Source organism: Streptomyces sp. NPDC126497 (assembly GCF_040302425.1).
Taxonomy (GTDB): domain Bacteria; phylum Actinomycetota; class Actinomycetes; order Streptomycetales; family Streptomycetaceae; genus Streptomyces.
Genome location: NZ_JBEORT010000032.1, coordinates 1 through 57,671, shown reverse-complemented (window position 1 = coordinate 57,671; position 57,671 = coordinate 1). Strand labels below are relative to the sequence as shown.

The 57,671-nt window shown below is 68.7% G+C and carries 39 protein-coding genes and 1 pseudogene (1 of these 40 running past the window's edge); 16 read left to right on the top strand and 24 right to left on the bottom strand.

The window, feature by feature from the left end:
* From ABTY20_RS16300 to ABTY20_RS16280, 5 genes are all read right to left on the bottom strand, one after another.
* Window positions 1–890: the 5' portion of an SCO6880 family protein gene (locus ABTY20_RS16300; RefSeq protein ID WP_351997668.1), read on the bottom strand. 577 nt of this gene lie to the left of the window's left edge; 890 of the gene's 1,467 nt are visible here — the first part of the coding sequence; the start codon lies at window positions 888–890; the stop codon falls past the left edge of the window.
* Window positions 891–1,025: 135 nt separating this feature from the next.
* Window positions 1,026–2,444 (bottom strand): SCO6881 family protein, encoded by a 1,419-nt coding sequence (locus tag ABTY20_RS16295; RefSeq protein ID WP_351997667.1) that lies wholly within the window; start codon window positions 2,442–2,444, stop codon window positions 1,026–1,028.
* A gap of 28 nt (window positions 2,445–2,472) precedes the next feature.
* On the bottom strand, window positions 2,473–3,171 hold the full coding sequence (locus ABTY20_RS16290; RefSeq protein WP_351997666.1) for a hypothetical protein: 699 nt from the start codon (window positions 3,169–3,171) through the stop codon (window positions 2,473–2,475).
* The gene (locus tag ABTY20_RS16285) at window positions 3,171–3,479 is read right to left on the bottom strand and encodes a DUF6112 family protein (protein ID WP_023421641.1); all 309 of its coding nucleotides are present in this window, start codon (window positions 3,477–3,479) and stop codon (window positions 3,171–3,173) included. Before ABTY20_RS16285 ends, ABTY20_RS16290 begins: the two co-directional genes overlap by 1 nt.
* 87 nt (window positions 3,480–3,566) lie before the next feature.
* Window positions 3,567–4,712: a C40 family peptidase gene (locus ABTY20_RS16280; RefSeq protein WP_351997665.1), complete on the bottom strand. Its 1,146-nt coding sequence runs from the start codon at window positions 4,710–4,712 to the stop codon at window positions 3,567–3,569.
* Between the two features lie 578 nt (window positions 4,713–5,290).
* On the opposite strand from ABTY20_RS16280, the gene ABTY20_RS16275 reads away from it, so the two are divergent.
* Window positions 5,291–6,037 carry a DNA-methyltransferase gene (locus tag ABTY20_RS16275; RefSeq protein WP_351997664.1) on the top strand — a complete coding sequence of 249 codons (747 nt, stop codon included), beginning with the start codon at window positions 5,291–5,293 and terminating at the stop codon, window positions 6,035–6,037.
* A 95-nt stretch (window positions 6,038–6,132) separates the two neighbouring features.
* On the opposite strand, the gene ABTY20_RS16270 is transcribed toward ABTY20_RS16275, so the two are convergent.
* A complete protein-coding gene (locus tag ABTY20_RS16270) occupies window positions 6,133–7,068 on the bottom strand; it encodes a DUF5655 domain-containing protein (protein ID WP_351997663.1) in 936 nt (311 codons plus the stop codon).
* 573 nt (window positions 7,069–7,641) lie between these two features.
* Between ABTY20_RS16270 and ABTY20_RS16265 the strand changes: the two genes are divergently transcribed.
* The gene (locus ABTY20_RS16265) at window positions 7,642–9,624 is read left to right on the top strand and encodes a DNA (cytosine-5-)-methyltransferase (protein WP_351997662.1); all 1,983 of its coding nucleotides are present in this window, start codon (window positions 7,642–7,644) and stop codon (window positions 9,622–9,624) included.
* On the opposite strand, the gene ABTY20_RS16260 is transcribed toward ABTY20_RS16265, so the two are convergent.
* On the bottom strand, window positions 9,539–10,033 hold the full coding sequence (locus tag ABTY20_RS16260; protein ID WP_252537846.1) for a very short patch repair endonuclease: 495 nt from the start codon (window positions 10,031–10,033) through the stop codon (window positions 9,539–9,541). The genes ABTY20_RS16265 and ABTY20_RS16260 overlap by 86 nt on opposite strands.
* Before the next feature lie 55 nt (window positions 10,034–10,088).
* Here ABTY20_RS16260 and ABTY20_RS16255 point away from each other — a divergent pair, with 55 nt between their 5' ends.
* Window positions 10,089–10,277, top strand: a complete 189-nt coding sequence (locus ABTY20_RS16255; RefSeq protein ID WP_085573376.1) for an AbrB/MazE/SpoVT family DNA-binding domain-containing protein — start codon at window positions 10,089–10,091, stop codon at window positions 10,275–10,277.
* 19 nt (window positions 10,278–10,296) lie between these two features.
* Here the strand turns inward: ABTY20_RS16255 and ABTY20_RS16250 are convergent, their stop codons facing one another.
* The 14 genes from ABTY20_RS16250 to ABTY20_RS16185 all read right to left on the bottom strand — a co-directional run bounded on the left by ABTY20_RS16250 (window position 10,297) and on the right by ABTY20_RS16185 (window position 33,378).
* A complete protein-coding gene (locus ABTY20_RS16250) occupies window positions 10,297–12,306 on the bottom strand; it encodes an AIPR family protein (RefSeq protein ID WP_351997661.1) in 2,010 nt (669 codons plus the stop codon).
* Window positions 12,299–13,309 (bottom strand): PD-(D/E)XK motif protein, encoded by a 1,011-nt coding sequence (locus tag ABTY20_RS16245; RefSeq protein ID WP_252537852.1) that lies wholly within the window; start codon window positions 13,307–13,309, stop codon window positions 12,299–12,301. Before ABTY20_RS16245 ends, ABTY20_RS16250 begins: the two co-directional genes overlap by 8 nt.
* On the bottom strand, window positions 13,306–16,089 hold the full coding sequence (locus ABTY20_RS16240; protein WP_252537854.1) for a Z1 domain-containing protein: 2,784 nt from the start codon (window positions 16,087–16,089) through the stop codon (window positions 13,306–13,308). The genes ABTY20_RS16245 and ABTY20_RS16240 overlap by 4 nt, the downstream gene beginning before the upstream one ends.
* A 63-nt stretch (window positions 16,090–16,152) precedes the next feature.
* Window positions 16,153–17,628, bottom strand: coding sequence for an ATP-binding protein (locus ABTY20_RS16235; RefSeq protein WP_351997660.1), 1,476 nt, complete (start codon window positions 17,626–17,628; stop codon window positions 16,153–16,155).
* 284 nt (window positions 17,629–17,912) lie between these two features.
* Complete coding sequence (locus ABTY20_RS16230; RefSeq protein WP_252537860.1) at window positions 17,913–19,811, bottom strand: DUF8724 domain-containing protein; 1,899 nt, start codon at window positions 19,809–19,811, stop codon at window positions 17,913–17,915.
* A complete protein-coding gene (locus tag ABTY20_RS16225; protein ID WP_351997659.1) occupies window positions 19,811–23,266 on the bottom strand; it encodes a helicase-related protein in 3,456 nt (1,151 codons plus the stop codon). The genes ABTY20_RS16230 and ABTY20_RS16225 overlap by 1 nt, the downstream gene beginning before the upstream one ends.
* A 965-nt stretch (window positions 23,267–24,231) precedes the next feature.
* The gene (locus tag ABTY20_RS16220; RefSeq protein ID WP_351997658.1) at window positions 24,232–26,277 is read right to left on the bottom strand and encodes a hypothetical protein; all 2,046 of its coding nucleotides are present in this window, start codon (window positions 26,275–26,277) and stop codon (window positions 24,232–24,234) included.
* 350 nt (window positions 26,278–26,627) lie between these two features.
* Window positions 26,628–27,449, bottom strand: coding sequence for a hypothetical protein (locus tag ABTY20_RS16215; RefSeq protein WP_252537869.1), 822 nt, complete (start codon window positions 27,447–27,449; stop codon window positions 26,628–26,630).
* 188 nt (window positions 27,450–27,637) lie between these two features.
* Complete coding sequence (locus ABTY20_RS16210; RefSeq protein WP_193515054.1) at window positions 27,638–27,814, bottom strand: hypothetical protein; 177 nt, start codon at window positions 27,812–27,814, stop codon at window positions 27,638–27,640.
* Between the two features lie 2 nt (window positions 27,815–27,816).
* Complete coding sequence (locus ABTY20_RS16205; protein ID WP_351997657.1) at window positions 27,817–29,199, bottom strand: gamma-glutamyltransferase; 1,383 nt, start codon at window positions 29,197–29,199, stop codon at window positions 27,817–27,819.
* A gap of 184 nt (window positions 29,200–29,383) precedes the next feature.
* On the bottom strand, window positions 29,384–30,523 hold the full coding sequence (locus ABTY20_RS16200) for a hypothetical protein (RefSeq protein WP_351997656.1): 1,140 nt from the start codon (window positions 30,521–30,523) through the stop codon (window positions 29,384–29,386).
* A gap of 374 nt (window positions 30,524–30,897) precedes the next feature.
* Entirely contained in the window at window positions 30,898–32,427 is a 1,530-nt protein-coding gene (locus tag ABTY20_RS16195; protein ID WP_351997655.1) for a UDP-N-acetylglucosamine 1-carboxyvinyltransferase, read from the bottom strand.
* 64 nt (window positions 32,428–32,491) lie between these two features.
* On the bottom strand, window positions 32,492–32,698 hold the full coding sequence (locus ABTY20_RS16190) for a DUF4236 domain-containing protein (protein ID WP_351997654.1): 207 nt from the start codon (window positions 32,696–32,698) through the stop codon (window positions 32,492–32,494).
* Between the two features lie 38 nt (window positions 32,699–32,736).
* Complete coding sequence (locus ABTY20_RS16185; RefSeq protein WP_351997653.1) at window positions 32,737–33,378, bottom strand: DUF6985 domain-containing protein; 642 nt, start codon at window positions 33,376–33,378, stop codon at window positions 32,737–32,739.
* Between the two features lie 227 nt (window positions 33,379–33,605).
* On the opposite strand from ABTY20_RS16185, the gene acnA reads away from it, so the two are divergent.
* Window positions 33,606–36,329, top strand: a complete 2,724-nt coding sequence (gene acnA / locus ABTY20_RS16180) for an aconitate hydratase AcnA (RefSeq protein ID WP_351997652.1) — start codon at window positions 33,606–33,608, stop codon at window positions 36,327–36,329.
* A gap of 272 nt (window positions 36,330–36,601) precedes the next feature.
* Window positions 36,602–37,036, top strand: a pseudogene (locus ABTY20_RS16175) (lytic polysaccharide monooxygenase); the annotation flags it as partial.
* Between the two features lie 211 nt (window positions 37,037–37,247).
* Here ABTY20_RS16175 and ABTY20_RS16170 read toward each other — a convergent pair.
* Window positions 37,248–38,240, bottom strand: coding sequence for an acetylxylan esterase (locus ABTY20_RS16170; protein ID WP_351997651.1), 993 nt, complete (start codon window positions 38,238–38,240; stop codon window positions 37,248–37,250).
* 265 nt (window positions 38,241–38,505) lie between these two features.
* Between ABTY20_RS16170 and ABTY20_RS16165 the strand changes: the two genes are divergently transcribed.
* The 4 genes from ABTY20_RS16165 (at window position 38,506) to ABTY20_RS16150 (ending at window position 42,836) form a co-directional block, all read left to right on the top strand.
* Window positions 38,506–39,498 (top strand): ABC transporter permease, encoded by a 993-nt coding sequence (locus ABTY20_RS16165; RefSeq protein ID WP_351997650.1) that lies wholly within the window; start codon window positions 38,506–38,508, stop codon window positions 39,496–39,498.
* Entirely contained in the window at window positions 39,492–40,373 is an 882-nt protein-coding gene (locus ABTY20_RS16160; RefSeq protein WP_351997649.1) for a carbohydrate ABC transporter permease, read from the top strand. The genes ABTY20_RS16165 and ABTY20_RS16160 overlap by 7 nt, the downstream gene beginning before the upstream one ends.
* 67 nt (window positions 40,374–40,440) lie before the next feature.
* The gene (locus tag ABTY20_RS16155; RefSeq protein ID WP_351997648.1) at window positions 40,441–42,099 is read left to right on the top strand and encodes an ABC transporter substrate-binding protein; all 1,659 of its coding nucleotides are present in this window, start codon (window positions 40,441–40,443) and stop codon (window positions 42,097–42,099) included.
* Window positions 42,100–42,152: 53 nt separating this feature from the next.
* On the top strand, window positions 42,153–42,836 hold the full coding sequence (locus ABTY20_RS16150) for a hypothetical protein (protein ID WP_351997673.1): 684 nt from the start codon (window positions 42,153–42,155) through the stop codon (window positions 42,834–42,836).
* 142 nt (window positions 42,837–42,978) lie between these two features.
* On the opposite strand, the gene ABTY20_RS16145 is transcribed toward ABTY20_RS16150, so the two are convergent.
* Both ABTY20_RS16145 and ABTY20_RS16140 read right to left on the bottom strand, forming a co-directional pair.
* Window positions 42,979–44,937: an alpha-glucuronidase gene (locus tag ABTY20_RS16145; protein WP_351997647.1), complete on the bottom strand. Its 1,959-nt coding sequence runs from the start codon at window positions 44,935–44,937 to the stop codon at window positions 42,979–42,981.
* Window positions 44,938–45,093: 156 nt separating this feature from the next.
* Window positions 45,094–48,897, bottom strand: a complete 3,804-nt coding sequence (locus ABTY20_RS16140; RefSeq protein WP_351997646.1) for a GH92 family glycosyl hydrolase — start codon at window positions 48,895–48,897, stop codon at window positions 45,094–45,096.
* A gap of 375 nt (window positions 48,898–49,272) precedes the next feature.
* Here ABTY20_RS16140 and ngcE point away from each other — a divergent pair, with 375 nt between their 5' ends.
* The 7 genes from ngcE to ABTY20_RS16105 all read left to right on the top strand — a co-directional run bounded on the left by ngcE (window position 49,273) and on the right by ABTY20_RS16105 (window position 57,581).
* The gene (gene ngcE / locus ABTY20_RS16135) at window positions 49,273–50,736 is read left to right on the top strand and encodes an N-acetylglucosamine/diacetylchitobiose ABC transporter substrate-binding protein (RefSeq protein ID WP_351997645.1); all 1,464 of its coding nucleotides are present in this window, start codon (window positions 49,273–49,275) and stop codon (window positions 50,734–50,736) included.
* Window positions 50,737–50,812: 76 nt separating this feature from the next.
* The gene (locus ABTY20_RS16130) at window positions 50,813–51,745 is read left to right on the top strand and encodes a carbohydrate ABC transporter permease (protein WP_351997644.1); all 933 of its coding nucleotides are present in this window, start codon (window positions 50,813–50,815) and stop codon (window positions 51,743–51,745) included.
* 15 nt (window positions 51,746–51,760) lie between these two features.
* The gene (locus tag ABTY20_RS16125; protein WP_351997643.1) at window positions 51,761–52,690 is read left to right on the top strand and encodes a carbohydrate ABC transporter permease; all 930 of its coding nucleotides are present in this window, start codon (window positions 51,761–51,763) and stop codon (window positions 52,688–52,690) included.
* Between the two features lie 180 nt (window positions 52,691–52,870).
* A complete protein-coding gene (locus tag ABTY20_RS16120) occupies window positions 52,871–54,082 on the top strand; it encodes an ROK family transcriptional regulator (RefSeq protein WP_351997642.1) in 1,212 nt (403 codons plus the stop codon).
* Between the two features lie 135 nt (window positions 54,083–54,217).
* Window positions 54,218–55,318: an ABC transporter substrate-binding protein gene (locus ABTY20_RS16115; RefSeq protein ID WP_351997672.1), complete on the top strand. Its 1,101-nt coding sequence runs from the start codon at window positions 54,218–54,220 to the stop codon at window positions 55,316–55,318.
* A gap of 182 nt (window positions 55,319–55,500) precedes the next feature.
* Window positions 55,501–56,292: an ATP-binding cassette domain-containing protein gene (locus ABTY20_RS16110; protein WP_351997641.1), complete on the top strand. Its 792-nt coding sequence runs from the start codon at window positions 55,501–55,503 to the stop codon at window positions 56,290–56,292.
* Window positions 56,289–57,581, top strand: a complete 1,293-nt coding sequence (locus ABTY20_RS16105; protein WP_351997640.1) for a sugar ABC transporter permease — start codon at window positions 56,289–56,291, stop codon at window positions 57,579–57,581. The genes ABTY20_RS16110 and ABTY20_RS16105 overlap by 4 nt, the downstream gene beginning before the upstream one ends.
* Window positions 57,582–57,671 lie beyond the last annotated feature (90 nt).

Below are 57,671 nucleotides of genomic sequence, written 5' to 3'. Positions count from 1 at the left end.
TCGTAGGCGGTGCGTACCACGGCGGCGATCTCACGGACGGTGAGCCAACCGGTGGGGGTGAGTCCGGCGGTCCGCGCGGCCTGGTCGAAAGTGGAGGTGAGCTGCGCCAGGACGCCGAAAGCACCGGTGAGGCCGCCGCCGGCCTGGTTGATCAGCCGTCGTGCCGCCTTGGTGTCCAGGGACACCGCGACGTACGCCTCGTGCGGGGCGGCTGCAGGGCCCGCGCTCTGGATCAGTTCGTTGTAGATCGCGCCAGCCATGGGGGTGTCGGGTCGGCCGTGCTCTTCCCAGTAGCGGCGAAGCGCGTCGCCGGAGTCCGGGACGGTGCGCTCGATCACCTGGATGCGGGCGATCTGCCCGGTGCGGGCGAGCGTGGCCAGCGCGCGGCCCCAGCCGCCCACGTGGGCCTGCTGGGTGCCCGGGTCGAGCAGGGCGTAGGCGCGGGAGGAGACCTTGACCACCGCGGTCAGCGTGCCGGTGTGGGGGTTGTGGACCGCGCCGTAGCGGCCGTCGGGAGCGGTGACCACGCGCAGGCTGGCGGCAGTGCCGGGAAGGTGGAGCAGTCCTTCGCGGGCGGGTCGGCGGGAAGGCCGGGTGAGCCAGACGAGCTGGCCGCGCATCCGGCGCAGGGCGTAGCGGGTGACGATCGGAGCCCAGTCCGCCAGGGCACGGCCCCGGTGGCGGACGAAGACGAGGAGGGCGATGACGGCCCACAGCGGGATGAGCTGGAGTGCACCGACCACGCCGCGCGTGAGGACCACGACAAGAAGGAGAAGGCCGGTGAGGCCGGTGACGATCAACTGCGGGGCGGTCAGGCCGAGCAGAACGCCGCGCCTGCTGCGGTGGGGGAACTTCACGGTGGGCGCGGGGGACTGGTGCTTGCCGGACATGGTGTTTCCAGACGTGGGAGCGGGCGGATGACGAGGCGTGCGACGCTCTTCTGGAGGTCATGGCGAGAAATCTCCTGCTGGTCGGGTGAGGTGGGGGCGGACCGTGGAGTGCAGCCCGCCCCCGTGGATGGTGGGTCAGGATCCCGACGGCGGCTGGGTGGGGAAGACCCAGTTGGTCGGCGCGGGAGAACCGGCGGCCGACGGTCCGACGGGAGACGGCGGTGCGGCCGGGGCGCCGGAGGACGAAGACGCGGGCTCGACAGGTGGCATGGAGGTCATGCCGCCGCCCGGAGCCGCTGCGCCGGCGAGATGACCGGAACCACCCGCGGCGCCTTGGACGGTCCCCTCGGACCCTTCCGGCTCGTCCTCGCCGGGACGCGTGATCAGCGGCGGAATCCCCGGGCGCTGGATCAGGGCCCGGCCTTTGTCACCGGTGGAGTTCGGGTCTTCGCCGTACCGGAAGCGGGTCTGCGGCTTGGGTGGGCCGGCGTCGATGCCCTCCTTGCTGAGGTTGCCGCCGGAGGGGTTGATGCCGGAGACGACACCGTCGGTCCCTGCACCGGGGACCCAGTTCGGACCCTGCGGTGCGGGGGTGCCGGTGCCGGCCCGCAGCGCGAGGCTGCCCGCGGTCTTCGCCGCGCCGGTGGCGACCGCCATGCCGGCGACTCCGGTGCGGTGCATGTCGTCGTGGCCGCCGCCGTCGCTGGCCCAGTGGACGAACTTGTACGTCGCGTACGGGCAGAGCAGCACCAGGACCATCACGACGATGCCGGCCATCGCGTCGGACAGGGCTGCCATCCCGTCGCTGGCGTCGCTCTTGCCCATGGCGGAGACGCCGATGAGGAAGACGACGGTCATCAGGAGCTTGGAGACGATCAGGGTGCCGGTGGCCTCGATCCAGCCGCGCCGCCACCGCTTGGCGACCTCCCAGCCGCCCCCGGCCCCGGCGAACACGGCGAGTGCGACCATGATCAGGACGCCGACCTTGCGGGCGACCATCACGCCCCAGTAGAGGAAGGCGCCGATCGCGCACCCGAAGGCGACCAGTGCGGAGACGCCCCAGCCGAGGCCGTACATGGCTCCCATCTGGTCGACCTTGACCACGCGACGGATCGCGTCGTCGATCGAGGTGTTGGCCGCTTGGAACAGCCCGTCGGACAACGCGTCGACCACGGTGACGGCGACGGTGGTGAAGGCGATGGCGGAGAAGCTGAACAGGACGCCGGTCATGGTGCCGAACGCGGCCTTGACGAGGGCGCGTTCGTCACGACGCCAGGCCGCGGTCATGAGCTGGATGCAGAAGATGCCGACGGTCAGGGCGAGCCCGATGGGCAGCAGCAGCTCGTAGTTGTCCCGGAACCACCCGGCGTTGAGGTCGATGGCCGTCGTCTTGTTGACGGCCTTGGCGGCCAGGTCAGCCGCGCTGGCCGCCAGTTCACCCGCCGACTTCGCGATCCATGCCCCGAGGCCGTCGGTGACGGTGCCGGCGGGATTGGTGGCGAAGTCGACGGCGCCGCAGACCTTGTCCATCAGCGGGAAGTCGCAGACTCCCATGGCTCGTACCTCCTTACTGAGGCGGGGGTCAGGGCGCGACGGACGGCATGACGCCGACCAGGGCGCAGGGGTGGTCGGGCCGGCACTGGACCGCGAGGGTGGTGGACCGGCTCTCCGCGCCGCCCGCCGGCGAGCCCTTCCAGGCGATCGACTGCTTTCCGGAGACCGTGACGGCGTAGACGTACGCCTCGGTGATCGCCCCGGGATCGGCCTGGAGGGCCTGGGTGAAGGCGTGCGGGAAGTGCCCCTCGTTCACCTTGGCGGTGGCGAACTGGCCGTTCGCGGCCATCTTCTTCCACAGCACGGGCGAGGGGACGACCTTGTCGACGGAGGTCGGGTCGGCGTACTTCGACTCCTTGGTCAGCCAGCCGCGTAGCGCCTTCCGCAGCTCCGGCTGCGAGTAAGCGCGGGTGTCGTACGACCACAGCGCTGCGGCGGCTGCCTTCCCGTACTTGATCGGGTCCTGGGTCTTCGGCGGGACGGGAAGTGCATGGGATCGCGCGTGCGGGCCGACCGGCGCCGTGGGCGAGGACGATGCCGTCGGCGAACTCGGCGAACTCGGCGAACTCGGCGGTGGAGCGGGAGCATCGGAGGGGCTTCGGCCGTCGCGGGTGAGGTACGCGGTCAGGCCGGCGAGGGCGACGAGCACCGCCAAGACGGCGGTGCCGACCAGCGCCCGGCGGCGCACGCGGGATGCGCCGCCGGGGTGGGTGGAGTGCTGAGCCATCAGTGGACCTGCGTCCCGAGCGTCGAGAAGAACGCCACCACGCCGTTGGCCGCGCCGAGCAGAAGGGCCGCGCCAGCACTCACCAGCACGCCCTTCTTCCCGTTCGCCTCGGCCTGGTGACCACCAGAGTGGTGGCCCCAGGCCCACACGCCCGCGCTGACGGCGAGGGCGCCGACCACGGCGATGAGTCCGAAGAGGTTGATCGAGCCCATCACCTGCTTGAGGACGTTGAGGCCCGGCAGACCACCCTCGTTCGGCTTGATCCCGGGATCGTAGGCGAGCTGTATGACCTGGTCAGCGAGATACAAGGGGAACTCCAGTTCGAATGAATGTACGCCGAAGCCCGAGCGGGCGAAGCAGTGCTGCGGGAGGAGAGGAGGGAAGGGAGGTGCCGGTCAGACGACTCGGCGGGCCGCGAGAATCCGCGTTTTCCAGGACGCGAGGGTCGTGATCCGCACCACGTCACCGGTGTGCGGGGCGTGGACGATCAAGCCATGCCCGATCGCCATCCCGACGTGCTCGGGCACGGCGGCCGTCCCTTCGGTGAAGAGGAGGTCGCCCGGCTCAAGGGCGTCGACCGAGACGGCCTTGCCGTCCTTGACCTGCGTGTACGTGGTCCGCGTCAGGGTCACCCCGGCGGCCTTGTACGCCTGCTGCATCAGGGACGAGCAGTCGCAGCGGCCCATCGGGTCGGTGCCGTGGGAGTCGGTGCAGCTCCCACCCCACTGGTACGGAGTGCCGAGCTGACCCAACGCCCACCGGATCGCCGTCTGAACCTCTCGCGGGGCAGTGGCGGGGATCTTGTACTCGTCCGGCAGCGCACCGGCAGGGATGGTGCCGAAGTCCGTCCCGTCCCCGTCCGCCGAACAGCGGCCCGTGGCACTGGGTGAAGGACTGCTTGCGTCGACCGAGCCGGACGGCGAAGGACCCGGCGACGGGTCGCCGGCCTTCTGCAGCAGGGGCTCGATCGCCTTCTGCAGGGCGGTGGCCAGCGGCTCCCACTTGGCGTACGCATCGGGGAAACCCGACTTCTGCACCGCCTGGGCGGCCTGAGTGACGGACAGGGACTGCCAGCCGGAGACCTTCTTGAGTCCCTCGTAGAACTTGGTGCTGGCGTGCACCGGGTCGAGGATCTCGTTCGCCGTTCCCCAACCCATCGACGGCCGCTGCTGAAACAATCCCAGAGAGTCGCGGTCGCCGTAGGTCAGATTCCGCAGGCCGCTCTCCTGCAGGGCGGTCGCCAGGGCCACGACCTGCCCCCGGGCGGGGATGTTCATCGCGACGCCCGTGGCCTGGATCGTCTTGGCGTTGGGCACCTGCTCGGCCGGGTCGTCCAGGCCCGGCACAGAGACCGAGCCCTTGTCGCCGCCGTCCAGGATGGCCTTCACCTGCTTGGCGACGGCGGCGGTGTCCACACCCTGTGCAGCGTCGGTCGAGCACGAGGCCGATGCGGTACCGGCGCCGATGGCGAGGATCGGGAGGGCCAGCAGCAGCGGGCCGGTCGCGCAGAGACCGATGAGGGTTCCGGTCGCCTTCTTCATCGCCGCCGCCGTTCACCGGGACGGCGGTGACGGCCAGGTGACAGCGCTGGGTCGGGGCGCGGGTGTATCAGGACATGCTGCATCACAGCGGCTCCTCGGTGTTCGTAGGAGGCGCGGTGCCGACTTCTAGTGCGAAGCCGCCGGCACCGCGCCGATGCGCATCCGCCTCTCGGGCGGGTCCGGGTCTGAGGTGGTGGTGGCTCCCGGACGCCGGTTTCAGGTCACGCGGCAGCCAGCCGCGCTCGTAATCTCAGGCAGTACACCGGGACCTCCGGAAGGCACTCGGGGATGCATGGTCAACGTGCCCCCGACGCTGCTCGATTGGACGAGAAGGCACGGATAAGCACAGGTCAAAATGGGTGGAGCGGGGCTCCTGCCCGGTGACACGGCGAGACAGTAGACCTGGATTCCGGCCGCACCAAACGACTGCCACCCCGGGGCCCGCAGCAGGAGGGCACCTCGTTAGGTGCGGCCGGAATCGGCCGTTAACCTCCGGTGCAACCCCGCCCGAGACGACCGCTGCCGAGCGCTGTCCGGAGCGGGCCCGGATCCGCCGTGCCCGAAGAGAGGTCCTCCCCATGAGCTACACGCTGCACCGGGGCGACGCCCTGACCGTCCTGAAGTCCCTCCCCGACGAGAGCGTCCACGCGGTGATCACCGATCCCCCGTACAACTCCGGTGGACGCACCAGTTCGGAACGCACCGGCCGCACCGCGCGAGCCAAGTACGTCACCAGCAACAGCGCCCACGACCTCGCCGACTTCCCCGGCGAGAACCGCGACCAGCGTTCCTACCGCTCCTGGCTGACCGAACTACTCACCGAGGCGTACCGGGCCTCGGCAGAGCACGCGGTCGCCATGGTCTTCACCGACTGGCGCCAGGAACCGACCACCTCCGACGCCCTGCAGATGGCGGGGTGGACCTGGAGCGGCACCATCCCTTGGATCAAGCCCTCCAGCCGGCCCCGCAAGGGCGGTCCGAAGCAGGACTCCGAATTCATCGTCTGGGGCGTCAAGGGATCCCTCGACAACACCCGCGACCTCTACCTGCCCGGCCACTACATCGCCTCCCAGCCCCGCAAGGGCCGGGTCCACATCACCCAGAAGCCGGTCGAGGTCATGCAACAGCTAGTCCAGGTCTGCCCCGAGGGCGGCACCGTGCTCGACCCGTTCACCGGCAGCGGCTCCACCGGGGTCGCGGCCCTGCGCGAGGGACGCCGCTTCGTGGGCGTCGAGCTGTCCGCGCACTACGCCGACGTCGCTGAGGAGCGGCTGCGCGCCGAGCTGACGAAGGACGACTTCGGACTGGCCGGACCGGAGGCATGAGCATGAGAGCGGAGAGCCTGGGGCCGGTGGCCCGCAGACGCCGAAGGGCGGCTGGTGCATCGAGTAGCCGATGCACCAGCCGCCCTCCCGTTGCGTCAAGCCGCTTCGAACGTCCGCCGGATGAGCGGCGCCGCCTTCTCCAGGTCGGCCGCCGAAACGAGGCGCACCTCCAGGTCTCCGGTTCCCAGATGCCCGATGCCGCGCATGTCCCGGGTGAAGCCCTCCTCCAGCTGAACCGTGTCCGGGTCGAGTCTGAGGTACATCAGGATCGCCTCGTGCTTCGGACGGAAGATCACCGATGCCACGTTCACCAGCCGCCGGTAGGCGATGTAGTGCCGCAGCGGCGCCGCCTCCACCTCGCCCCAGGCCGTGAGCGCCTCGTCCAACTCCGTGTACAGGTCCCGCAGGCACTCCGGCACCAGGCCGACCACTGTCGGCACAGGAGTCGCCGGTGCCGTCGGAGCGTTGTCGACCACCGTTGCTCGCTCCCGGCTCCGGCGAGACGATGCGGTGCTCGGGAAGCCGGGCGCGGAGTCGACGAGCAGCAAGCCCAGAAGGCCACCCTCGAAGATCCGGTAGCGCACCAGATCGATCCGCTCGGGCAGACGCTGCACGGCCACCCGGTCGTGGTGCGAGAAGCCGGCCGCGATGCAGACCATCCGCGGACGACGCCAGTCGATCGACGCGGCGGCCTCCGCGCCCAGCACCTTCCGCACGAGCGCCTCGAACTCGTGCTGCGCCGACTCCAGCCAGGACAGGTACGAGACGGCCTGCGACATCACCCCGCTGTCCGAGCCCTTTTTGAACTCGATCACCACCGGGCTGCCGTTCTCGTCCAATCCCAGGGTGTCGATCCGGCCCCGGTGCCACGGTCCGGTCGGGTACTCCGATGCCAGGAACCGGATGCCGAGCATCTGCTCCAGACCAGCCTCGACCCGCCGCTGCAGCTCCACCTCCAGCGCCACTGTCGAACCGGGCACCTCGACGTCCCGACCGTCCGCGTCCTGCCGGAACAGCATCAGCTCCGCCACCAGCGCTCCCTCCCGCGATCTCTGTAAAGGGCAATCAGCGGGAGGCTGTGGGTATTCCGCCGTTGAGTAGTGGGAAGGGCGGGCCCGCTCAGTCCTCGGGCGGGTACGCCCGTGCCTACGGGCAGGCGCCAGTCAGCGGCTCGAAGTCCTGACTTGCGTCAGTGTTCGTAGTCCTCCGGATCTTCCCCGGACGTTCGGAGACCTTCCAGCTCGACCACGGGATCGGCCAACCGCAGGACGCCGGCATCACCTCGGGGCGGAAGCCGATGCCGCGGACGAGGCAGTGGCATGAGTCTCGGTGCCTGTGCCGCCACGAGCGATGCCTGTCTGCTGGGTGGGATGGATAACAGAGCTCTTGGTGACCTTGTCAGTGTTTGTCCGTATGATTGGCCCTCTCTGGAGTTACTGGGGGGCTGCTTTCCATCACGGGGGTGGGTGCCGCGTAATATTCTCGGGGCGCCTGGTGCGTCCCGATCGATCCAGTCATCCGAGGTGGACGCCGGATTCTTGATCTTGCCAGAGGTTGTGTGATCTCCTGGTGCTCGTTCTTCTCGTCCGATGGAGGTTGGCGCAGTGCGTAGGCAGCACTATGGGGTGCCTCTGGAGCGGAGCGACTGCCTGGAGCTCAGGCGTCACAGGAACAGCTGCAAGCCCGGGAACTTCGAGAAGTGGCTCGGTGACTTCGGTGCTGACAAGCGTCTGGCCGTCGACCTCTTCTCCGGAGCGGGTGGACTGAGCCTCGGACTGGAGCGAGCCGGGTGGACGGTCGCAGCCGCGGTCGACTTCGACGAGCGGGCGCTCCAGACGCACGCCGCGAACTTCCCGGGCATGAGCCTCCGCATGGACCTGGGCAATCCTGACGAGCGTGACAAGCTCGTCGAGATGCTGACGCCGGCCAAGATCGATCTGGTGGCCGGCGGTCCTCCTTGCCAGCCGTTCAGCCGGGCTGGCCGGAGCAAGATCCGCAGCCTCGTGGAGCATCACGGCCGCGATCCCCATGATCGCCGCAAGGAACTGTGGAGCGCCTACCTCGACGTCGTGAAGCGCCTCCGGCCGCGTGCGGTCCTCATGGAGAACGTGCCGGACATGGGTCTCGGCGACGACTTCTTCGTGGTACGCACCATCGAGGAGCAGTTGGAGGACCTCGGCTACGCGACGCAGGTCCGTCTCGTTGATGCGTGGAAGTACGGCGTTCCGCAGCACAGGAAACGACTGATCCTGCTGGCGAGGAACGACGTGGAGCGCTTCACATGGCGTCAGGAGCTGGAGTACGACCAGCGGACCACGCTGCGTGACGCCATCGGTGACCTGCCGGTGTTGCCCGTCGTGCCCACCGAGCGTGTCGGGCAGCGTGAACTGCCGTACGACGAACCGTCCGAGCTCTCCAAGTTCGCTCAGGACATGCGTAAGCGGGCGCGCAAGGGCCGGGTATGGGACCACATGACCCGACGGGTCCGGAAGGACGACGCGGAGATCTTCTCCAGCATGGACTCCAGGACCCTGTACTCGCAGATCTCCCCGGAACTGCAGCGTTACAAGGCCGACCACTTCACGGACAAGTACAAGAAGCTCGACTGGGCGGACCTCAGCAGGTCGATCACCGCCCACATTGCCAAGGACGGCTACTGGTACATCCACCCGGACCAGAACCAGCCGCGTACCCTCACCGTGCGGGAGGCCGCGCGGGTGCAGACCTTCCCGGACAGGTTCCGCTTCGCCGGCACGCGTAGTGACGCCTTCCGTCAGATCGGTAACGCGGTGCCGCCCCTCCTTGGTGAGGCCGCGGCGGAGGCCCTGCTGCCCGTGGGCGACGAGCAGCCGAGTGAGGGTGGACTCCAGCCGTACTGGCGCACGGTGCGAAGGGATCTGACCGCCTGGGCCGAAGAGCGGCGTGAGTCGGAGGACTGGTACCAGCTTCCGGGCGACCAGACGTCCGGGTTGCAGGCCGCAGTCGTGGCCATACTGTCCGGGACCCGGATCCAGCCCGCGCAGCTTGCGGAGATGGTCGAGGTCGTGCGGGGGCAGGCGTCCCTGAGCAAAGCCGCGCTCGAGACACTTACTGCGGCGGCACCCTCCGAGGCGGCGAAGGCCCGGGTCGCCCGGCTCGCCGCGGTGATCGACCAGCCGAGCGTCTGGGACGACGAGGAGAAGGTCCGTGAGCAGCTGAAGCTGAAGCCGGCTGAGGCGACGGTCTACCGGCTGCTGGTCGGCGAGGATCTCCTGTGGGTCGGGCAGGGCGCGCTGCGCGTCGCAGCCCGTCTGCATGGCAGCGACTCGGATCGCACGAACAGGCTCAGCGACGGTCGAGTGGACTTGGTGAAGCTCGTCGGAGCCGGCGAGGACGCGCCTCTGCGTATGGCGGCGCTCCGGCTCATCGGAAGCAGCTTCTGCCGGGCCAAGGAGCCGCTCTGCGAGGCGTGCCCCCTGAGCAAGTACTGCGTCGCCAGGGAGAGCGTCTCGGGCGACCTGTTCACGGACGCGTTGACCGGGACCCACGGACGGGAGACGGTGCCGACCCAGGCTCGCGAGTCTGGTCGCACCGCCGGGCGACGCTGAGCGCAGCGCGCTCGACGTCCGCCCGGATCTCGCACTCCCAGACACGGACGACGGTCCAGCCGGCGGCCTCGGCTGCTGCGGTGTTCCGGCGGTCGCGCTCCTTGTTGGTCTCGATCTTCGCTTCCCACAAGGCGGCGTTCGGGCCGCGGAACGTCTTCGGGCCGTGCACCGGACAACCGTGCCAGAAGCACCCGTCGACGAACACCGCCACGCCGTACCGGGGCAGGACGAAGTCCGCCGTGCAACGGGCAGCCACCTTGCGCTGTAGACGGAACCGGAGGCCGAGCTGGTGTACGGCACGCCGGAGGGCCACCTCCGGTTTTGTGTCGCGGGCGCGCCGACCGCGCAGGTGGCCGCTCAGCTCCGTGCTGACCCACTTCGCGCTCGTGGTGTCCTCACCTGCTGCCATACCTCAGCCCCAGCCCGTCGTCGGCCTACGGGTGTGAGGGTGCCACACTCGTCCCATGCTTCGTGAACCCGCAGAACTCCGTGTCGACGACCACGGCCGGGTCGAGCTCCCCGTCGGCCTGCTCGCGGAGGCGGGCATCGCACCCGGGGCGGACCTCCTGGCCTTCAGCGACGGAGACGGGCGGATCGTGCTCCGCCGCGCCGAGGACGCCATGAGGGATCTGCTCGAGCACGGGGAGCTCTGAGGGCCGGGACGAGTCGGACCTACGGACCGGGGACGAACCCGAGCGAAAGCGCCTCGTTGCGCGCGTGCAGTGCCTGTACCGCCTGTGGTTCGGGGATCTCCTGTTCGAGTTCGAGTCTTCGGCCGACGTACTGCGCGAGCTGGCGCTGCGAGGGATCCAGGTTGTGCGTCTCCTTCGCCCAACGCTCGATGGCGTACCACTCGTCTGCCGGGATCGACGTCACCTCGTCGCTCGCCCCGCGGTCGCCTTCCGCACCGCCCGCGAGGGCCTCGTCGTCCAGCGGATGATCACGGAGCTCGGCCTCCAGGCCGCGAGGAACGGACCAGGGCACGCGGGAGACGGCGTCCCAGCAGGCGGGCTTCTTGGCCCACTCGCCCACGTGGTTGCCCTCACGTGGCCTGGTGACGACCCGCATGACCCGGGGGCAGAGGTCGTCGATCGCGGCTTCGAGGGCCGGCGAGACCCTCTGTTCGCGCCAGATCCTGTCGAGATCGATGCGCTGTTCCGTGGCGAGCGCCAGACGGGCCATGGTGTAGGTCGTGATCATGCTCTTGTAGCTGCCCGCCTCGTGGTTCGCCGCGATGCGGTCGACCGCCTTGAAGAGGACCGCCATGGCTATCACCCGCTGGCAGTACCGGACGTCGACCCGAGGGGGCGCCTCGCTGATCCGGTCCATGAACGCGACGAAGTTCTTCTGCGCGCCGCGGCTGACGCTGAACGGGAGGAGACTCCAGGAGTTGACGTACTTCGCGAGGTCCGCCTTCGTGAACTTCCGACTGGTCGGGTTGAGCTTCTTGAAGGTGCGCTGCTTCGCCGGTGTCCGGGCCTTGGCCACCTCGTCGGTGTACTGGCCGCGCGCCCTCTCGTAGAACCAGTGGGTCTCCTGGCCGCTGCCGTCCGTCGCCGGCGCCCACAGGGACCGGGTGATCCGCTGGACGGCCACGTGGTACGCGTGGTTCGAGCTGAAGTCGACGAGTGTCACGCGGTTCTGGGTGTTGGAGTACTCGGAGATCATCGGGACGATCTCCGAGAGCCGCTCGGGAGAGACCTCCGTCAGCTTCATCTGGACGGTCACGTGGGACAGGTCGGCCTTGTCCCGGCTCGAGGCGTAGTGCAACGAGGCCGTGGTCTGACCGCCGTTCACCACCTGGAGCCCGTGCACCCGGGAGATGCCCGTGGGGGTGCCGTCTGGGCCGTGCACGAAGTCGACCTGGGACGCGGTCGCCGTGATGCCGTTGTTGTACGCCAGGAACCTGCCCGGTGAGTGCAGCAGGGTCTCCCTGATTCCCCGGTTGACCGATCCGCGGGCCTGCAGGAAGGACCGGACGTTCAACTCGAGGAGTCTGGTCCCGTACTCCCCGTACAGTTCGGCCAGTCTCTGGCCGGGGATCACGGCCATGGTCACCGAGTGGTCCGGCTCGCTGCTGGGTGCCGAGACGCAGGGCAGCGGAGGGTCGAACGAGACCACGATGGGCTCGCTGATGCTGCCGGACGTCTCGTGGCGGTGCAGCCGCGCCAGGTCCCACACCTCGTGGGTCACGGGAAGGCCGTCGAACTCGGTGGGCGGGAAGGAGGTACTCGTGCCGACGCGGTTGCTGAGCAGGAAGAGCCGGATCCTCCGTACCTCGGTGAGCGCCTTCTCCACTGCCGCGCACATGTCGTACACGTCGAAGGACTCGTCGATGTGCTGACGCAGGCCCTCCCGACACCGGCGGACGAACGTCAGCAGGCGCCTGAACGCGGTCTCCGCCTGCCCCTTCGTGAGTTTGGACTCCAGCGGGTCCAGGTCGAAGTCGGTCACGAAGAGGTCGAGGCACTCCCCGGAGTCCCCGATGCCGTACCCGTGCACGAGATGGCCGTGGGCCGAGTGGTAGGCAGTGAACGTGTTGGACACGATGCCGGCCCGTTCCAGGTCCTCGAACACGCGCCGCGTGAACGTCTCCGGGGTGGTGGTCCCCTCGGCGTCGGCGGTGGCCTGGACGTCCGTGACGACGTCGTGGGCGTACTGGGACAGGTCGAGCTCAGGCATGGGGTCCCCCGATCAGTGCGGTCACCTCGTCGGTCGTGGCGCGGTGGTGGTCAAGTCCCGAGGTGTTCACGTGGTACGAGCACTCACCGACCCCCTCGGGAAGATCTGCCTCGACGAGTCTCGGGAAATTCTCCCCCACGTGCCAGAAGCGCAGGTCGCGAACGGTGTAGCGAGGCTCCTCGTAGACGTCTCGCTGGCCGGGGAGATAGCCGGCCTGCACGAGACGACCGTCGAAGGCGGCTCGGACGACAGGGCTCGTGAGCTGCTCCCGTATGCGATCCACCAGGCGGTTCAGACTCTCTCCTGATCCACCCCGCCGTTCGTCGAGCATCGCCAACGCCAACAGGAGCGCAGGCGTCCCGGTGGCGTCCAGCTGGCGCTCGCTGGCGATCCGGATGCTGCGGGGGCGTTTGGCGGTGCTGGCCTTCGCCTCGACGGCGACTCCGGGCAGCTGGAAGTCCTGGTTGGTTCCGCTCGGCCCCGTCCACGCGTCGACGGCCTCGGCCGGCCCGACGACGGGCAGGATGTGGTCGCGCAGCACCAGGAGCTCGCCGACGAGTCCACGACGGGCCTCAGGGCCGAGACCGTCTCTGCCGACGGCGCGAAGGAGGTCCTGCCACCGCTCGAACCTCTCCACCGCTGCTGTCAGGGCTGCCGAGGCCCCAGGGGCTTCTCGGACCGTGTCAGCCACGTCCGTGACGAGCGGGTTGAACACCTCGCGCAGCTCGTCGGCGGTGAGGACCACCTGGAGCTCGTACTCGAGACGTGACACGGCACTCACGTTCATCTCCAGCCCGGCAGCGCGAGGCAGCTGGCGTACGGAGCGCACGATGTGGTCGGCGGAGCGGGCGTCGGCCCTGAGCACGAGCATGCGCTGCTGCGCCGGGTGGGAGACGGAGAGGAAGACGTCCAACGGAGCGTCCGGGTACAGGCGGATACGGGACCTGCCCGGGGCCCCCTGAGGTGCCTCCAGGTCACGCCACTCGGCTTCGGTGACGGTCACTCCCCGTCCTCCTCGTCGTCGAGGGCGTCAAGGCCCTCCTTCTGCCAGACGGCGTTGACCACGTACTCGGTGTCGGACTGGTGCTCGGAGCGAGGAAAGCTGACCTTGAAACCGACCAGGGGCGGCCGGGCAGGACTGTCCTCGGTCGCTGGCCGCTCGACCAGGTAGACGAGCAGCAGTGCCTGGTCCGCTCGGCGCTGCCAGCGGACGTGGTCTCCCGAAGGCGACTGGGGCACCCTCTCCCGCTTCTTGATGGCTGCGGCCTTCTGTGTCGCTTCCAGGGCGGCGTCCACCTGGTCGGGATCAAGGTCGAAGCGGTACTCGTCGGGAGGGCTGAGCAGTCGGCGGATCGTGTACCGACCGTCGTTGTCGACGTCGTTGAGCGCCGCGCGCTCCACGGGACCCAGGCTGTAACCGGAGATGTCCTGCGGGTCCTTGGCTGCCTGCTTGCCGACCAGGACAACCGTCCACTGCGGGAGCTCACCTACGGCCACGCACTGTTCGATGTACTTCGCGATGAAACGAGGGCGGACCCTTTGGGCCATGCGGTCGGTCTCGTAACGCGTGAGGAAGTCCACGATGGCGTCGGAGGGCACCTGCTTCCACGTCACGTTGGCCCCCGGCGTCGTCTGGTCGCCGGTGGCCAGGCCGTCAAGTCTCCGGACGAAGTCTCCGAGTACTTTGAGGTTGTGTTCTGGGATCCCGTCGGAGACGTTGAAGATCACCGTCTCCGGCCCCTCCCCGGAGTAGCTGAGCATGACCTTCGTACCCTGGCGCATCTTGTTGGCAGCCGTGACGGCGAGGCCCAGAGAGGAGGCGCGGACCTTAAGACCGAAGTACCTCGGACTGAGGTTCAACGCTGCCATCTCCTCGACCTCACGACGCAGTTCGTCGGTCGCGGCAGTCACCTCGATGTACTTCGCCTGAAGATCGGGAGTGGTGTACAGGCGGCAGAGGTCCTCGTGCCCCGGCCGGTATCCGAACCAGCGTCCCATCTGGAGCAGGGTGTCGTACGTGCTGGAAGTGCGCAGGTAGTAGCTGACCGTCAGCCCCTCCAGGGTGAGGCCCCGGGAGAGCTTCTGGCCTCCGATCGCGATGACCGAGAGACCGGTCCTGCGGTGCTCGTAGTAGTCGAGTGCGTCGCGGGAGGCGCCGTTGACCGTCTTGACCACGATCTTCCGTAGCGCGGGCATGAGCTGGCTCGACACGTCCTCCCAGGTGACGCGTCGGGCCTCGTCCGCGGGGAAGTGGTCCGTGGTGGGGACGAAGTCCCGCTCCCACAGGGCCCGGAACTCGGCCATGCGCTGCGGTGCCTGTCCGTACCGGTCACGGAGCGAGTCCACGAGGAGCCGCAGGTAGTCGTCCACCTGGTCGCGGACGATCCCTTGGACCGCCGTGAAGCGGGTGACGTGCACCAGCATGGAGTTGTGCACCTTCGTCTGTCCGCGCACCCGCCGTGCAGCGCTGGCGAGGACGAACGAGGCGATCGCCTCCCGGAGGGTCTGCGGAAGGTCGTCGGAGGGGACGAAGGAGGATTTGTGCTTGGTCGGGATCCAGCTTTCGGCGTCGTCCACGGCGCGTACGAGCGGAAGCGGGGGCACGTCCTCCTCGTCGTCGTTGTCGACCTGGAGACCGAACACCCTCTCCGGGCCCAGGTAGTTGGTCGGCGAGGGCAGGGTGCGGATGAAGCTGTCGGGAAAGAGGTCGGCGCCGAGTTCGGCGTGGTCGACGTCGGGATCGATGTAGATGTTGGCGAACGGGGTGGCGGTGTACCCGACGTACGCCGACTTCTCGAAGCTCTTCATGAGCTCGCGGATCGCGCCGTTGGTCTTGGTCGGATCCGCGTCGGGGTCGCGCTCGGTGTTGATGGAGGCGTTGTCCGCCTCGTCGTCGATGACGAACAGCGGGATGTCGCGTACGACCTTGTTCCCGCTCTCGTCCTCCGTGCCCTGGACCTCGGTCACCCACGTCCGCAGGTACTCGAGGATCTTCCAGTGCTTCTTGACGACGAGCACGACCGGGAAACGGCCGAGCGGGAAGTTGACGGCGTTGGCCGCCTGCCGGCCGAAGTCGCCCTTCTCCGAGCTGTTGGTGGGGGACGCGATGTCGAGCTTCTTGGCGCCCGGCATCCTGCCGGCACCCATGAGACGGGACTTCCCGTTCTGGTTGGACCGTTGCTGGTGCTGGGTGTCGAAACCCAGCAGCCCCTCGTCGATACGCAGCTGGGTCTGGCTCCGGAGGTCGTTGTGGATGCCGGCGAGGATCACCACGAACTGGTACCCCGCGTCCACGGCCTTCGCGGCGAGCCCGATGTACTGGCCGGTCTTGCCCGACTGGACCTGCCCGATCACCAGGCCCGTCCGGCGCCACGAGCCGACACGGCGCGGGTCCTCGAGCTGGCTCAGGACCTCGTCCGTGCTCTGGTCCAGTCGGCGCACGACGAGCGGCGGGAGGTTGCGGACGTCCTCCAGGTAACGGCGGTAGCGTTCCCAGAAGTCCCAGGCCCGGTCGTTCTTGGCTTCGGGCAGCCAGGGCTCGTGCCCGCTGTCGCTCTCCAGCCCGGAGGAGCCCTCCTGGAAGACCGCCGTCAGGACCTCGATCTCCTTGGCCAGCTGGTCACGGTCGAGGACCTCGCCCTGGCCGGCCAGCATCCCGAAGATGACGGTGACCGCGTTCTGCACCTCGTCCGGCGTCGGCTGACGGTCCTGCGACAGTAGTGCGAGAACCAGGCGACGGGCCTTGGCAAGGGACTCGAGAGAGTCCTCGGGGGTGGAACTCACAGCAGACCTCCGGCTGGGCGGGAACGGCATGGGGCAGGCTAGGGGCGGGCACTGACAACGGGCTCATCCGTTCCAGAAGCCCTGCATCTGGTCGAAGGGGGGCATCGTCCGGAGGCGTTCGCGAGCGGCCGCAGGTGAGCGGCCGTCTGAGACCAGTGCCTCGTAGATGCGCTGTGCGACCTCCGTGGCCTCGGCGTCGGCGGGCCCGGGGCCCCCGAAGGGCTCGGGGTCGTCGCTGGTGTCAGTCTCGTGCATCACGCGGAGGGCGGTGACCGGCACCGTCTCCTCGAGCAGACGGATCAGGGCACGTACGTCATCCGAACCGGCACCGCCAGAGCGCAGAGCTGCCTTCACCAGGGGGTGGCCCCGGTTGATCCGGCAGGTGACCTGGTCGTCGACACGGCGGACGTTCCACGCGTACACGAGTGGATCCCCGTGTGTGCGCGCAGCGATCTGCCCGCGGTGCCGAAGCACGTCGGCGGCCCTTCTCCTGGCTTGCAGGGCGATGCGCCGTAGATGAGAACGCAGTGCGACGGGCGGGACGACACTGGACTTCCGGACGTCGACCCCCCATTCGACATCCGTCTCGGCGGGGATGTCCACGGCGATCCGTGCCAGGTTGTACTTCTCCTCGCGGCGCAACCCGCGCTGTCCGAGCCAGTCACCGGCAAGGATCAGACGGTCCCGGCGGTAAACGTAGAACCCCTGTTGGTCGAGCCACCCACGCGGGCCGCCGGCCTTCTCGTACTCGTCCGGGGCGAGCCTCTGGGCACTGGGGAGGACGAACGCCTCCACCCGTACGGAACCCGCCCCCAACCGCAGACGCTCGACCGGAAGCGGTTGTACGGACGGGTGACGGGACAGGAACGGGTCCCAGGGCTCGACGGGGCTGCCCGATACACGCAGGTTGCGACGTCGGCTTCCGGTGAGGAACCTGCCGAAGACCATGCCTAGGTGGGACTCCGTGCGGGCGGCCTCCGCGTAGAACTGCTTCTGTGTCCGCTCGTCCTCCACCGTCACCGCGTCGACGTGGTAGCCGTTGAGGCGCCGCCACAACACGACGGTGCCGTGGTCAGCCTCACCCCGGATCCTGTCGAGCAACTCAGTGGTCGTCTCGTCCGCGCCGCGTAGCAGCCGCCACTCGCCCGACCTCTCGACGACGTCGAGGTCCCACGTGCGCACGTGCCATTCGCCGGCGGTGGCGGTGGCGACGGTGAGCTGCCGGGCCTGTGAGAACGAGGCCGACTTGAGGCCGACGCCGAAGCGCCCCAGGTCCGTGGCGCTTCGGGGCGTCGCAGGGCCTCGCGCGGCCACGGTCATGGCGGTCACGAGCTCGCTGGCGGTCATCCCGGCACCGTCGTCGGCAACGGCGATCCAGGAGTCCTGCCCGGCCCAGGTGAACTCGACGTCGACCGTGGACGCACCCGCGGAGATGCTGTTGTCCACGAGATCCGCGATGGCGGCAGGCAGGGAGTACCCGAGCGAACTGAGCGAGGCGACCATGCCTGCCGGTTCCGGAGCCGCTATGTCGTACGTCATGCCGAGTTCCAGCCCTGTTTCCCGTTTCTGATACTGGATGAGATTATCCACCTATGCCGTCCGGTCTTGGGCGGTGGCTGGGCACGATGATCCGCTGACGTGAGGCGAGTCCGACGCCCTGTGCGCTTTGAGGCGTGCTGCAGATACGCAGCGCCTTGCACAAGCCCCCAGACGCTGAAGGCACCCGGATTCCAGTCGGGCACGATCGGCGGTCGACGCACCCTGCGACCTCTGGCAGCGCGGATGGTGGGGAGGGGCGAGAGCGGTTCCTCCCCACCGGGCCTTCACAGAGTCGGGTCCCAGTACCCGACTCTCGACCCGTCCGGAGAACCGAACAGGTGCCAGCGGGAGAGGTTCCGGTTCCAGAACTGACAGGCTGTCTCCGGCAGCTGGAGACAGCCGTGGTCCGCACCCTCGTTCGTGATCATGCAGTTCGGATCGTACAGACAGGCGTCGTTGTCGACAGCACGACTGACGACCGCGTCCAGGTTCTGTTCGAGTACCGTCCGCATCGCACCGAGGCTGAAGTCGCTGCCGCCGTTCGGGTAGATGGCGAAGGCCAGGTCGTACGGGAAGAGGTACTCCGAGAGACTCGTCTCGCTGTAGCCGCTGTCAACGGCCAGGGCTCGCAACAGCTGGTGGGACAGTGAGTGGAGCAACCCGAACAGTTCGTGGACTGGCAAATCCGGGTGTCCGGGCTCCGGGCGTGTCTCGTGCGAGAGGGCCTTGCCGTCGCTCGGCCCCAGCTGGTGCACCAGCCACTTGGCCACGCCGCCGGCCTTATCAAGGGTGTCGGGACTGACCAGATCGTTACGGACGAGCCACCGGCTCACGCGCTCCCGATCCACGGGAAAGAGCAGTGCCTCCGCCTCGGTGGGGTGGGCGTAGACGAGCGTCTTCTCGGGGGCTCCTCGTGCGGCACGCCCCCTGTACGGCACCAGATCCGCCTCCTCGGGACTGAACCCGGTCCGGCTGTAGCCGATCGCGAGGTAGGTGATCGGGAGATCACTCACCAGGCAGGTCTCCTGCCCGAGACCGGCGGATGCGAGGACACCGGGATAGCGCTCGTACAAGGCTCGGCGCTCGGCGTTGCGCGCCTCCCGCTGAAGGCGGGGTACACCCAGGCGTTCCAGGTTCAGAACCCGCCGATAGGTGTGCAGCTCAGCCGCGAGCCCGCGTGCGTCGTCGCTCTCGGTGTCGAGTCCGAGCGCCTTGCCCACCTGTTCCCGCAGATGATCCACCTCGACCGGCATGAAACGTGCACGAAGTGCACGTGCCTGGTCGTGCAGGCCGGCGTCCTCCATCACACGGATGCTCTCGACGACCTCGTCGGGGACGTCAACCGTGTGCCCGTCGGTGAGCCGCCGGAACTCGTCCTCTGTGATCTCACCGAGCCACCAGCCGAGAACGGCAGTTGTGTACATGGGGTTGGTCTGACGGGTGGCCTCCTCGGTCGTCGTGACGTTCACGAGTGTCAGGCCCTGGCCCACGTGCGCGGTTCCCGCGGTGTGGAGCAGGGGGTTCATGAACTTGTCCGGATAACTGCACGACGAGTTGCTGCAGCTCCACTGCACGCCCAGAGGGAAGCCGCAGGTCATGCACTCCCATCGGAAGTCACGGAACCGACTGGCGCGGTCGTCGAGCCTGAAGCGTGTGTGCCCCCTGGGGCACTTGCTCGGCGGGTACATGGGCGACATCTCGCCGCACTTGTGCGCGAAGACGAACTGGAGCTGCCGGTTCCCGACGGCGTTGCCGCAGGCGGGGCAGGCAGGCGGCCAGTCGTCCGTTCCGGGGCGCGGGTCACTGGCAGTCCAGACGTGTCCACACCTGCTGCTGGAGCAGCGCACCACTCGTGGCCAGATGCGGCAGAAGACCTTGCCCGGTACCACGACCTCGTAGTGTCGGTCGGCGAGCCGGTCCTCGTCCCCGGGGAACTCCGGCGCCCGGTCGGACCCGGCGGAGAAGGCACGCCCGGCGGCCCGCCACCTGCGTACGAACCGCATGGTCTCCTGCACCAGATGCTCGCGGTCGAGCGAGGGACCGTCGAACTCCTCGTCACGTCCGAACTGCACCACCTGGGCCGTGTAGCCGCCGCGATGGTCAAACGTCTGACCAGGGCGGTACCGGTAGAGGACCTGGCCCCGGTCACGGGCCATCTCGTCGTTCCTGGGGTTGAACGCCATCACGACCTCCGGCCGTCGGGCACGATGTGGAACGGGATGCCCTCGGAGACATCGCGGAGGCTTGTCATGGGCCGGTGCTCGAGGCCCAGGTAGTCACCCGTCGCGCGGTAGCCCCGGTTGTTCCCGCCCGTGAGACCGGCAGACGCGCCGGCGGAGCGGAGGCTGGCCAGGGCGTGTTCCACCATGTCCGTGAGATCACTGCGGAGTTCCTGCCCTTCCGGGCGCTCGGACTGGAAGACCGCGTGAAGCGCTTCCAGTAGCTCTGTGAGCTGGACCCCCTCCAGACCCCCGGCCGAGGGGTCACGGAGAGCGGCCTGCATCTTCGAGAGGTCGTGCAGGTGGCCCGGGGCGTTACCCGCCTGCCACCAGTCGCGGTTCACGATCTGGAGAAGCTGTCCCATCAGTATCCCCGGGAGGGTCTTGCGCACCGCGAACCTGCTCCAGCGGTTGATGGCCACCGGTTCGACCATGCGGTCCAGGTATTCGTGGAACTTGCCGTGGTAGCGGTAGTGCGACCGATCCCTCTCCCTCACAGGGTTGAAGAGCATGAAGACGAGGCCGTGGTAGGCGCGGCCGACCCTTGACGACGCCTGGATGTACTCCGCCATGGACCTGGGCATGCCGTTGAACAGCATGAGGTTCAACCGGTCCACGTCGACCCCGTGGCTGACCATGCTCGTTGCGACGACCATGCGCGTGCTGCCGTTTGGGCTGCCCAGGTCGTCCAGGACACCGCGTACCTCGTCCAGACGGGTCTCGCCCTTGAGCTCCGCTACCTTGAGATCAGGAAAGCCCTCCCTGCGCAGAGCCTCGTTGACCTGGGTGTCCAGTGAGCGGCGGATACGGCCGAAGTCGACGAGCGTGGTGGCGTAGGTGAGGCTCGTACGGTAGAGGTCGACCACGTCGTGGAGCTCATCCTCCGGCCAGCTTGCGAGAGCGGGGGGGAGGTCCTGTCGCCGATCAAGCTTCCATAGAGCACGATGGGCGGACGTCAGGATCCTGACCAGCGTCATCTCCGCCGTACCACGCGTCGGCATGACTCCGACGAAGCGGCGAAGCGGAAGGCTCCGGTCCAGACGCCAGTAGAAGCTCTCGTCGAGGTCGGGCCCAGGTAGGGGCACCACCACGGACCTCAGACCGAAGAGGTGCTCGCTCTGGCGGTCCTCGCCGCGGATGGTCGCGGTGGTGGCGACCACCTTCATCCTCACACCCCGGCCGTCGGGCCGCTGTCGGGACGACAGCGTGCGCTGCACCTCGGCCAGGAGGCCCTCGTAGTGGCCGGAGAAGGCTCCGAGTTCCTCGTTGACCATGTGGAGCTCGTCGATGATCTCCAGAGAGGGGGAAGGATCGTAGAGAGGGGCACCCAGGGGCTTGAGAGGCGTCTTCGGGTGGCCCGGAGCGTGACGTTCGTGGCACTTGCCGCCCCGGCCGAAACCGTGGGGAGGGCACCAGCAGTCGACATCACCGAAGAGAGCACCGAACTTGTCCGACAGCCCGATGTTGGCGAGCTTGTCCAGGGTTCCGACCACGACAGTCGGCAGGTAGCGGTAGATTTCGGTGTCCACGACGACGATCGGCAGCACCTTCCCGCACCGTTCGTTGCCGCAGACGTGTTCCAGTCTGAGCCGCTCTGGATCAGGCTTCGGGATGCGGACTGACCGTTCGCCGCAGTAAGGGCAGTCGTGAACAAGCCGGTACGCGTGCCGCTCCTCCTCGCTTGAGCGAAGGCGGTCGAACATCCGGTCCGACGTCAGCGAGTTGGGGGTGTTGCCACCGCCGGCGTAGAAGCCGATGAAGAAGGGCCACCCGGGGTCGCCGCCGACCTCCCTGAGCAGGTCGGCGTTCTGGCTGCGGACCGTCTCCGCGGCGGCGACGACGTCGAGCTGCCGTTGTGTCTGCTGCAGAGTCAACAGTCGAAGGGGGAAGCGGCACCATGCCGAGACCCCGACCTTCTTTCCTCGGGCGCGGTCGTAGAACATGCACACCAGTACCAGGCCGAGATACGCCTCGGTCTTACCGCCTCCGGTGGGGTACCAGACGACGGTTGCGGCCTCGGTCGGATCCACACCCTGGTCGTCCCCCCAGAGTCCAGGGGAGAAGAGGTTCTGCGGGTGTTCCCGCCAGGCCAGAGCACCGAGCTGGCTGACTATGGCCACCAGCTGGAACAGTCGCCACCCCCGACTAGGCCGCTTTCGCGCCCTGTTGAGCTCCACCATGGACTTGTTGGCGAGCTGGAAAGCCGCCAGGAGGCGCCGGTCCCGCCGCAGCCAGGCAACACCGTCACGGAAGCGGGCGACCTCCAAAGCCGCGGCCTTCCGGTCGGCTTCCTTACGGCGGGCCAGCTCAGGCCTGTCCTGGAAATCTGCAGTACTCCAGACGGGCGCCTCCAGATAGGCCTCCATCTCGTCGGCAAGCTCGTCGAGAACCGGGAGAGGGTCGACGGCGAGCGTCGCGTAACCCCAGCGTTCGTCGGTCCGGGCCACGGCGCGGTGGGTGTCGTGCTGTGGAACGGGCACGCTGCGTACGGCCACGAGCTGCCCCTTGTGCCACCGTGGCTCGATTCCGCAGTTGTTCGCGTACGCTCCGAGCTCTCCGGAGTAGCGGTAGGCGTCTGCACCGAGGTCCATCACGATGGGCAGTAGACGGTCGCCCTCGACCTCCAGCCCGGCACGGAACAGAGCGTTGTCCCTGGCCTCGTCGCGACGGGTACGGCCGGCGTTGCTACCCCGGCCCTGTACGGTCACGACGGGGTCGGGGGCGAGGTTCTGCAGCGTCGCGGTCACGCGGAGCCGTCCGGACGCAACCGGCCTCGACGTGACGACGACGTGTGCGGCGGGGGACGGTACCACGGGGTCCCCGCCCACCTCCCGGGCCAGCCACTGCTCGAAGGCCGCGTCGTCTGCCATCGCGGTAGGCGGGACCAGTCGCTCCCGGCGGTCGTTCCCGACGCGGCGGTCGATCCGAGGGTCTTGGAGGGCCAGCTTCACAGCCTCGTTGAAGGCGTGCTGGAACTCCCGTTCCAAGGTCTGGCGCAGCTCGGCCTCGTGTCCGAGAACGATCTCCACTGGCCCGACCGTCACTCCGAGTCGTCTGAACAACGGTGCCAGCCGGTAGGGCTCTTCTCGCTCGCCGGCCCACTCCAGCTGCTGGACTCGGGTCGGGAGAGTCGCGTAGTAGAACGACGCCCGCGCCTTGACGGTGATGGAGCTGGCGTTCTCGGCCTCGAACTCGAACCCGAGGCTGTCCGGGGTCGTGCGGCCGTATCGCGGGGCGGCTCCACCGGGTTCGACGGCGTGCGGACCGAGGCTCTCCATGAAGTAGCGAGCACTCGGAGGTTCGCCCAGGCAGATGTCGCCCTGGGCCTCGCCGGTCGCGTCGGTGACCACTGCGGTGACGAGGTGCTCGACGAGAGCCGTTTGCTGGGCGACGCTCGGCTCGAACGGAGGCTTGGTCACCGCACCTCCCCGTCGGATGCAAGGCACTCTGCCGACAGCAGGGGAGGGGGGAGGGGGCGCCTGTCCGCACACGCGGCGTGAGGCGAGAGCCGAGACGACTCAGAAGGGCGTGCCGGTCCTGGCGGACATGCCAAGCCAGCCCGCAGGACATGCGTGTCCACGGGATCTCCAAGGTCCGCGAGTCAGAAGCCGCCATGGCACGGCGCCATGGTCGGACGTCTTCTGCTTCTCCGAACCTGAGCAGCATGGGCCCAGGCGGAGCGAAGACACAAGCCGTTAAACCAAATTGGTCAAGTCTGTCTCGAACGATTCGATCTCTTGCCTGAATCGACCGAACGCGCCGATGGGCTCCGGGCCGGAGCGAATCCGGCCTCGGGACTGGTGCGCTTGCATGTTGAGGTGCCGTGTATTCCTGTCACCCCTCCGGTCACCCTGAGCGATGGCCGATGGCTCTCGCCCTGTCACCACACTCTGGCGTGCTCTCGCGGAGTCGCTTATCATCCGAGAACTGATTGAGGGCGTGACCTCGCGGCTGCGTGGACCCATAGCGGTCCGCTGCTTTCCAGGGGTTGCACCGTCTCAGCCAACCACCGTGCTTCGGTGGTCGGGCTGAGACGGCATGTCTCGGAACGGCCACCCTCACAGAAGGATGTCGGCCGTTGAGTTCCGGACCTTTGACGCGCCTCCTACTCGTCGCCCTGGCAACTGTCCTGTCTCTGCTAGTCGCAGTCATCGCTGGTGTGCTGTCTTGGGCAGCGGACGGAAGCGCGCCACGCGCAGTGCTCTGCGGTGGTGGGGCATTCGTCGTATGGATGACCCTCTCCGTCTCGCTGTACTCAGCCCTGGGCCTGCTCGACAGGGGCGTCGGACAGGGATGATGTGTAGCCCAGCCGGGTTCAGCCGGTCAGCCATCTCACCCGCGCTGGATTCTGAAGCGTGATCTGGGCTTGACAGTGTCGGGGATCTCAGACGGTCGAGTCGTGGAGTCCTGTGATCCATGGCAGGCGAGCTGGCGCATGCCTCCGCAGGGCCCGATACGCCGGCACGAACTCGTGAACGAGAGCGAAAGGGGGAGCGCTCTTCAACCGGTGGCATTCTCCGGCAAGAACTTCAGCGAAGGCCAGCAACTTGCGGTGGGCTGGGGTCTCCAGCAGGTGTGCTGCCGCCTTGACGCCCTCGCTGATCAGCTTCGTGGTGCTGATCAACTCGTCCTTGGCGGCTGGATTACCGTGTGCAAGGGCAGGCGACAAGCGGTCTCGTTCTCCGAGCACGTGGGCAGCTGCCAAGCAGAGAACCGTTGCAGCTGCTGTCTCGGCGGGTTCTCCCGCATTGGTCATGGCATTTGCCAGCATCGGGAGGGCGGCGAATGGCAGGGGATCGGCAATTTCCCAGAGGGGCTCCGCGACTTGGAGCCCGGCATGTGTTCCTGTACGGTCCACGTGCAGCAGCGGCCGGTCAGGAGAGGCCTGACGTAGTTCCCAGCGCTCGACGCTGGGGTCCGCGAGGGCGGCCCTGAGGATGGCGCGAAACGCCTCTCTCAGGCTCTCAACGGAGACGTCGGGCACGTCCAGCCGCACGAGACTGCCATGGCGTCGGATGTCCAGTACCGGGAATCTGGCTTCTCCAGCTGCCTGGAGTATGGAGAGGTCTCGGCCGACGTAGTTCGAGTCCTCCGCGCCCCGGATGACCAGTGATGCGTTCTGTGCGTAGGCCACGGCGACCCCATGCTCGAATCCGCGGCAAATGGCGCGAGCGCGGATCGCTGCGTCCAGAACCTCTTCAAGATCGGCTGGCTCTCCACCCAACAGGAGTGTGCTGTCGACGGGGTCCCAGCGGAAGTCCTCGTGTGCGTTCGCGTTGCGCCACTCAGAGCGGATCGTCGAAGCGAGGAACTTGCACAGAGGCTGACTGTCTTCAGCTGTCAGCAGATCCCGGACGGTGGCGAGCGGGGCCCCCTGCGGAACCGTCCTTCCCAGCAGTTCCAGTACCACAACAGCCGTGCGTCTGACGTCTGCTTCCAGCACGGCCCGATGCAAGTCTGTGACCGCCCGCGCCTTTTCTTCCTGGTATTCCGCCTCGTAATAAGCGTCAAGGTAGGCGATCTGTCCGCGATGGGAGGACAGCATCTCCGGTTCCCGAGCGACGTGTCGTGCAATCACTGAACATGTCAGTTCCGGTTTGGAGTTCAGATGGGACGTCACCAGATCACGTCCCAGGAGGGCAGCGCGGTGCGTCACCAAGGGGCGATCGGACAACGCGAGGACGGCAAGGTGATGGAGAAGTATCACCGTCAGTGGTAGCGAGTCATCGATCAGATGTCTCATGCTCCGGCGCAGCCGACGATCGAGTATCTGCGGGGCTTCCGCCCAAGCGGCCAGTAGGCGCGCCCGTGACGCCACACCCGACCCGGGACTCAGTTGCTCGGCCGATACCCCGAGCGTTCGCTGGTAGACGTCCTCGTAAGGAAGGTCGGCGTGATCAGTCCTGGCGGCAGTTCCCAGAGTTCGCCCGGCCGCTTGGGCCGCGAGAGCATATCTCCGTACGGCAGACCAAGCGGACTCCGCCCATCCCTGTTCCAGGCAGGCGAACAGCGCTTGAGCCTCGCTCCGATTCGCTCGCGCCAGGTCAGTCGCCAACCGTCGCTCTGCCGCGCTGGTGCGGGAGGGACTGAACCGGGATACCTCTTCTGCGACAGTACCCAAGGCGACAACCGACGTGTGGAGACTCCGCAACATCTCCGGAAGCTGCTTCCCGAGGGTTCGGCCAGAAGCGGTCCGCAGGCGCAGGATCTCACCAACGAGATCGTCGGTCTTCCGCTGAAGCCCGGGCAGATCGGCGTCCCTCAACACCGACTTCCATTGCGCGCGGGTCACCGGCACAAAGGCGACATCCTGCTGTCCCGTGATCTGCTCAGGAGGTGCGGAGAGAAGCAACTTTCGGATCACCGCTGGTGCAGCGGCACTGGACTCTCGTTCGACTACGCCCAGTTGGTCGGGCAGGGATACGTCCACCAGTACAGGATGGCACCGGCGCCTGCCTGAAGCCTGTGGTTTTCACCGCGCCCCTCGATGCCCGCGCACGGCGACGATGTGGGTGTGCGGGCCTGCCTGCCGAGCTTTTCATTTCCTAGAGCATCGTTGAGGTTGGCAGTGGACTCTGGTCGGAGTCCACTGCCGCAGCATACTGAGCAGCCTTGGAGAGCCGCGCACGTACGTTTACCGGAAGTCCCGCAGCTTCGAACTCAGCAGACGATGACCACTGACCGCCAGCAGGCGGACCTGCGGCAAGCCAGAACCATTTATCACGCCGCAGCCCCGGCCGCGTATCTGGCCGAGGGCTGCTTCGACGATCCAGGGTTGGGTCAGAGTCCAGCGTGCTGAAGCAGTCTTCGGACGATGCTGGTGATGATCAGCATCCTGAAGCGCGCCTCGTCCGCGCTGGAACGGCCGGGGTGGGGCCCCTCCGGGTGCGAGATGCCCCAGGCCCCTTGCATGAGTCGGCCCCACTTCTCCGGGACGACCTTCTTCTGGTCAACCATGAAGTTGATGGCATTGCCGCCCGAGGCGCCTGTGTAGCCGTACTTCTGCGCGACTCGAAAGGTCACATCTTCGAGCATCGGGCGGAGGGCCCCGTTGCTGGCCTCGTAGTTATGGTGGTTGAGGTTGTCGACAGCCTGCTTGTAGTGGTTGAGAGCGACCTCGAAGCCGGCAGCATTAAGCTGCGCTTCCAAGGCGCTGATCTCCCCGGCCATCTCGGTGCCTGGCGCGTCGGTCGGGCGGATGTGATAGGTGACGGGTCCCTTGTCGATCTCGATCCAGCTGTCGAGATCGATGTCCGTCCGGATAGTCGGGTCATCCCACATGAGGTCGTAGCCATCCGCGAGGAGGGCCTCCTTGAGTTGGAACAGCAGACTCTCCGGGCCTAGCTTGTTGGGATGCCGGAATCCGCTCGCCTGTTCCTTGGCGAACGCGAGCAGGCCGCGGTGGGCATCCTTGTCGCCCTTATGCGCTGCCCGCCGCGCGTCCACCAGGACGGTCTGGACAAGCCTCTCTTTGGAGGATGTCTCGGTGATGAACCGGTCCAAGTTGGCGGCAAGCAAGCTGGTGTGGATCTCCTTCGCCGTCCGCGTGACAGCGATCTTGATGAGGACGGCCAGAGTGGGACTTGAGAGGGTCTGCATCACAGCGAAACATCTTCGGTGACCGACAACGGTTCCGTCCTATGGTTTCCGAGATCAGCACTCAAGGCTGGTGTCGTGAACCTCGTTTGTGGCTGACCATCGGCCGCCTGACATGGAGCTGCCGCTGCCCGGGCTGCGCCGTCAGCCGGGGGCAGCGGCAGTGGCAGTGGCTGATCGTTGTTCAGTCCCGCTCAGCGCGTCTGCGCCTTCTCGATTAGGGTCTGAGCGATCAATCGAACCGGTTCCCACGATTCATCGAGCGGATCGCCGGCCTCGGCCGCGGTCAGGAGAGCGTCGATCCTGGCTTGGACGTATTGCTTGTCAGAGGCCATCGGCGGGCATGACAGATCCTGGTAGAGGGCGAACAAGCTCAGGCGGTGCGGCCCGCCGTGGAGAGGACGGGGTCGGTTGGCTCGAGGGCCAGGTAACTCTCTGCCGTGGCGGCTTCGAGGAGCAGAGGCTTGTCGGGGTCGTCCACGCGTACGGGAAGAAGTTGGCCCGTGAGCGCGCTGTCCTCCTGGTGTTCCTCAGTCAGCCGGAAGGCCGTGCTGACCGCCTCACGAACGCGCGTCCGATACCGCTGCTCCTGCTCGTAGTGGGCTTGGCGAGCCCGACGCCCGTACTGCTCGCGGACCTCGTCGTCCTCTTGGTCCTGTCCGAAGTTGGGGTCGTTCAGGCGGGGGCCGCCGGCGAAGGCCACGGTGTCGGGCAGGTCGGTCTGCTGGAGGTGCAGGGCCGCACACGCTGCGTAGAGGCGGCGGGAGAGACCGAGGTGGATGCCGGTGCCGGGGATGCGCGCGGCGATGAACGCAGTGGCGTCCGTGTGCGACGCCAGGCTCCCCTCGGTGTCCACCTGCTGCGCGCGCAGCCGACGGCGCAGGCCGGTGGTGGATTCGTCGTGCTCCAGCAGTGTCAGGGAACCGGTGCGGTGACGCCCGCGATCCGTACGGTCACGCCTCATCGGGACGACGCGCCGCTGCTCCACGGCTCCGAAGGCCAAGGCCTGGTACGTCAGGAGCTGCTGCCGGGTAACGGCCATCAGAGCCTCGGGGTCATCGGCGACGTAATCCTCCGCGTCGTCTTGCGGACTGCCGACCGGGGAGGCGCCGGTCTGCGGCCCGCCGTGGGGGTGGGCCGTATGCAGAGCCAGGAACAGATGGTCCTGCTCCCACTTATCGGGCCTATTGCCGGGCAGCGACGTGCCGCAGAGGACCTGCCGGTGTGCCAAGCCGGGCATGAGGGCGCTGCCACCGTCCAACTGGACCCTCCCGTTCTTCAGCACGCCTGCGCCGAGTGCACGGGCTGCCTTCGCCTCGATCAGCCAGGGCAGGCCGGCGGCGTGGTGATTGCCCCACAGGTCGGGCAGCTTGGCAGCCGGGTCGGTGAAGCCGGGTAGGCCGCCCGGACCTCCGGCTTCGAGATGCCAGGTGCTTCCCAGACCAGCCATCCCGGCGCAGAGCCAGTGCGCCATCGTCATGCCCAAGTGGTAGCCGAAGGCGGAGTGGGCGCTGCGCTCACTGCCGTACTGGTAGAGGGCGTTCACGAAGAGCCTGCGGCCGGCTGCGGGCGCGGGTGCGGGCACGTCCTTGAGCTGGAGGTAGGCCTGAAGGGGGGCGGTACGGGAGATGAGCTCGTTTACGGCGAGCCAGGGGGTGCGGCTCAGCCACGGGGTCAGGTCGCGCCCGACGCCCTTGGCCGCGAGGAGGACCTGCCGCCAGGTCGTGGTCGCCAGGTAGGTCCCGTACGAAGGCATGTCTGCCACCCCCGGCCACGGCTGGGTGGCACCCCTCCACAGAGCCTCGGAGGGCCGCCGCAGCGAGCTGAAGTCGCGTATGACGACGGGTATGTCCAGGGCGTCGGTCGGACTGAAGGCGAAGTCGGCCGCGTCGTGAGGGGGCTGCATGATCACGCCGACAGCCTGTCATGGGGCACGGACATCAGTCGCAGCTTTGGCCGAGGGATCGGTGAGGAGAGCGGACACTGGGAGAGACCAGCCAGGCACGGACTTGTGCGTCCAGTTCCTTGGGCCGTCGGTTGCGGGCCCGGACATGCCGAGGGATATCACCGAGGGCCGCCCGGCCCTCCTTGGCCGTGATGGGACGCACTCGGCCGGCATCCACCAGCCGCTGCACCATGCCCTGGCGCATCTGATGGCGTTCGGAGTTTCGGCCGCCCACGAAGACGTGGCTGCTGATGCCGTCGGTGATCCACAGGCCCAGCGTCGACCACATGACGCTGCCTGCGCGATAGCCACGGAAGTCCCTGGCGTGGACGGGCACCAGACTGGTGGGGTCCTGCACCCAGGTGGCGATTTTGGCGTCCAGGTCCTGCGTGCGGCAGGCCTGGCGTCGTGGCCCCGTCGCGGCCTCGGTGGCCGCGGCCCGTTGGTCCCGGCGTTCGAGGATCTGCGGTGCCCACTGGTCGATGTAGAACCAGGCCGCCCTCATCAGCGGCCACCAGATCGCAGGGGGAATTTCCGGGGTGGACAGCTCTCCCCTGCTCGTGCGCTGGGCGACGTCCGCGGCGGTCCTGCCCGGCCAGGGATCGTCCAGCAGGCCCCCGCCGGACAGGATCGGAGAGAACGTCCTGAGGAAGCGGATCGTGCGGACATCGTTGGCCAGCGTCGATGTCCCGGAGGTGAGGGCCTGATGGTCCAGGTAGTCCTGCCAGTTGTCCGCCACCCAGTCGGCCAAGTCTTGCGGTATCTGCTGCTCGACCGCCCATTTGACGATGAGCCGCACCTTGTCGCACGTCTCCTTCGCCGAGCTCATGCCCCAGGTCTCGGCCTGGAAGAACAGCCCCGCGTCCCGAAGGATCTTGTGGGTGCAGTTGAGCATCCCGAAGACGCCTTCCCGGGTCCGCAGATTCCAGAGCGGATCGGTGGGGAACGACGCCTGCCAGGCACTCTTCACCCGGTTGGTCGGCCGTCGCAGGCAGTCGCCGGGCCACAAGCGGCTCTGTCCGAACAACGGGATCTCAACGCCCGCGATCAGGTTCCGGTGCCCGCCGAAGACCGGCGTGTCATCGGGGATGGTCTGCGAGACCAGGACGGTCTGCGCGGCCGTGGCGGACGTCATCGGTCGTACTCCGTTCGCATTCCCAGCGGCAGGTCCAGGCGGTACTTGCCGTCCTTGATCTGCCTACGGGCCTCGGGAAGCTGTTCCGCGCATTCGGTGAACACTTCCTGTAACGCGGCCGACTGAACGCCCCTGCTGCCCGCGTACCGGAAGGTGCCGGCACGGCCACTTCGGCGACCCTCCGTGATGGCTGACGGATACTCAGAAACTTCTGGCGTATCGTCAGCCATTCAAGATCATCTTGCACGTGCGTTGCACAAGGTGCTGAAAAACAACAGTGATCAGTGGAGAGTGATGAAGGTGAGTATCCGCAGGTCAGCTGGCATGTTGAGGTGTCGTGCCCCTTGCCTCCGAGGGGCACGACACCGTGCCGGTCAGATGTCCCGGAAAATCTCGATCTGCGCCCCGATCGAGTTCAGCCGCTCCGCCAGGTCCTCGTAACCGCGGTTGATGACGTACACGTTGCGCAGGACCGACGTGCCCTCCGCGGCCATCATCGCCAGCAGGACGACCACGGCCGGGCGCAGCGCCGGCGGGCACATCATCTCCGCGGCGCGCCAGCGGGTCGGGCCCTCGACCAGGACCCGGTGCGGGTCGAGGAGCTGGAGGCGGCCGCCGAGGCGGTTGAGGTCGGTCAGGTAGATGGCGCGGTTGTCGTAGACCCAGTCGTGGATGAGGGTCTGGCCCTGGGCCGTCGCCGCGATCGCCGCGAAGAACGGCACGTTGTCGATGTTCAGGCCCGGGAACGGCATCGGGTGGATCTTGTCGATCGGCGCCTCCAGCTTGGAGGGGCGGACGGTCAGGTCCACCAGGCGCGTGCGGCCGTTGTCGGCGAAGTACTCCGGGGAGCGGTCGTGGTCGAGGCCCATCTCCTCCAGGACCGCGAGCTCGATCTCCAGGAACTCGATCGGGACCCGGCGGACCGTCAGCTCCGACTCCGTCACCACGGCCGCGGCCACCAGGCTCATCGCCTCGACCGGGTCCTCGGAGGGGGAGTAGTCCACGTCGACGTCGATGGTGGGCACGCCGTGCACGGTGAGCGTGGTGGTGCCGATGCCGTCGACCTTGACGCCGAGGGCCTCCAGGAAGAAGCACAGGTCCTGGACCATGTAGTTGGAGGAGGCGTTGCGGATGACGGTGGTGCCGTCGTGCCGGGCGGCGGCCAGCAGCGCGTTCTCGGTGACGGTGTCCCCGCGCTCGGTCAGCACGATCGGACGGTCGGGGGCGACGGAGCGGTCGACCACCGCGTGGTACTGGCCCTCGGTCGCGGCGATGTCCAGGCCGAACCGGCGCAGCGCGATCATGTGCGGCTCGACGGTGCGCGTGCCGAGGTCGCAGCCCCCGGCGTACGGCAGCATGAAGCGGTCCTGACGGTGCAGCAGCGGGCCGAGGAACATGATGATGGAGCGGGTGCGGCGGGCGGCGTCCGCGTCGATGGACGCGAGGTCCAGCTCGGCCGGCGGCACGATCTCCAGGTCGACGCCGTCGTTGATCCAGCGGGTGCGCACGCCGATGGAGTTCAGCACCTCCAGGAGGCGGTAGACCTCCTCGATGCGGGCGACGCGGCGCAGCACGGTGCGCCCCTTGTTGAGCAGCGAGGCGCACAGCAGTGCCACGCACGCGTTCTTGCTCGTCTTCACATCGATGGCGCCGGAGAGCCGGCGGCCGCCCACCACACGCAGGTGCATCGGGCCGGCGTAGCCCAGCGAGACGATCTCACTGTCCAGGGCCTCGCCGATCCGGGCGATCATCTCAAGGCTGATGTTCTGGTTGCCGCGCTCGATCCGATTGACGGCGCTCTGGCTGGTGTTGAGCGCCTCGGCGAGCTGGGCCTGCGTCCACCCGCGGTGCTGCCGGGCGTCACGGATGAGCTTGCCGATGCGTACGAGGTAGTCGTCTGACATGAGGATGAGGTTATCTCAGATATGAGATGGCACATCCTGGGGGATCCATTCGGGTGACGTGACGTCACCGTTCCCCGGTGCGACGGGTCTGCCGGGTCCGGCGCCATCCGAAAGGTCCCGGCAAATCCACCGATGTCGTACGACGTCCCGTGCTGCTGCGGGTGTAGCGGGGGCCGTTCCTGCTGCCGGTGGTGATGGACCACGACCGCTTGTTGATGTTCAGCCGCACCCCCGGAAGGATCCGGAAGCTCTTGCGGAACGTCAGGGGCATGCGTACCTCCGGTCGGATTCGTGGTGGCTGCCCTCCGCTTACCCCCACTTGGCGTACTGATGGCTGTACGCGACCGGTTCCTCGAACGCGACCGACGGCACCGGCTCGGCCGAGTGCGCCGGCACGGCGGGCCCGACGGTGTACCGGTGCCGCGTCACCTCCCCCTCCTCGCGCAGTTCCAGCACCCCCGGCTCCGGGCACCGCCAGGTCAGCCGGCCGACGTCCTCCGTGAAGGCGTTCGACACGCTGCTCCACCCCGTGCCGTCGGCCCGCAGTTCGAGGTCGGAGCACTCCATCGCGCCGTGGTCGAAGGGGTCGCTGCTCCAGTGCCCGATCAGCGCCTCGTCCAGTCCGGTCCGCGGGTCCAGGGCGTCCAGCTCGGCGATCCGCACCCGGATCGCGAGGCCCGCGTCGCCCAGGCCGACGACGCGGTCGCCGTGCATGATGACGCCCACGCCCCGCTCCGGGTCGCGGACGCAGTCGAACGCGATGCCGACGTAGGGGACGCCGTCGCGGGCGACCGGGTGGACGTGCACCGCACGGACGGTGGCCAGGCGCTCCGGGGATTCCCTCTCCTCCGGGTCGAGGGTGGCGTAGTGGGCCCGCAGCGAGGGCCACAGGCCCCGCGGCAGGGGCTCGGGGGCGCCCGGGACGGGCGGGGTGGGGTCGATGCTCCTCATGGAGGGGAAGCACATCACGCCGGCGCGGAAGCACATCACGCCGGGCCCGGGCATGACCATTCGGCCCCTGTGTACTAGAGTTATCTCGACATCGAGATATCTGCCGAGGCGCATCGCAGCCGCCACCCTGGTAAGGGCTACCTAACTTAGCCTTGCCTCAGCGGATCGGCCAGGGCGGCGTGGCGGCAGGATGCGGTGGTACGCGCACATCAATGAAGGAGACTGTCGTGTCGGCGAACAGCTTCGACGCCCGCAGCACGCTGCAGGTGGGCGACGAGTCGTACGAGATCTTCCGGCTGGACAAGGTCGAGGGCTCCGCGCGCCTTCCCTACAGCCTGAAGGTGCTGCTGGAGAACCTGCTCCGCACCGAGGACGGCGCCAACATCACCGCCGACCACATCCGCGCCCTGGGCGGCTGGGACTCCCAGGCCCAGCCGTCGCAGGAGATCCAGTTCACGCCGGCCCGCGTGATCATGCAGGACTTCACCGGCGTGCCCTGTGTCGTGGACCTCGCCACCATGCGTGAGGCCGTCAAGGAGCTCGGCGGCGACCCGAACAAGATCAACCCGCTCTCCCCGGCCGAGATGGTCATCGACCACTCCGTCATCGCCGACAAGTTCGGCACCAACGACGCCTTCAAGCAGAACGTCGACCTGGAGTACGGCCGCAACCGCGAGCGCTACCAGTTCCTGCGCTGGGGCCAGACCGCCTTCGACGACTTCAAGGTCGTCCCGCCCGGCACCGGCATCGTCCACCAGGTGAACATCGAGCACCTGGCCCGCGTGGTGATGGTCCGCGACGGCAAGGCCTACCCGGACACCCTGGTCGGCACCGACTCGCACACCACCATGGTCAACGGCCTCGGCGTCCTCGGCTGGGGCGTCGGCGGCATCGAGGCCGAGGCCGCCATGCTCGGCCAGCCGGTCTCCATGCTGATCCCGCGCGTCGTCGGCTTCAAGCTGACCGGTGAGCTCAAGCCCGGCACCACCGCCACCGACCTGGTGCTCACCATCACCGAGATGCTGCGCAAGCACGGCGTCGTCGGCAAGTTCGTCGAGTTCTACGGCGAGGGCGTGGCCGCCACCTCCCTGGCCAACCGCGCCACCATCGGCAACATGTCGCCGGAGTTCGGCTCCACCGCCGCCATCTTCCCCGTGGACGACGAGACGCTGAGCTACCTGCGCCTGACCGGCCGCTCCGAGCAGCAGGTCGCCCTGGTCGAGGCGTACGCCAAGGAGCAGGGCCTCTGGCTGGACCCGACGGCCGAGCCGGACTTCTCCGAGAAGCTCGAGCTGGACCTGTCCACGGTCGTCCCGTCGATCGCCGGCCCGAAGCGCCCGCAGGACCGCATCGTCCTCGCCGACGCCAAGGCCCAGTTCGCCCAGGACGTGCGCAACTACGTCAAGGACGGCGGCGACGTCGACGAGGCGAGCAAGGAGTCCTTCCCGGCCTCCGACGCCCCGGCCATCTCCAACGGCGCCCCCTCCCACCCGGTCGAGGTCACCGCCCCCGACGGCACGACCTACACGCTCGACCACGGCGCGGTGACGGTCGCGGCCATCACCTCCTGCACCAACACCTCCAACCCGTACGTCATGGTCGCCGCCGCGCTGGTGGCCAAGAAGGCGGTGGAGAAGGGCCTGACCCGCAAGCCGTGGGTCAAGACCACCCTCGCCCCGGGCTCCAAGGTCGTCACCGACTACTTCGAGAAGGCGGGCCTGACCCCGTACCTCGACAAGGTCGGCTTCAACCTCGTCGGCTACGGCTGCACCACCTGCATCGGCAACTCCGGCCCGCTGCCGGAGGAGGTCTCCAAGGCGGTCAACGAGCACGACCTCGCCGTCACCTCGGTGCTCTCCGGCAACCGCAACTTCGAGGGCCGGATCAACCCCGACGTCAAGATGAACTACCTGGCGTCCCCGCCGCTGGTCGTCGCCTACGCGATCGCCGGTTCCATGAAGGTGGACATCACCCGCGAGGCCCTCGGGTACGACCAGGACAACAACCCGGTCTTCCTGAAGGACATCTGGCCCTCCGAGGCCGAGGTCAACGACGTCGTGGCGAACGCCATCGGCGAGGACATGTTCTCCAAGTCCTACTCCGACGTCTTCGCCGGCGACGCCCAGTGGCAGGCGCTGCCCGTCCCGACCGGCGACACCTTCGAGTGGGACGCCGAGTCCACCTACGTGCGCAAGCCCCCGTACTTCGAGGGCATGGGCATGGAGCCGGCCCCGGTGGAGGACATCACCGGCGCCCGCGTGCTCGCCAAGCTGGGCGACTCGGTCACCACCGACCACATCTCCCCGGCCGGCGCCATCAAGGCCGACACCCCGGCCGGCCAGTACCTCACGGAGCACGGCATCGAGCGCCGCGACTTCAACAGCTACGGCTCGCGCCGCGGCAACCACGAGGTCATGATCCGCGGCACGTTCGCCAACATCCGCCTGCGCAACCAGATCGCGCCGGGCACCGAGGGCGGCTACACCCGCGACTTCACCCAGGACGGCGGTCCGGTGTCGTTCATCTACGACGCCTCCCGCAACTACATCGAGCAGGGCATCCCGCTGGTCGTCCTGGCCGGCAAGGAGTACGGCTCCGGCTCGTCCCGCGACTGGGCCGCCAAGGGCACCGCGCTGCTCGGCGTCAAGGCCGTCATCGCCGAGTCCTACGAGCGCATCCACCGCTCGAACCTCATCGGCATGGGCGTCCTGCCGCTGCAGTTCCCGGAGGGCCACACCGCCGAGTCCCTCGGTCTGACCGGTGAGGAGACCTTCTCCGTCGCCGGCGTCACCGAGCTCAACGAGGGCACCACCCCGCGCACGGTGAAGGTCACCACCGACACCGGCGTCGAGTTCGACGCGGTCGTCCGCATCGACACCCCCGGTGAGGCCGACTACTACCGCAACGGCGGCATCCTGCAGTACGTGCTGCGCAGCCTGATCCGCAAGTAAGCGGTCCGGCAGGGCGGGCGAGGGCCGCATCCCCGGCGGAGGGGGTGCGGCCCTCGCCGTCGCCGCCGCCGCGCGGTGCGCCCCCGCCGGACGACGGACGGCGGCGCGGTACCCGTTTACAACCGCGCCGCCCGGCGTTACGGTCCCCTCACGGACGAGGTGGGAGCGCTCCCATCGGTGGCGGACCGGAACCCGCCGCCGGGAGGCTCCCGCCTCGCCCCCTCACGCACCCCTGCACGATCCGTCCACCCCACGCCGCGGACAGGTGTGTCATGATCGCAACAAGATCGGAGGGCGGTGCGGCTCCCCGGCCGGTCCTCCCCACCCGCGCCCGAGCCCTCTTCCTCGTCCTGGTCTCCCTGCTCGCCACCCTTCCGGCCGTCGGCCTGGCCGTGACGGCGGGCAGTGGGGCGGAAGCCCATGCCACCCCCGTGAAGCCCGGCGGCCGCACCTTCCTGTGCCGGCGGGACGCGCCGACCGGCACCGGCGGGATCAAGCCGGTCCGCCCGGCCTGCAGGGCCGCCGCACAGGCCGGCGGCATCACCCCCTTCTCCCACCGGTTCTCCGTCCTGCGCTCCGACGGCGCCGGCCGCACCCGCGGCTTGGTGCCCGACGGACGGCTGCGCGGCGACGGGAACGCCGGCTTCACCGGCTTCGACACGCCCGGCGCCGACCGGCCGCCCACCCGCCTCGCCGCGGGCGCGACCGGCGGCGCCGCCTGCGACGGCCAGGACGTGACGGCCCACGACGCCGGCCGCACCGGCTCCCTCGGCCCGGGGGAGGGCGCGACGTCCGGCCGCGTGGTCCCCGGCCCGGGCGGTGACGGTGCGACGTCCCCGTCCCGCCGGGCCGGCTGACCGCGCCCGTGGGCGGCCCCGACGGCGTGTCCGGCCGTCATCGGGGCCGCCCGCACCCCCTTCAGTCGGCCAACAGGGCGTCGAGCCAGTCCAGTTGGCGCCGCACATGGACCGCGTCCCCGCCCTCGTGCCCGTTGAAGGGATAGGCGTGGAGCACCGTGGCCGGATTCCCGCCCGTGCGCTCCGCGTACCGGTTGAACGCCGCGTACGCCCCGCTCGGCGGGCAGACCGTGTCGCGCAGCCCCACCCCGAAGTGGGCCGGGGCGTGCGCGCGCCGGGCGAAGGAGACGCCCTCGACGTAGGAGAGGGTGCGGCGGGCGGCCTCCTCGGCGCCCCGGTGCACCGAGAGGTAGGCGGTGATCTCGCCGTACGGGGGCAGGTCGGTGAGGTCCAGGGCGCGGTGGATGCCGCACAGCAGCGGGGCGGTGACCAGGACCGCCGCCAGGTCCGGCACCAGGCCCGCCACGGCCAGCGCGAGCCCGCCCCCCTGGCTGTTGCCCACGGCGGCGACGCGGCCGGCGTCCACCCCCGGCAGCGCCCGTACGGCGGCCACCGCGCGCACCGCGTCGGTGATCAGCCGGCGGTAGTGGTAGTCCCGCGGGTCGAGCAGACCGCGCACCGCGGGGCCGGGACCGCCCGGCGCGGTGGCGTGCGGATCGGGGGTGTCGCCGCCGCAGCCGTACTGGTCGCCCTGCCCCCGGTTGTCCATCAACAGGTGCGCGTACCCGGCGTTCACCCAGGTCAGCCGCTCGTGCGGCAGCCCGCGCCCGCGCCCGTACCCCGCGAACTCCACCACCGCCGGCAGGGGTTCGGCCACGCCCGCCGGGAGGCTGAACCAGGCGCGCACCGGATCGCCGGCGAAGCCGCGGAACGTCACGTCCCAGGACTCGGTGAGCCGCAGCCCGTTCTCCACCGGCCGCACCGAGACCAGCGGGTCCCCCGCCTCCGACGCCTCCTCCACCGTGCGCTCCCAGAAGGCGTCGAAGTCGGCGGGCTCGTCGACGTCCGGGCGGTGGCGCTCCAGTTCAGCCGGAGGCAGGTCGAACGCGGGCACGGGGCACCTCGCAGGATCGAAGCGGGGTCGGACGGGCGGTCCGTCCGATCGTTGCGGTCACGGACCGGAAAGTTCCGGGGACGCTAACAGACCAAGGCCTCCTTCCACAGCCGTGCGTACCGGATCCTTCCTCGGGGCGATCTCTCGGATTTTCTCTGCCGCCCCACCCATTGACACCACTTACCGCTCCTCATAGGTTGCCGCAAGTTACCGGCAAGAGCTCGAAAGTTTCGGTTCCGCGTCACAGACACGGGAGGCCCGAACCATGAGCACCCCCACCACGTCGGCCCCACCGCCGGGCGCGCAGGACCCGCCGCCGACGAGGACACCGCCCCGACGCACGCGCTCACCCGCCCGCACCGGCCGGCGGCGCGCGCTGCGCAAGGACTGGCAGCTGTACTCGCTGGCCGTGCTGCCGCTGCTGTTCTTCCTGGTGTTCCGCTATCTGCCGATGATCGGCAACGTGATCGCGTTCCGCCGGTTCGAACCGGGCGGCTCGGTCTTCGGCGAGTACTGGGTGGGACTGCGCTACGTCGAGATGTTCCTGTCCGACCCCACCTTCTGGCAGGTCTTCAGGAACACCCTGTGGATGGGCGGACTCACGCTCGTCTTCTGCTTCCCGATCCCCGTCGTGCTCGCCCTGCTGCTCAACGAGGTCCGCAGGAAGCCGCTGAAGCGGTTCGTGCAGTCGGTGTCGTACCTGCCGCACTTCCTGTCGATCGTGATCGTCGCCGGCATCACGCTGCAGATGCTCGCCACCGACGGCCCGGTCAACCACGTCCTGGGCTGGTTCGGGCACGACCCGATCCGGTTCATCCAGGAACCCGGCTGGTTCCGCGCCGTCTACGTCGGCTCGGAGATCTGGCAGACCGCCGGCTGGGGCACGATCCTCTACCTCGCCGCGCTCACCACCATCGACGAGGACCTGTACGAGGCCGCCCGCATCGACGGCGCCGGCCGCTGGCGGCAGATCTGGCACGTCACCCTGCCCGGCATCCGTCCCACCATGATCACACTGCTGATCCTCAACATCGGCACGTTCATGGCCGTCGGTTTCGAGAAGGTCCTGTTGCTCTACAACCCGCTGACGTATCCGACCGCCGACGTGATCTCCACCTACCTCTACCGGACGGGCGTGGAGTCCAACAGCTTCAGCTACGCCGCCGCGATCGGCCTGTTCGAGGCGGTCATCGGCCTGGTGCTGATCACCTCGGCCAACCAGCTGTCGCGCCGCACGGTGGGGACGAGCCTGTGGTGAGCGTCCACCGGCCGACCCGCGGCCACCGCGTCTTCCAGGGTGTCAACGGCGTGGTCCTCACCCTCGTGGTCCTGGTGACGCTGTACCCCTTCGTCAACATCGTCGCCCGCTCCTTCAGCGGGGAGCGGCAGATCCGCGCCGGCGAGGTGACGCTGTGGCCCAGGGGCTTCGACCTCACCACGTACGAGATCGTCCTCAACGACTCGATGTTCTGGCGCAACTACGGCAACACCGTCTTCTACACGGTGGTCTCCACCGCCGTCGCCATGGTGCTGACCACCTGTTACGCCTACGTCCTGTCGAAGAAGGACCTCAAGGGGCGCGGCGCCCTCGTCGGGATCGCCGTCTTCACCATGTTCTTCACCGGCGGCCTCATCCCGAACTACGTCCTGATCACCAGCCTCGGCCTGAAGAACAGCGTGTGGGCGATCGCGCTGCCGAACGCGATCAGCGTCTTCAACCTGCTGGTGATGAAGGCCTTCTTCGAGAGCCTGCCGTCGGAACTGGAGGAGGCCGCGCAGATCGACGGCCTCGGCACGTACGGCATCCTGCTGCGGATCGTGCTGCCGCTGTCCAAGGCGGTCGTCGCCACCATGGTGCTCTTCTACTCGGTGTCCTTCTGGAACTCCTGGTTCTCCGCGTTCCTCTACATGGACCGCACCGAACTGATGCCGGTCACGGTCTACCTGCGGAACCTGCTCGCGGGCGCCACCGGGGGCACCGGCGCCGGCGCGGCCACCGAGCAGCTCACCCAGGTCTCGGCGAACATCCAGGCCGTCACGATCGTGCTCACCTCGCTGCCGATCCTCTGCCTCTACCCCTTCGTGCAGCGCTACTTCGTCTCGGGCGTGATGCTCGGCGCGGTCAAGGGCTGACGACCGCACCCTCCCCCCGAGCCTCCCCGATCCTCCCCCCGATCCGCCGACGCACAAGGGAGTCCCCGTGAAGAACACCGGACAGCTGTCGCGGCGCCAGGTCCTCGGCGCCGCCGGATTCCTCGGCCTCGCCGCCCTCACCGGCTGCGGCGGCGGAGGCGACGGCGGCGACGCCGAGGACCTGTCGAAGAAGCGCAAGGGCGCCATGAAGGACTACCGCGCCGGCGAGCAGTTCAAGGCCACCGAGCCGCTCACCTTCTCCCTCCTGCACAACAACAACCCGGTCTACCCGCTGAAGGGCGACTGGCTGTTCTGGAAGGAGCTCACCCGGCGCACCGGCGTCACCCTCGAGGCCACCCCGGTCCCGCTGAGCGACTACGAGAAGAAGCGCAGCCTGCTGATCGGCGCGGGCGACGCCCCCCTCCTCATCCCCAAGACCTACCCGGGCCAGGAGACCGCGTTCGTCTCCTCGGGCGCGATCCTCCCGGTCAGCGACCACGTGGACCTGATGCCCCACTTCCGGGACAAGGTCAGGAGATGGAACCTCCAGCCGGAGGTCGACTCGCTGCGCCAGTCCGACGGCCGCTACTACCTGCTGCCCGGACTGCACGAGAAGGTCAGGCAGAGCTACTCGCTGGCCCTGCGCACCGACGTCCTCGACCGGCACGGCCTGAGCCTGCCCACCACCTGGGACGAGGTGTACACGACCCTCAAGGCGCTCAAGGAGGAGTACCCCGACCGCTACCCCCTCACCGACCGCTGGAGCACCAACACCCCCTTCCCCGTCGGCGCGCTGTCCCAGTACCTCGGTCAGGCGTACGGCGTCCGGGCCGGCTGGTCGTACCTGAACACCAGCTGGGACGCGAAGGCGCGGACGTTCGTCTTCACCGGCGCCACGGACGCCTACCGCGGGTTCGTCGAGTACCTGCACAAGCTGGTCGCGGAGAAGCTGATGGACCCCGAGAGCTTCACCCAGACCGACGACGAGGCGGTCCGGAAGATCCTCTCGGAGAAGTCCTTCGCGATCAGCGCCAACCCGCAGGAGCTGGTGCAGAACTACCGCTACAACCTCGGCAAGCAGGTCAAGGGCGCCACCATCGAGATGATCCCGGTGCCGATCGGACCCGCCGGGCCGGTCGTGCCGGGCGGCGCCCGCCTGGAGAACGGCCTGATGATCTCCAGCAAGGCCCTGGAGAGCGACGACTTCGTCGCCCTGATGCAGTTCGTGGACTGGCTCTGGTACTCCGACGCCGGCCAGGAGCTGAGCAAGTGGGGCGTGGAGAACACCACCTTCACCCGCTCCGGCCCCGGGAAGTACGCACTCGAGCCCGGCATCAGCCTCATGGGCTCCGACCCGGACGCCCCCAAGGACCTCCAGAAGGACTTCGGCTTCTCCAACGGCGTCTTCGCCTACGGCGGCAGCTGGGCCCTGGTCTCCTCCTCCTTCGGCCCCGACGAGAAGAGGTTCACCGACGTCATGGCCTCCCGCGAGCAGCTGCCCGTCGACCCGCCGCACCCGCTGCGCGCCGAGGAGCAGGAGCAGGCCACCCTCTGGGACACCCCGCTGAAGGACCACGTCACCCAGAACACCCTGCGGTTCGCCCTCGGCAAGCGCCCGCTCTCCGAGTGGGACGACTACGTCGAGGAGCTGAGGGCCAAGAACATGGACCGGTTCATCGACCTGCACAACCAGGCCCACGAACGGTTCGCGAAGGAGAACGGGTGACCCGCGTCCCCGCCCCGGCGGGACGGACGGCGGCCGCCCGGCCGCCGCACGCCGTGGACACCGTACGGGCCGACGCCTTCGGCACCGGCCCGCTGTCCCGCGCCGCCGCCCTGATCCACACGCTCGTCACCGTCGAGGCCCTGCTGCTGCTCACCGCGGCGCCGGGCCTCGCCGGCCTCTTCCTGCTCGTCCCCGACCCCGCCAACCTGCCCCTCGCCGCCCCCTGCCTGCTGCCCCTGGGCCCGGCCACCTCCGCCGCCCTCTACGCCCTGCACCACCGCGGCCGCGACCTCGCCGCGCTCCACCCGGCCCGCGCCTTCCTGCGCGGCTGGCGGCTGAACACCCTGCCCGTGCTGAGGCTGTGGGCGCCGCTGCTCGCCTGGCTCACGGTGATCGCCTTCACCCTCACCCACTTCCCCGCCACCGGACTCCCCGGCTGGTGGGCGCTGCTGCTCGCGCTGATCGGCACCGGCTCCCTGCTGTGGGGCGCGCACGCCCTGGTCCTCACCTCCCTGTTCACCTTCCGCGCCCGCGACACCGCCCGCCTCGCCGCCCACTTCCTGCCGCGGCACCCCCGCGCCACCCTCGGCGCCCTCTCGCTGCTGATCCTCACCGCCGCCGGCACCGCCCTGCTCACCGAGGCCCTGCCCGCCCTGCTCGCCGCCCCGCTGCTGCTGTCCCTGCTGCACAGCAGCCGCCCGGTGATCGCCGAGACCCGGGAGGACTTCACCGCCTGACCGCGCCCCGCACCCCGAGGGTCCCCCGCGGCGGCGACCACCGCCCGTGCACCGGGGCCGGCACCGACCTGCCCGCCGGCGGACGGACCGGAGGGGACCAGCCGCCCGCCCCCGGCCCGCCCGGCGCGGCGGTCCCGCCGCTTCAGTGAATGGTCCGTCCCCGCTCGTCCGGCACCCCGGACTTGCGCAGGAAGTAGCTGTTGACCTGGTCGCGCCACTCGCGGGCGCTGCACAGCTGCTCCTCGAACCGCTCCGCCACCCGCGCGTGACGGGCCGGGTCCACCAGGTCCGCGAGGCCCGCCCACACCCGGCGGGCCTCCTCGGCCTCCTCGACACCCTCGAAGTGCGTGTCGTAGATGTGCTGGATCACCGTCCTCCCGCTGTGCAGCACATGCCCGTAGGGCACGTGGTGGAAGAACAGCAGCAGCTCGTCGGGGCAGGTCTGCGGCGACTCGTACACCCCGGACCACGGCTCGGCGTACTGACCGGCGTACCCGGTGCCGGTCGCCGTGCTGCGGTCGACGCCGACGCCGTCCCGGTCGGCGAAGTGGTAGGTGCCCCACGGGCTGTACTCGTAGCCGTCCACGCTCGGCCCGTAGTGGTGCCCCGGCTGCACCATGAAGCCGACGCCGAGCGGCGCGGTGTACTTCTCGTACGTCGACCAGGAGCCGTCGAGCACCGCGTGCAGGCCGTCGGCCAGCCGCCGCTCCGCCCCCGGATGGGTCAGCGCGATCCACTCGTCGAGGACGGCCCGCGGATCCGCCGCCGGGTCCCAGGCGAGGCGCCCGAAGGTGTACAGGTTGGCCTGCGCGAGGGGATGACCGGTCCAGAACGGGTCGTCGCCCGCGTTCGACACGGCCACCAGCCCGTCCGCCAGCCGCCCGGTGCTCACCTCCCCGTCCGGCCGGAACCGCAGCACCCCGCTCCACATCGGACCCAGCCAGCAGGCGTGCCGCTGCTGTCCGGTGTACTCCTGCGTGACCTGCAGTTCCACCGCCAGCCGGGTGCCCGGCACGGCGCCGATCAGCGGGGAGACCGGCTCGCGCACCTGGAAGTCCATCGGCCCGTGCTTGACCTGGAGCACCGCGTTCGCCGCGAACCGGCCGTCCAGCGGGGTGAAGTGGTCGTACGCGGCCCGCGCCCGGTCGGTGGCGCGGTCCCGCCAGTCCTGGCGGTGGTCGTAGACGAACGCCCGCCAGTGCACCGTGCCGCCGTACGGCTCCAGCGCGGAAGCCAGCAGGTTCGCGCCGTCGGCGTGCGAGCGGCCGTACGCGAAGGGGCCGGGCTGCCCCTCCGAGTCGGCCTTGACGACGTACCCGCCGAAGTCGCCGATCTCCTCGTACACCCGCCGGGTCGCCTCCGCCCACCAGGCGCGCACCGCCCCGTCCAGCGGGTCGGCGGTGGGCAGCCCGCCCAGCACCATCGGCGCGGCGAAGGTGACCGACAGATGCGTGCGGATGCCGTACGGACGCAACGCGTCGGCGATGGCGGCGACCTCGCCGATCCGGTCGGTGAGGAGGCGGGCCTCGGCCGCGTGCACGTTGACGTTGTTGACGGCGACGGCGTTGATCCCGCAGGCCGCGAGCAGCCTGCCGTACGCCCGCACCCGGTCCAGGTCCCCGCGCGCCCGTCCGTCGGCCCAGAACAGCGAACCGCCCGCGTAGCCGCGTTCGACCTGGCCCATGACCGGGTGCACGGCCACGTTGTCCCAGTGGTCCAGCATGCGCGAGGCGAACGCCGGACGGTGCTCCTCGCGGGCCCGCTCGCCGGCGAAGGCGTCCTCCCCGAGCCGTACCACGTGGAACAGGCCGTACAGCAGGCCCCGGCCGCCGGACGCGGTGACGGTCGTGGTGCCGCCCCGGCGCGTCAGCGCGTAGCCCTCGTCACCGAGCCCGTCGGTCACTTCGAGCACCAGCTCGGCGTCCCCGCCGCCGCCTCGCACGACCCGTCCGCCGAACCGCTCGCAGGCGTCGGTCAGTTCACCGTGCACCGTGTCCACCAGCGGTCCGTCGGCGGCGCGGAGCAGCGAACGCCGGCTGCCCACCGCCCGGAACGCGTCCGCCGGCAGCCAGGCCGCGTCGAAGCCGCCGGAGTCCGTCATCCCCGCTCCCCCCTCGGACGCGCCGCCCGGAGGACACCGGGGGCCGCCCCCATTCTGGTGCGGGGGAGACCGGAGAGGTACCCGTCGGGCCGTGGGGAATCCATGGAAGGGCGGGCCCGGGCGGTGCCCGGACCCGCCGCGCGGGTGGAGGCCGGCTCAGCCCAGCAGTTCCACCTCCGCCAGCGTCGCCTCACCGCTCAGCACCAGCCGGTAGTGGCCGTAGGCCTTCGGCTCGTCGACCGAGAAGGCGCGGGTCTGGCGGTCCCAGCGGAAGGTCTCGTCCGTCCGCCGGTCCAGGTCGGTCCACTCCTCCCCGTCGGCCGAGCCCTGCAGCACCCAGCCCGTGGGCGCCTCGGCGCGGTCCGAGGAGGTCAGCGTGTACTGCACCGCCTCGGTCTCCCCGGTGACGGGCAGCTCCACGGTGGACACCGCGGCGCCGGTCGCCGAGGTGTCGTCGAACAGGGCGCCGGAGCCCTCCAGCGCGTCCTCGCGGGGCGTGGGCACCTCGTCGTCCTTCGTGATCGACACGGGCGCCGCGTCCTCACCCGTGCCCCACGACGACGGACGCGGGCCCATGTCGAACTCCAGGACACCGCCCCCGGAGACCACCGAGTGCGGCAGCGAAGTGGAGTTCCAGCGCTTGCCGTTGACCTTCAGGCCCTGCACGTAGACGTTCTCGGCGCTGTTCCTCGGCGCCCTGACGACCAGCTCGCGGCCGTTCTCCAGGTGCACGGTGACCTTCTTGAACAGCGGGGAGCCGATGGCGTACTCGCCGCTGCCCATCACCAGCGGGTAGAAGCCGAGCGAGGAGAACAGGTACCAGGCCGACTGTTCGCCGTTGTCCTCGTCGCCGTGGTAGCCCTGGCCGATCTCGCTGCCGGTGTAGAGGCGGGACAGCACCTCGCGCACGTTCTCCTGGGTCTTCCAGGGCTGCCCGGCCGCGTCGTACATGTACAGGGCGTGGTGGGCGACCTGGTTGGAGTGGCCGTACATGCCCATCCGGACGTCCCGCGCCTCGGTCATCTCGTGGATGACGCCGCCGTAGGAGCCCTTGAACTCGGGGGAGGCCGTCTCGGGCGTGGAGAGGTACGCGTCGAGCTTGTCGCCGAGGCCGTCCCGGCCGCCGTACAGGTTGGCCAGGCCCCGGCTGTCCTGCGGGGCGGTGAAGGCGTAGCCCCAGCCGTTGGTCTCGGTGTAGTCGTGGCCCCACACGCGCGGGTCGTACGCGGAGGACTCCACGCGCCAGTTCCCCTCGGCGTCCTTGCCCTGGAAGAAGCCGGCCTCGGGGTCGAAGAGGTTGACGTAGTCCTGGGCGCGGTCGAGGAAGTACGCCGACTCCTCCCGGTAGCGCTTCTCGCCCGTCTTCCGGTGGAGGGCCTCGCCCATCTTCGCGATGCCGTAGTCGTTGAGGTAGCCCTCCAGCGCCCACGACAGGCCCTCGTGCGTCTCGGTGCCGGTGTAGCCGAGGAACGGCGAGGTCGCCATGCCCTTGCGGCCCACACCGGACGAGGGCGGCACCACGGTGGCGTTCTTCACCGCCGCGTCGTACGCGGCCTCGGCGTCGAAGTCGACGCCCTTGACGTACGCGTCGGCGAACGCGACGTCCGAGGAGGTGCCGGTCATCAGGTCGGCGTAGCCGGGGGAGGACCAGCGGGAGGTCCAGCCGCCGTCCTTGTAGTGCTGCACGAACCCGTCGACCAGCTCACCGGCCTTGGACGGGGTCAGGAAGGAGTACGCCGGCCAGGTGGTCCGGTAGGTGTCCCAGAAGCCGTTGTTGACGTACACCTTGCCGTCGACGATCTTCGCGCCGGTGTGCGTCGGGGTGTCGGCCGACTCCATCCTCGAGAAGGGGGAGGCGTACTTGTACGTCCCGTCCACCTTCTCGTGGCCGGAGTTCGGGTACAAATACAGCCGGTAGAGGCTGGAGTAGAGCGTGGTCAGCTGGTCCGGGGTGGCGCCCTCGACCTCGACCTTGCCGAGGATGCGGTCCCACTGGCGCTGGGCGTCGCGCCTGACCTCGTCGAAGGAGGTGCGGCTCGGCAGCTCCTGGCGCAGGTTGTCCTTCGCCTGCTCGACGCCGATCAGCGAGGTCGCCAGGCGCAGCGTCACCGTGCGGTCCTCGCCGGCGTCGAAGCGCAGGTAGCCCTTGACGCCCTTGGCGTCGCCCTCGACGACCCTCTTGTCGAACTCGCCGTACACGAACAGCCGGGTGGCGCCCGTGGAGAGCCCGGACTTGACGTCCGAGTAGCCGGTGAAGGTGCCGTTCTCCTCGTCGAGGGTCAGGCCGGCCTGGTCGGTGACGTTGTCGAAGAGCACGCTCGCGTCGTCGCCGGGGAAGGTGAAGCGCATCGCCGCCGCGTGGTCGGTCGGCGCCATCTCCGCCTTCAGGCCGTTCTCGAAGCGCACGCCGTAGTAGTGGGGCCGCGCGGTCTCGTTCTCGTGCCGGAACGCCAGCTCGCGCTCCTCACGGCCGGTGTCCGGGGTGCCGGAGGCGGCGGACGGCATCACCTGGAAGGTCTGCCGGTCGCCCATCCAGGGGCTCGGCTCGTGGCTCGCGCTGAACGCCTGGATCGTCGGCAGGTTGTCCGCGTTGTTGCCGCGCGCGTAGTCGTACAGCCAGCTCAGCGAACCGGCGTTGGTGACCGGGGTCCAGAAGTTGAAGCCGTGCGGCACGGCCGTCGCGGGGAAGTTGTTGCCGCGCGAGAACCCGCCGCTGGAGTTGGTGCCCCGGGTCGTCACCGCGTAGTCGGAGAGGTGGGCCTTCGGCCGCTCGGGCTTGACCGGCTTCAGCGCCACGTCGTCCAGCCAGCCGCGGAACTTGGTCTCACCCTTGGGGGAGTCGTACGCCACCAGGATCCGGTCGACGGTCTTGCCGGCGGCCACCGAGCCGATCCGGGAGACCACGTTGTTCCACTGGTTGACGTACAGGATCTTCGAGGCGCCCTGCCCCCGCGGGGTGAGCGGGAAGCCGTGCTGGTCGGTGGCGCGCAGGTCGCTCAGATAGGTGCCGTCGGTGAAGGCGAGGTCGACGGAGACGTTGGTGGAGTCGTAGTCGAGATCGCCGTCCGCCATCGACGGGAAGACGCGGTACGACAGTTCGGTGTTCCGCTCGACCCTCGTGTGGACGTCGAACACCTTGTTGTACGAGTACGCCCGCCCGTCGCTGGTGTGCCGGCCGGCGTAGCGCAGGGCGCGCTTGCCGGTGAACCCGGCGCCCGCCTTGGCCGTCGGCGAGCCGGTGGGGCCGCGGTCGACCAGCGAGAGCATGTCCTGCGGGAAGGGCGCCTCGTCGTCGCCGGTGGAGAACTGGACGTCGGCGAGCTGGACGATGCCGCCGCCGCCGTTCCTGGTGATCTCCAGCCGGAAGTGCCGGTACTCGGCGACGGCGGCGGCGTCGATGTCGTAGAGCCTGGTCTGGAAGCGCTGCGCGAACGTCTCGCCCGAGCGGGTGTCGAGGGTCTTCCACTCCTCGCCGTCGGTGGATCCCTTGAGGGTCCAGTCCCTCGGGTCGCGCTCGGCGGCGTCGTTGGCGGAGGTGAGGGCGTAACGGACCGCCCTCACGGGGGCGTCCAGGTCGAACTCCACCCAGCCGGTGGACTCGAAGGCCAGCCACTTGCTGCTCGGCTCGCCGTCGACGAGGTTCTCCTTCACCTCCCCGCCGCCGGTGTTCTCCGCGCTGGCGCGCACGTCCGTGACGTGGTCGGTGACGTTGCCCGGAATGCCCGAGCTGTAACCGCCGTCCACCCCCGAGGCGCGCTTCCGGCCGCCCCGCGTGGTGTCGACGGTGTTCTGCCAGTCCGGGGCGGGCTCCCCGGCCTCGAACGACGACGCGAACGCGCGGTCCGCCTTCGGGGGCGCCTTCGGCAGCGCCACCGCGACGCCCTGGGAACCCGCGGCCAGAGCGAAGGCGGTCGCCGCGACGACCGCCGTCCCCCATCTGTGCCGAACCCTGCTGTGCATGCGTGAGGACCCTCCCTGCGCTGGACAACGTTGTCAAACAGATGCGCAAGGTCCAGTAGCGCGCCAAGTGACCCCTGGTGTCAAGGGTGTTGAATGCGGCATTCCAGTCCGGCGGCAATGATTTCTCCGCCGGGGAACGCGCGGGAGGCCGATATTCCCGCGAGGTCTCAACTCGGAAAAGACCGGAGGTGAACCTTGCGTTCGATCTTGCTCCGTCGGCGTGAAGTGGACTATACCTGTCGGCACTCCGGGGGCGTCCTCACCGCACCCGACCCGTACCAGCCGCACCTCCTGCACGACCCAGCGTGACCCGAACGCGGTGCCGGGAAGGATCCGGTTCACCGCCTGAGTCCTGGAGAAGGCGAGGACTTGAGCATGGGATCCACTTCCGCCGAGAACGACGGCACCGGTTCCACCGGGGACCACGGCACCGGCGTGGGACGCCGCGCACTGATCAAGCGGTCCGCCGCGCTCGGCCTGGCTTCCGCACCGGCGATGAGTTTCCTGTCCGCGTGTGCCAGCGGGGGCGGGGGCGACGATTCCGGTGAGAACGAGGGCAAGGCGTCCGAGTCCAATCCGTTCGGCGTCAAGAAGGGCAGCAAACTCGACGTCGTCATCTTCAAGGGCGGTTACGGCGACGACTACGCCAAGGCGTGGGAGGCCGCGTTCAAGAAGAAGTGGGGCGTCACCTCCGTCCACACCGGCACCCAGGAGATCACGGGCAAGCTCCAGCCCCGCTTCAACGCGGGCAACCCGCCGGACATCGTCGACGACTCCGGCAACCAGCAGATCCCGATCGACGTGCTCGCCAAGAACGGCCAGCTCCTCGACCTCGCCGACGTGCTGGACGCGCCGTCGGTCGACGACCCGGCCACGAAGGTCCGCGACACCCTGATCCCCGGCACGCTCGACGCCGGTCTGCAGGAGGGCAAGGTCGTCGCCCTCAACTACATCTACACGGTGTGGGGTCTGTGGTACTCCGGCAAGCTCTTCCGGGAGAAGGGCTGGGAGGCGCCCAGGACCTGGGACGACTTCCTCGCCGTCTGCGAGGACGCCAAGGCCCAGGGCATCGGCGGCCTCGCCCACCAGGGCAAGTACCCGTACTACATCAACGTCGCCATCATGGACCTGATCGCCAAGAAGGGCGGCCTGGACGCCATGAAGGCGATCGACAACCTCGACCCCAAGGCGTTCGTGGGCTCCGACGCCGCCACCGAGGCCGTCGAGGCCGTCTACGAGGTCGTCGAGAAGGGCTATCTGATGCCCGGGACCAACGGCCTGACCCACACCGAGTCGCAGACCCGCTGGAACCAGTACAAGGCCGCCTTCATCACCAGCGGTTCCTGGCTCGAGAACGAGCAGCTCAAGACGACGCCGGCGGACTTCGACATGAAGTTCCTGCCGATGCCGCTGCTGCCGGACAGCGCGCTGCCGTTCGAGGCGATCCGGGCCGGCTCCGGCGAGCCGTTCATCATCCCGTCCAAGGCCAGGAACCTCCCGGCGGCCAAGGAGTTCATGCGGATGATGCTCTCCAGGGAATGGTCGACGCTGTTCGCCAAGGAGGCGAACTCGCTGACCATCCTGAAGGACGGCGTCGATCCGGACGTCCGGCTGCGGCCGGGCACCCAGTCCACCGTCGAGGCCTCCAAGGCGGCCGGCGACCACACCTTCCGCTACCTGTACACCGAGTGGTACAGCGAGATGAACTCCGCCATCGAGAACGCCTCCAACGAGCTGATGGCCCGGCGCATCCAGCCCAAGGAATGGCTCAAGCGGGCCCAGACCGCGGTCGACAAGCAGGCCAAGGACCCGGATGCGAAGAAGAACCACCGCGACTGATGCTCGCTCGACCGACCGCATTCCGGACCGGGACGCATCCCGGTCCGCAGCGGCCACACCCAGGGGCAGGACCGTCATGCGCAAAGGGCAGCACCGGTTCGTCGCGGGATTCCTCTTCCTTCCCGTGGCGCTCTATCTGATATTCGTCATCTGGCCGTACGTCCAGACCTTCGGCTATTCGCTGACCGACTGGAAGGGGCAGTCGCAGACCTTCGCATTCGTCGGCCTGGACAACTACACGGCGTTGTTCCAGGACGACGTCTTCATGGGCGCCATCCGGCACAACATCCTGTTCCTGGTGTTCGTCCCGGTGATCACCATTCTGCTCGCGCTGTTCTTCGCCTTCATGCTGAACGCGGGCGGACGCGGCCGTTCCGGAGGGGTCTCCGGAGTCGCCGGATCGGCGTACTACCGGGTGATCTATTTCTTTCCGCAGGTGTTGTCGCTGGCGATCCTCGCCGTCCTCTTCGGCGCCGTCTACCGCAGTGACGGCGGCGGCATGCTCAACGGGGTCCTGATCGAACTGGGGCTCGTCGACAGGAACGATCCCGTGGAATGGCTCAACGAGCCGGACTTCGTGCTGTGGGCGCTCATCGCGGTGGTCGTCTGGCACGGCGTCGGTTTCTATCTGGTGCTCTTCTCCGCCGCCATGCAGTCCATTCCGCGGGACATCTACGAGGCCGCGCTCATCGACGGAGCGGGCCGGGCCCAGTCCTTCTTCCGCATCACCCTGCCACTGCTGTGGGACTCCGTGCAGACCGCCTGGGTCTATCTCGGCATCGTCGCGATGGACATGTTCATCCTGGTCTCCACCATGACCTCCGGCCGGGGCTACGGCGGCGGCCCCGACCACGCCAGCGAGGTCATGGCGACCGTGATGATGCGGAACTTCCTCGTGTACGGCCGCAGCGGCTACGCCTGCGCCATGGGCGTGGTCATGCTGCTCCTCACCCTGATCGTGTCCGTGGTCATGCTGCGCGCCACCCGTCGCGAGCGCATCGAGTTCTGAGGCGGAGCAACGACGATGAGCGCACCTCTCAAGGAAACCGCCCCCGCACAGGGCCCCACCCCGCCGCCGGCCGGCAGGGGCGCCGTCCGCCCGGGCGACCGGCGCGGCGAAGGCGTCGTGCTGAACGTCTTCTCGCACGGCTTCCTCGCCCTGTGGGCGGTGCTGATCGTGCTGCCGCTGCTGTGGCTGGTGCTCAGCTCCTTCCGGACCGACGCGCAGATCGGCGGCTCCGCCTTCGGCCTGCCGCGGAACTGGGACTTCGGCGTCTTCTCCCGCGCCTGGGAGAAGGGCATCGGCGACTACTTCGCCAGCACGGTCATCGTGCTGGCGATCTCGGTGCCGCTGACGATGCTGCTGGGCTCCATGGCGGCCTACGTACTGGCCCGCTACACGTTCCGGGGCAACCGCCTGCTGTACTACTTCTTCGTCGCCGGCGCGATGTTCCCCGTCTTCCTGGCCCTGGTGCCGCTGTTCTTCATGGTCAAGCGGCTGGACATGCTGAACACCTACCACGGCCTGGCCCTGGTGTACGTGGCCTACTCGCTGCCGTTCACGGTGTTCTTCCTGCACGCCTTCTTCCGGACCCTGCCCACGGCGGTCTTCGAGGCGGCGGTCCTCGACGGCGCCTCGCACACCCGGACCTTCTTCCAGGTGATGCTCCCCATGGCCAAGCCCGGTCTGCTGAGCGTCGGCATCTTCAACACGCTGGGCCAGTGGAACCAGTACATCCTGCCGACGGTGCTGATGCAGCCGCAGAGCGGTGACGATCCGGAACGCTACGTGCTGACCCAGGGACTGATCCAGCTCCAGCAGCAGCAGGGGTACGCCTCCGACCTCCCGGTGCTCTTCGCGGGCGTGACGATCGCCATGGTTCCCATGCTGGTGGTCTACCTGTCCTTCCAGCGCCAGGTGCAGGCCGGTCTCACCTCCGCCACCTTGAAGTAACCCTTCGGAACCCCTCGCGCACACGCCGCTCCCGTCCCTGGAAGCGGCGCGTGCCGCTGTGTCCGTGCACCCGGAAACAGTTCAACCTCTTGACGGGAGGCGACCCGAACGGCTCAGCTTAGAGTTCACTAGTTGGACATAGGGGCCCCGCCGAAGCGGCCCCGCGCGCAGGAGGTCGTCGTGGAGACTCCGGGGTCGCAGTCGTCGCTGCACCGAGCCAACCTGGAGCGGGTCGTTCGAGCAGTACGCCTTGCGGGTTCCCTCACCCAGGCCGAGATCGCGAGGACGACCGGCCTGTCCGCGGCCACGGTCTCCAACATCGTCAGGGAACTGAAGGACGGCGGAACGGTCGAGGTCACGCCCACCTCGTCGGGCGGCCGACGGGCCCGCAGCGTCTCGCTGAGCGGGGACGCCGGGATCGTCGTCGGGGTCGACTTCGGGCACACCCATTTGCGGGTCGCGGTCGGGAACCTCGCCCATCAGGTGCTGGCCGAGGAGTCCGAGCCGCTGGACGTGGACGCGTCCTCGGCCCAGGGACTGGCCCGGGCGGAGCAGTTGGTCAACCGGCTGATCGAGGCGACCGGGGTGAGCCCGTCCAAGGTCGCGGGCGTGGGCCTCGGCGTGCCGGGGCCGATCGACGTGGAGTCCGGGACCCTGGGCTCGACCGCGATCCTGCCCGGCTGGACCGGCGCCAGGCCCGCCGAGGAGCTGCGGGGGCGGCTCGGCGTGCCGGTGCACGTGGACAACGACGCCAACCTCGGCGCCCTCGGCGAGATGGTCTGGGGCAGCGGCCGGGGCGTGCGCGACCTGGCGTACATCAAGGTCGCCAGCGGCGTCGGCGCCGGCCTGGTGATCGACGGGAAGATCTACCGCGGACCGGGCGGCACCGCGGGTGAGATCGGACACATCACGCTCGACGAGTCCGGTCCCGTCTGCCGCTGCGGCAACCGCGGCTGCCTGGAGACCTTCACGGCCGCGCGCTACGTCCTCCCGCTGCTGCAGCCCAGTCACGGCACCGACCTGACGATGGAGGGCGTCGTGCGGCTGGCGCGGGACGGGGACCCCGGGTGCCGGCGGGTGATCGCCGACGTCGGCCGTCACATCGGCAGCGGGGTCGCCAACCTCTGCAATCTGTTGAACCCGAGCCGGGTGGTCCTCGGCGGTGATCTCGCCGAGGCCGGCGAGCTGGTGCTCGGGCCGATCCGGGAGTCCGTCGGCCGCTACGCGATCCCCAGTGCGGCACGTCAACTGTCCGTTCTGCCCGGGGCACTTGGCGGTCGTGCGGAGGTGCTCGGAGCACTCGCCCTCGCCCTCAGCGAGATGGGTGATTCAACCCTTTTGGACGGAACCATGGGAGGGTCGCTCACCGCGGCGACCCCTGCCTTCACTTAGAGAACGGATGGCACCGTTGCCATCTCGTTAAGGATTTACTTCTTGACGTCGCACGTGTGGCCGAGTTGACTTCCAGCCACCTCGGCCGCAACGACGCGGCCTCGTCAGGGAGGTTTAGTAGAAGTGAACACGCGTATGCGTCGTGCCGCCGTCGCCATCGCCACCGGTGCGATGGCCGTCTCGCTCGCCGCCTGTGGCAGCGCCAAGGAGTCGGGCGACAAGAAGGACTCCGGCGACTCCGCCGCCAAGGGCGACGCCATCAAGGTCGGCCTGCTCCTGCCGGAGAACCAGACCGCGCGGTACGAGAAGCTCGACAAGCCCTTGATCGAGAAGAAGGTCAAGGAGCTCACGAACAACAAGGGCGAGGTTGTCTACAACAACGCCAAGCAGGACGCCAGCCTGCAGAACCAGCAGGTCGAGACGATGATCACCAACAAGGTGGACGTCCTCATCATCGACGCGGTGGACTCCAAGGCCATCGCCGGCTCGGTGAAGAAGGCCAAGGACGCCGGCATCCCGGTCGTGGCCTACGACCGCCTCGCCGAGGGCCCGATCGACGCCTACACCTCGTTCGACAACGTGACCGTCGGCAAGACGCAGGGCGAGGCCCTCCTCGAGGCCCTGGGCGACAAGGCCAAGAAGGGCCAGATCGTCATGATGAACGGGTCCGCCACCGACCCGAACGCGGCCATGTTCAAGGAGGGCGCGCACTCCGTCCTCGACGGCAAGGTGAAGATCGGCCGCGAGTACGACACCAAGGAGTGGAAGCCGGAGAACGCCAACTCCAACATGGAGGGCGCCATCTCCGCCCTCGGCAAGAAGAAGATCGTCGGCGTCTACTCCGCCAACGACGGCATGGCGGGCGGCATCATCACCGCCCTCAAGGCCGCCGGCCTCGACGACGTCCCGGTCACCGGCCAGGACGCCGAACTCGCCGGTGTGCAGCGCATCGTCACCGGTGAGCAGTACATGAGCGTCTACAAGCCGTACCCGCAGGAGGCGGACGTCGCCGCGGAGATGGCCGTGCTGCTGGCCCAGGGCAAGTCGCTGGACTCCGTCGCCAAGGACAAGGTCGACAGCCCCACCGACAAGGGCATCCCGTCGGTGATCGTCCCGGTCGTGTCGCTGACCCAGGAGAACATCAACGACACCGTGATCAAGGACGGCATCTACACCGTCGAGGAGATCTGCTCGGGCAAGTACAAGGCCGCCTGCGACAAGATCGGCCTCAAGTAAGCAGTCCCCACCTCCCGTGACGAGCAGGGGAGTCCGTGACCCGGACCCCCCGCACGGGACCGACTGCCACGCGCTTCCGCCGGCGCCCCGCACACATCAGCCCCGCAAGCTACGCGGGGCGCCGGACGGAACACCCCCCCAAACTTCTGCACAACCTCCCGCCGGGTCAGGCGGCGAAGGAGATGGTTCACGTGTCCGCTACGCCCGTGCTGGCGTTGCGCGGGGTCTCCAAGCGTTTCGGTGCCGTCCAGGCGCTCACCGACGTAGAGCTTGAGGTCCACGCCGGTGAGGTGGTCGCCCTGGTGGGCGACAACGGCGCCGGAAAGTCCACGCTGGTCAAGACGATCGCCGGCGTGCACCCCATCGATGAGGGATCCATCGAGTGGGACGGCAAGACCGTCCAGATCAGCAAGCCCCACGACGCCCAGAACCTGGGCATCGCGACGGTCTACCAGGACCTCGCGCTGTGCGACAACATCGACGTCGTCGGCAACCTCTACCTGGGCCGGGAGATCCGCAGGCGCGGAGTCCTGGACGAGGTGGAGATGGAGCGCCGCTCCCGCGAGCTCCTCGACACCCTGTCGATCCGCATCCCCAGCGTCCGGATCCCGATCGCCTCCCTCTCCGGCGGTCAGCGCCAGGTCGTGGCCATCGCCCGGTCCATGCTCGGCGAGCCCAAGCTGGTGATCCTGGACGAGCCCACCGCCGCCCTCGGCGTCGAGCAGACCGCGCAGGTCCTCGACCTCGTCGAGCGGCTGCGCGAGCGCGGCCACGCGGTCATCCTCATCAGCCACAACATGGCCGATGTGAAGGCCGTGGCGGACAAGGTCGCCGTCCTGCGCCTCGGGCGCAACAACGGCGTCTTCGAGGTCAAGTCGACCTCGCAGGAAGAAATCATCTCCGCCATCACGGGCGCCACGGACAACGCCGTGACCCGTCGTGCGGCGCGCACCAATGGGGAGATCAAGAAGTGAGCACCGAAAAGACCTCCACCCCCACCGAGGACCACGCCGTCAAGAACCCCGAGGCGGCCGCCGCGGCCGTCACCGCGGTCGACCCCCGGCTGCTGGTGCGCGAACAGGGCCTCGCGGGTTACCTCAACGAGTTCAAGCGGAAGATGAAGGCCGGCGACCTCGGCTCCCTTCCCGTCGTGGTCGGCCTGCTGGTCATCTGGGCCATCTTCACCAGCCTGAACTCCAACTTCCTCACCGCCGGCAACTTCTCCGACATGTCCGTCGCCATGGTCGGCACGGGCCTGATCGCCGTCGGCATCGTCTTCGTCCTGCTGCTCGGCGAGATCGACCTGTCGGTCGGCTCGGTCAGCGGTGTCGCGGGCGCCACCTTCGCGGTGCTGAACATCACCCACGGGATGAACGAGATCCTGGCCCTGGTGCTGGCGATCCTCACCGGCACGGTCGCCGGAGCGATCCACGGCGTCATCTTCGCCCGGATCGGCGTGCCGGCCTTCGCCGTGACCCTCGCCGGCCTGCTGTTCTGGCAGGGCTTCATGCTCCAGATCCTGGGCGACAACGGCACCATCAACCTCGACTCCGACGGTCTGGTCGTCAAGCTGACCAGCTACTACTTCTCGGACGTGGCCGCCGCCTACGGCCTGGCGATCGTCGTGACCGCGGCGTACTTCCTCACGGCCTTCTTCGACAACCGCCGCCGCGAGGCCGCCGGTGTGCCGTCCCGCCCGCTGAACGAGATCATCGTGCGGACCGTGCTGCTCGCGGTCCTGGCCTTCGCCGTCGCGATCGTCTTCAACCAGTACAAGGGCCTGCCGCTGGCCGTGGTGATCTTCCTGGCCTTCCTGGTCCTCACGGACTTCGTGCTGCGCCGCACCTCCTACGGCCGCAAGGTGTTCGCGCTCGGCGGCAGCGTCGAGGCGTCCCGCCGTGCCGGCATCAACGTGGAACTGGTCCGGATCTCGGTCTTCGCGATCGCCGGTACGTTCGCCGCGATCGGCGGCCTGTTCGTCGCCTCGAAGATCGCCTCCGCCAACCAGGGCGCCGGTACCGGCGAGTTCCTGATGAACGTCATCGCCGCCGCCGTCATCGGCGGTACCTCGCTCTTCGGCGGCCGTGGCCGCACGTGGGACGCGCTGCTCGGTGTGATGGTCATCGTCTCGATCCAGTACGGACTCGCCCTGGAAGGCATCGCCTCCCCGGTGCAGTACATGATCACCGGTGGTGTGCTGCTGGCGACCGTCGTCATCGACGCGATCACCCGCAGGACCCAGAAGACGGCCGGGCGCGCCTAGGGCCTCTCGTTTGGATCAGGTCGGCCGCGACCGACGGTGCGTCGTGGCCGACCCGAGCGGGGTTTGGTGCGTGCAGATGCAAGGCGGAGG

Excerpts from the sequence above, each read along its gene's own strand:
- ABTY20_RS16295 (WP_351997667.1), bottom strand. The coding sequence starts at position 2,444 with ATGGGAGTCTGCGACTTCCCGCTGATGGACAAGGTCTGCGGCGCCGTC.
- ABTY20_RS16290 (WP_351997666.1), bottom strand. The coding sequence starts at position 3,171 with ATGGCTCAGCACTCCACCCACCCCGGCGGCGCATCCCGCGTGCGCCGC.
- ABTY20_RS16280 (WP_351997665.1), bottom strand. The coding sequence starts at position 4,712 with ATGAAGAAGGCGACCGGAACCCTCATCGGTCTCTGCGCGACCGGCCCG.
- ABTY20_RS16275 (WP_351997664.1), top strand. The coding sequence starts at position 5,291 with ATGAGCTACACGCTGCACCGGGGCGACGCCCTGACCGTCCTGAAGTCC.
- ABTY20_RS16260 (WP_252537846.1), bottom strand. The coding sequence starts at position 10,033 with ATGGCAGCAGGTGAGGACACCACGAGCGCGAAGTGGGTCAGCACGGAG.
- ABTY20_RS16255 (WP_085573376.1), top strand. The coding sequence starts at position 10,089 with ATGCTTCGTGAACCCGCAGAACTCCGTGTCGACGACCACGGCCGGGTC.
- ABTY20_RS16250 (WP_351997661.1), bottom strand. The coding sequence starts at position 12,306 with ATGCCTGAGCTCGACCTGTCCCAGTACGCCCACGACGTCGTCACGGAC.
- ABTY20_RS16235 (WP_351997660.1), bottom strand. The coding sequence starts at position 17,628 with ATGACGTACGACATAGCGGCTCCGGAACCGGCAGGCATGGTCGCCTCG.
- ABTY20_RS16230 (WP_252537860.1), bottom strand. The coding sequence starts at position 19,811 with ATGGCGTTCAACCCCAGGAACGACGAGATGGCCCGTGACCGGGGCCAG.
- ABTY20_RS16205 (WP_351997657.1), bottom strand. The coding sequence starts at position 29,199 with ATGCCTTCGTACGGGACCTACCTGGCGACCACGACCTGGCGGCAGGTC.
- ABTY20_RS16200 (WP_351997656.1), bottom strand. The coding sequence starts at position 30,523 with ATGACGTCCGCCACGGCCGCGCAGACCGTCCTGGTCTCGCAGACCATC.
- ABTY20_RS16195 (WP_351997655.1), bottom strand. The coding sequence starts at position 32,427 with ATGTCAGACGACTACCTCGTACGCATCGGCAAGCTCATCCGTGACGCC.
- ABTY20_RS16190 (WP_351997654.1), bottom strand. The coding sequence starts at position 32,698 with ATGCCCCTGACGTTCCGCAAGAGCTTCCGGATCCTTCCGGGGGTGCGG.
- ABTY20_RS16185 (WP_351997653.1), bottom strand. The coding sequence starts at position 33,378 with ATGAGGAGCATCGACCCCACCCCGCCCGTCCCGGGCGCCCCCGAGCCC.
- ABTY20_RS16165 (WP_351997650.1), top strand. The coding sequence starts at position 38,506 with ATGAGCACCCCCACCACGTCGGCCCCACCGCCGGGCGCGCAGGACCCG.
- ABTY20_RS16145 (WP_351997647.1), bottom strand. The coding sequence starts at position 44,937 with ATGACGGACTCCGGCGGCTTCGACGCGGCCTGGCTGCCGGCGGACGCG.
- ABTY20_RS16140 (WP_351997646.1), bottom strand. The coding sequence starts at position 48,897 with ATGCACAGCAGGGTTCGGCACAGATGGGGGACGGCGGTCGTCGCGGCG.
- ngcE (WP_351997645.1), top strand. The coding sequence starts at position 49,273 with ATGGGATCCACTTCCGCCGAGAACGACGGCACCGGTTCCACCGGGGAC.
- ABTY20_RS16130 (WP_351997644.1), top strand. The coding sequence starts at position 50,813 with ATGCGCAAAGGGCAGCACCGGTTCGTCGCGGGATTCCTCTTCCTTCCC.
- ABTY20_RS16125 (WP_351997643.1), top strand. The coding sequence starts at position 51,761 with ATGAGCGCACCTCTCAAGGAAACCGCCCCCGCACAGGGCCCCACCCCG.
- ABTY20_RS16115 (WP_351997672.1), top strand. The coding sequence starts at position 54,218 with ATGCGTCGTGCCGCCGTCGCCATCGCCACCGGTGCGATGGCCGTCTCG.
- ABTY20_RS16110 (WP_351997641.1), top strand. The coding sequence starts at position 55,501 with ATGGTTCACGTGTCCGCTACGCCCGTGCTGGCGTTGCGCGGGGTCTCC.